Annotated in this window: 55 protein-coding genes (2 of these 55 cut by a window edge); 38 read left to right on the top strand and 17 right to left on the bottom strand. The window is 66.1% G+C overall.

All coding sequences use genetic code 11. The annotated features are described in order from the left end of the window. Together SLQ30_RS03895 and SLQ30_RS03890 are read left to right on the top strand one after the other, a co-directional pair. On the top strand, window positions 1–1143 hold the 3' portion of the coding sequence (locus tag SLQ30_RS03895; protein ID WP_319445504.1) for a CoA transferase. The gene continues 66 nt to the left of window position 1, outside the view; the window shows 1143 of its 1209 coding nt (coding positions 67–1209); the start codon falls outside the window, past its left edge; it ends in the stop codon at window positions 1141–1143. Then, on the top strand, window positions 1140–1955 hold the full coding sequence (locus SLQ30_RS03890) for an acyl-CoA thioesterase (protein WP_319445503.1): 816 nt from the start codon (window positions 1140–1142) through the stop codon (window positions 1953–1955). The genes SLQ30_RS03895 and SLQ30_RS03890 overlap by 4 nt, the downstream gene beginning before the upstream one ends. On the opposite strand, the gene SLQ30_RS03885 is transcribed toward SLQ30_RS03890, so the two are convergent. The 4 genes from SLQ30_RS03885 to SLQ30_RS03870 are packed head-to-tail and all read right to left on the bottom strand — an operon-like array spanning window position 1924 to window position 8089. Beyond that, window positions 1924–4416, bottom strand: a complete 2493-nt coding sequence (locus SLQ30_RS03885) for an AMP-binding protein (protein ID WP_319445502.1) — start codon at window positions 4414–4416, stop codon at window positions 1924–1926. The two genes, SLQ30_RS03890 and SLQ30_RS03885, sit on opposite strands and share 32 nt — an antisense overlap. Beyond that, on the bottom strand, window positions 4416–5474 hold the full coding sequence (locus SLQ30_RS03880; RefSeq protein ID WP_319445501.1) for an ABC transporter ATP-binding protein: 1059 nt from the start codon (window positions 5472–5474) through the stop codon (window positions 4416–4418). The genes SLQ30_RS03885 and SLQ30_RS03880 overlap by 1 nt, the downstream gene beginning before the upstream one ends. After that, complete coding sequence (locus SLQ30_RS03875; protein WP_413467906.1) at window positions 5471–7060, bottom strand: ABC transporter permease; 1590 nt, start codon at window positions 7058–7060, stop codon at window positions 5471–5473. Before SLQ30_RS03875 ends, SLQ30_RS03880 begins: the two co-directional genes overlap by 4 nt. After that, window positions 7061–8089: an iron ABC transporter substrate-binding protein gene (locus SLQ30_RS03870; RefSeq protein ID WP_319445500.1), complete on the bottom strand. Its 1029-nt coding sequence runs from the start codon at window positions 8087–8089 to the stop codon at window positions 7061–7063. A gap of 199 nt (window positions 8090–8288) precedes the next feature. On the opposite strand from SLQ30_RS03870, the gene SLQ30_RS03865 reads away from it, so the two are divergent. From SLQ30_RS03865 to SLQ30_RS03835, 7 genes are all read left to right on the top strand, one after another. After that, a complete protein-coding gene (locus tag SLQ30_RS03865) occupies window positions 8289–8675 on the top strand; it encodes a heme-binding protein (protein WP_319445499.1) in 387 nt (128 codons plus the stop codon). A 189-nt stretch (window positions 8676–8864) separates the two neighbouring features. Further along, on the top strand, window positions 8865–9551 hold the full coding sequence (locus SLQ30_RS03860; RefSeq protein WP_319445498.1) for a DUF732 domain-containing protein: 687 nt from the start codon (window positions 8865–8867) through the stop codon (window positions 9549–9551). Between the two features lie 121 nt (window positions 9552–9672). Then, complete coding sequence (locus SLQ30_RS03855) at window positions 9673–10041, top strand: YraN family protein (RefSeq protein WP_319445497.1); 369 nt, start codon at window positions 9673–9675, stop codon at window positions 10039–10041. After that, on the top strand, window positions 10041–11552 hold the full coding sequence (locus tag SLQ30_RS03850; RefSeq protein ID WP_319445496.1) for a YifB family Mg chelatase-like AAA ATPase: 1512 nt from the start codon (window positions 10041–10043) through the stop codon (window positions 11550–11552). The genes SLQ30_RS03855 and SLQ30_RS03850 overlap by 1 nt, the downstream gene beginning before the upstream one ends. Then, window positions 11549–12673 carry a DNA-processing protein DprA gene (gene dprA, locus SLQ30_RS03845; RefSeq protein WP_319445495.1) on the top strand — a complete coding sequence of 375 codons (1125 nt, stop codon included), beginning with the start codon at window positions 11549–11551 and terminating at the stop codon, window positions 12671–12673. Before SLQ30_RS03850 ends, dprA begins: the two co-directional genes overlap by 4 nt. 80 nt (window positions 12674–12753) lie before the next feature. Next, entirely contained in the window at window positions 12754–13605 is an 852-nt protein-coding gene (locus SLQ30_RS03840; protein WP_319445494.1) for a siderophore-interacting protein, read from the top strand. Between the two features lie 23 nt (window positions 13606–13628). Beyond that, complete coding sequence (locus tag SLQ30_RS03835; RefSeq protein ID WP_319445493.1) at window positions 13629–14789, top strand: lactate 2-monooxygenase; 1161 nt, start codon at window positions 13629–13631, stop codon at window positions 14787–14789. Here the strand turns inward: SLQ30_RS03835 and SLQ30_RS03830 are convergent, their stop codons facing one another. After that, window positions 14790–15407, bottom strand: coding sequence for a GIY-YIG nuclease family protein (locus tag SLQ30_RS03830; RefSeq protein WP_319445492.1), 618 nt, complete (start codon window positions 15405–15407; stop codon window positions 14790–14792). A gap of 185 nt (window positions 15408–15592) precedes the next feature. On the opposite strand from SLQ30_RS03830, the gene SLQ30_RS03825 reads away from it, so the two are divergent. Beyond that, window positions 15593–16495 (top strand): tyrosine recombinase XerC, encoded by a 903-nt coding sequence (locus SLQ30_RS03825; RefSeq protein ID WP_319445604.1) that lies wholly within the window; start codon window positions 15593–15595, stop codon window positions 16493–16495. 11 nt (window positions 16496–16506) lie between these two features. On the opposite strand, the gene SLQ30_RS03820 is transcribed toward SLQ30_RS03825, so the two are convergent. Further along, window positions 16507–16998, bottom strand: coding sequence for a M23 family metallopeptidase (locus SLQ30_RS03820; RefSeq protein WP_319445491.1), 492 nt, complete (start codon window positions 16996–16998; stop codon window positions 16507–16509). A 299-nt stretch (window positions 16999–17297) separates the two neighbouring features. Here SLQ30_RS03820 and rpsB point away from each other — a divergent pair, with 299 nt between their 5' ends. The 8 genes from rpsB to SLQ30_RS03780 all read left to right on the top strand — a co-directional run bounded on the left by rpsB (window position 17298) and on the right by SLQ30_RS03780 (window position 26856). After that, a complete protein-coding gene (gene rpsB / locus SLQ30_RS03815) occupies window positions 17298–18137 on the top strand; it encodes a 30S ribosomal protein S2 (RefSeq protein ID WP_319445490.1) in 840 nt (279 codons plus the stop codon). A 1-nt stretch (window position 18138) separates the two neighbouring features. Further along, the gene (gene tsf / locus SLQ30_RS03810) at window positions 18139–18954 is read left to right on the top strand and encodes a translation elongation factor Ts (RefSeq protein ID WP_319445489.1); all 816 of its coding nucleotides are present in this window, start codon (window positions 18139–18141) and stop codon (window positions 18952–18954) included. A 91-nt stretch (window positions 18955–19045) separates the two neighbouring features. Next, window positions 19046–20452 (top strand): amidase, encoded by a 1407-nt coding sequence (locus SLQ30_RS03805; protein ID WP_319445488.1) that lies wholly within the window; start codon window positions 19046–19048, stop codon window positions 20450–20452. Between the two features lie 264 nt (window positions 20453–20716). Next, window positions 20717–21880, top strand: coding sequence for an ABC transporter permease (locus SLQ30_RS03800; RefSeq protein WP_319445487.1), 1164 nt, complete (start codon window positions 20717–20719; stop codon window positions 21878–21880). 101 nt (window positions 21881–21981) lie between these two features. Continuing rightward, entirely contained in the window at window positions 21982–22548 is a 567-nt protein-coding gene (locus SLQ30_RS03795; RefSeq protein WP_319445486.1) for an ABC transporter permease, read from the top strand. A gap of 3 nt (window positions 22549–22551) precedes the next feature. After that, complete coding sequence (locus tag SLQ30_RS03790; RefSeq protein WP_319445485.1) at window positions 22552–23298, top strand: ABC transporter ATP-binding protein; 747 nt, start codon at window positions 22552–22554, stop codon at window positions 23296–23298. A gap of 40 nt (window positions 23299–23338) precedes the next feature. Continuing rightward, a complete protein-coding gene (locus SLQ30_RS03785) occupies window positions 23339–24853 on the top strand; it encodes an APC family permease (protein ID WP_319445484.1) in 1515 nt (504 codons plus the stop codon). Window positions 24854–24858: 5 nt separating this feature from the next. After that, on the top strand, window positions 24859–26856 hold the full coding sequence (locus tag SLQ30_RS03780) for a primary-amine oxidase (protein ID WP_319445483.1): 1998 nt from the start codon (window positions 24859–24861) through the stop codon (window positions 26854–26856). On the opposite strand, the gene SLQ30_RS03775 is transcribed toward SLQ30_RS03780, so the two are convergent. Continuing rightward, on the bottom strand, window positions 26853–27278 hold the full coding sequence (locus SLQ30_RS03775) for a MarR family winged helix-turn-helix transcriptional regulator (protein WP_319445482.1): 426 nt from the start codon (window positions 27276–27278) through the stop codon (window positions 26853–26855). The two genes, SLQ30_RS03780 and SLQ30_RS03775, sit on opposite strands and share 4 nt — an antisense overlap. A 36-nt stretch (window positions 27279–27314) precedes the next feature. On the opposite strand from SLQ30_RS03775, the gene SLQ30_RS03770 reads away from it, so the two are divergent. The 4 genes from SLQ30_RS03770 (at window position 27315) to SLQ30_RS03755 (ending at window position 30363) form a co-directional block, all read left to right on the top strand. Next, window positions 27315–28001: a class I SAM-dependent methyltransferase gene (locus SLQ30_RS03770; RefSeq protein ID WP_319445481.1), complete on the top strand. Its 687-nt coding sequence runs from the start codon at window positions 27315–27317 to the stop codon at window positions 27999–28001. A 112-nt stretch (window positions 28002–28113) separates the two neighbouring features. Beyond that, window positions 28114–28869 (top strand): UMP kinase, encoded by a 756-nt coding sequence (gene pyrH / locus SLQ30_RS03765; protein WP_319445480.1) that lies wholly within the window; start codon window positions 28114–28116, stop codon window positions 28867–28869. Window positions 28870–28906: 37 nt separating this feature from the next. Next, a complete protein-coding gene (gene frr, locus SLQ30_RS03760; protein ID WP_319445479.1) occupies window positions 28907–29464 on the top strand; it encodes a ribosome recycling factor in 558 nt (185 codons plus the stop codon). A 17-nt stretch (window positions 29465–29481) separates the two neighbouring features. Then, entirely contained in the window at window positions 29482–30363 is an 882-nt protein-coding gene (locus SLQ30_RS03755; protein WP_319445478.1) for a phosphatidate cytidylyltransferase, read from the top strand. Here SLQ30_RS03755 and SLQ30_RS03750 read toward each other — a convergent pair. Further along, on the bottom strand, window positions 30247–31242 hold the full coding sequence (locus SLQ30_RS03750) for a DMT family transporter (RefSeq protein ID WP_319445603.1): 996 nt from the start codon (window positions 31240–31242) through the stop codon (window positions 30247–30249). The genes SLQ30_RS03755 and SLQ30_RS03750 overlap by 117 nt on opposite strands. 170 nt (window positions 31243–31412) lie before the next feature. On the opposite strand from SLQ30_RS03750, the gene SLQ30_RS03745 reads away from it, so the two are divergent. Then, window positions 31413–32261 (top strand): LysR family transcriptional regulator, encoded by an 849-nt coding sequence (locus tag SLQ30_RS03745; RefSeq protein WP_319445477.1) that lies wholly within the window; start codon window positions 31413–31415, stop codon window positions 32259–32261. A gap of 35 nt (window positions 32262–32296) precedes the next feature. Next, a complete protein-coding gene (gene rlmN / locus SLQ30_RS03740) occupies window positions 32297–33349 on the top strand; it encodes a 23S rRNA (adenine(2503)-C(2))-methyltransferase RlmN (RefSeq protein ID WP_319445602.1) in 1053 nt (350 codons plus the stop codon). Here the strand turns inward: rlmN and SLQ30_RS03735 are convergent. From SLQ30_RS03735 to SLQ30_RS03725, 3 genes are read right to left on the bottom strand one after another with little or no spacing between them, the layout of a single operon-like run. Further along, window positions 33346–33792 carry a nuclear transport factor 2 family protein gene (locus SLQ30_RS03735; protein ID WP_319445476.1) on the bottom strand — a complete coding sequence of 149 codons (447 nt, stop codon included), beginning with the start codon at window positions 33790–33792 and terminating at the stop codon, window positions 33346–33348. The genes rlmN and SLQ30_RS03735 overlap by 4 nt on opposite strands. Further along, on the bottom strand, window positions 33789–35273 hold the full coding sequence (locus SLQ30_RS03730) for an aldehyde dehydrogenase family protein (protein ID WP_319445475.1): 1485 nt from the start codon (window positions 35271–35273) through the stop codon (window positions 33789–33791). Before SLQ30_RS03730 ends, SLQ30_RS03735 begins: the two co-directional genes overlap by 4 nt. Before the next feature lie 59 nt (window positions 35274–35332). After that, window positions 35333–35899 (bottom strand): TetR/AcrR family transcriptional regulator, encoded by a 567-nt coding sequence (locus tag SLQ30_RS03725; protein WP_319445474.1) that lies wholly within the window; start codon window positions 35897–35899, stop codon window positions 35333–35335. Window positions 35900–36131: 232 nt separating this feature from the next. Here SLQ30_RS03725 and SLQ30_RS03720 point away from each other — a divergent pair, with 232 nt between their 5' ends. Together SLQ30_RS03720 and SLQ30_RS03715 are read left to right on the top strand one after the other, a co-directional pair. After that, window positions 36132–37313 carry a CoA transferase gene (locus SLQ30_RS03720; protein ID WP_319445601.1) on the top strand — a complete coding sequence of 394 codons (1182 nt, stop codon included), beginning with the start codon at window positions 36132–36134 and terminating at the stop codon, window positions 37311–37313. 47 nt (window positions 37314–37360) lie between these two features. Beyond that, window positions 37361–38452 (top strand): phosphotransferase family protein, encoded by a 1092-nt coding sequence (locus SLQ30_RS03715; RefSeq protein ID WP_319445473.1) that lies wholly within the window; start codon window positions 37361–37363, stop codon window positions 38450–38452. 3 nt (window positions 38453–38455) lie between these two features. Here the strand turns inward: SLQ30_RS03715 and SLQ30_RS03710 are convergent, their stop codons facing one another. Together SLQ30_RS03710 and SLQ30_RS03705 are read right to left on the bottom strand one after the other, a co-directional pair. Beyond that, the gene (locus tag SLQ30_RS03710; RefSeq protein ID WP_319445472.1) at window positions 38456–40588 is read right to left on the bottom strand and encodes a beta-glucosidase family protein; all 2133 of its coding nucleotides are present in this window, start codon (window positions 40586–40588) and stop codon (window positions 38456–38458) included. Window positions 40589–40628: 40 nt separating this feature from the next. Continuing rightward, window positions 40629–41216: a helix-turn-helix domain-containing protein gene (locus SLQ30_RS03705; protein ID WP_319445471.1), complete on the bottom strand. Its 588-nt coding sequence runs from the start codon at window positions 41214–41216 to the stop codon at window positions 40629–40631. A 96-nt stretch (window positions 41217–41312) separates the two neighbouring features. Here SLQ30_RS03705 and SLQ30_RS03700 point away from each other — a divergent pair, with 96 nt between their 5' ends. Continuing rightward, complete coding sequence (locus tag SLQ30_RS03700) at window positions 41313–42569, top strand: cytochrome P450 (protein ID WP_319445470.1); 1257 nt, start codon at window positions 41313–41315, stop codon at window positions 42567–42569. On the opposite strand, the gene SLQ30_RS03695 is transcribed toward SLQ30_RS03700, so the two are convergent. Together SLQ30_RS03695 and SLQ30_RS03690 are read right to left on the bottom strand one after the other, a co-directional pair. Then, a complete protein-coding gene (locus SLQ30_RS03695; protein ID WP_319445469.1) occupies window positions 42570–43385 on the bottom strand; it encodes a thioesterase family protein in 816 nt (271 codons plus the stop codon). Window positions 43386–43443: 58 nt separating this feature from the next. Next, window positions 43444–44286, bottom strand: coding sequence for an SMP-30/gluconolactonase/LRE family protein (locus SLQ30_RS03690; protein WP_319445468.1), 843 nt, complete (start codon window positions 44284–44286; stop codon window positions 43444–43446). A 127-nt stretch (window positions 44287–44413) separates the two neighbouring features. On the opposite strand from SLQ30_RS03690, the gene SLQ30_RS03685 reads away from it, so the two are divergent. The 7 genes from SLQ30_RS03685 (at window position 44414) to SLQ30_RS03655 (ending at window position 51297) form a co-directional block, all read left to right on the top strand. Further along, window positions 44414–45118 carry an NIPSNAP family protein gene (locus tag SLQ30_RS03685; RefSeq protein ID WP_319445467.1) on the top strand — a complete coding sequence of 235 codons (705 nt, stop codon included), beginning with the start codon at window positions 44414–44416 and terminating at the stop codon, window positions 45116–45118. Window positions 45119–45180: 62 nt separating this feature from the next. Continuing rightward, window positions 45181–46359: a cytochrome P450 gene (locus SLQ30_RS03680; protein WP_319445600.1), complete on the top strand. Its 1179-nt coding sequence runs from the start codon at window positions 45181–45183 to the stop codon at window positions 46357–46359. 1 nt (window position 46360) lies between these two features. After that, entirely contained in the window at window positions 46361–47329 is a 969-nt protein-coding gene (locus tag SLQ30_RS03675; protein WP_319445466.1) for a zinc-binding dehydrogenase, read from the top strand. Beyond that, a complete protein-coding gene (locus tag SLQ30_RS03670) occupies window positions 47326–48111 on the top strand; it encodes an HpcH/HpaI aldolase family protein (RefSeq protein WP_319445465.1) in 786 nt (261 codons plus the stop codon). The genes SLQ30_RS03675 and SLQ30_RS03670 overlap by 4 nt, the downstream gene beginning before the upstream one ends. Continuing rightward, window positions 48108–48848: an SDR family oxidoreductase gene (locus SLQ30_RS03665; protein ID WP_319445599.1), complete on the top strand. Its 741-nt coding sequence runs from the start codon at window positions 48108–48110 to the stop codon at window positions 48846–48848. Before SLQ30_RS03670 ends, SLQ30_RS03665 begins: the two co-directional genes overlap by 4 nt. Window positions 48849–48853: 5 nt before the next feature. After that, a complete protein-coding gene (locus SLQ30_RS03660) occupies window positions 48854–50362 on the top strand; it encodes an NAD(P)/FAD-dependent oxidoreductase (protein WP_319445464.1) in 1509 nt (502 codons plus the stop codon). Between the two features lie 77 nt (window positions 50363–50439). Further along, window positions 50440–51297, top strand: coding sequence for an alpha/beta hydrolase (locus SLQ30_RS03655; protein WP_413467924.1), 858 nt, complete (start codon window positions 50440–50442; stop codon window positions 51295–51297). A 9-nt stretch (window positions 51298–51306) separates the two neighbouring features. Here SLQ30_RS03655 and SLQ30_RS03650 read toward each other — a convergent pair whose 3' ends face one another. Next, on the bottom strand, window positions 51307–51786 hold the full coding sequence (locus SLQ30_RS03650) for an SRPBCC family protein (RefSeq protein ID WP_319445462.1): 480 nt from the start codon (window positions 51784–51786) through the stop codon (window positions 51307–51309). A 110-nt stretch (window positions 51787–51896) separates the two neighbouring features. Here SLQ30_RS03650 and SLQ30_RS03645 point away from each other — a divergent pair, with 110 nt between their 5' ends. From SLQ30_RS03645 to SLQ30_RS03630, 4 genes are read left to right on the top strand one after another with little or no spacing between them, the layout of a single operon-like run. After that, complete coding sequence (locus SLQ30_RS03645; RefSeq protein WP_319445461.1) at window positions 51897–53033, top strand: phosphotransferase family protein; 1137 nt, start codon at window positions 51897–51899, stop codon at window positions 53031–53033. Between the two features lie 11 nt (window positions 53034–53044). Continuing rightward, entirely contained in the window at window positions 53045–53539 is a 495-nt protein-coding gene (locus SLQ30_RS03640) for a nuclear transport factor 2 family protein (protein WP_319445460.1), read from the top strand. A 42-nt stretch (window positions 53540–53581) separates the two neighbouring features. Continuing rightward, a complete protein-coding gene (locus tag SLQ30_RS03635; protein WP_319445459.1) occupies window positions 53582–54637 on the top strand; it encodes an acyl-CoA dehydrogenase family protein in 1056 nt (351 codons plus the stop codon). Beyond that, entirely contained in the window at window positions 54638–55840 is a 1203-nt protein-coding gene (locus SLQ30_RS03630; protein ID WP_319445458.1) for an acyl-CoA dehydrogenase family protein, read from the top strand. Here SLQ30_RS03630 and SLQ30_RS03625 read toward each other — a convergent pair. Beyond that, window positions 55810–57192 carry the 3' portion of an FAD-dependent oxidoreductase gene (locus tag SLQ30_RS03625; RefSeq protein WP_319445457.1) on the bottom strand. Its footprint extends 12 nt past the window's final position, so 1383 of the gene's 1395 nt are visible here — the last part of the coding sequence; its start codon lies off the right edge, out of view; it ends in the stop codon at window positions 55810–55812. The genes SLQ30_RS03630 and SLQ30_RS03625 overlap by 31 nt on opposite strands.

The raw sequence follows: 57192 nt of genomic DNA, 5'->3' as shown, positions 1-57192 counted from the left end.
AGCTTCGTGGCGGTCCCGTTGGCGGGTATGACGCTCGCGCAGTTGGGGGCCGAGGTCATCCGCGTCGATCCGGTCGGTGGCGCTGCCGACTACCGGCGCTGGCCCGTCACCGACAGCGGGGACAGCATCTACTGGGCGGGGCTCAACAAGGGCAAACGCTCGGCTGCCGTCGACGTGCGGGCTGACCAGGGGCAACAGCTGATTCAACGACTCATCGCCGAAAGCGGTGTACTCATCACGAATGTTGCTGGACGCCAATGGCATTCATACGAGACGCTGGTCGCCATGCGACCCGACCTCATTCACGTGGAGGTATCCGGGCGAGCCGACGGCGGTACCGGCGTCGACTACACGGTCAACGCGGGTCTCGGCTTTCCGCTCGTCACCGGGCCTGCCGGTCTCGACGTCCCCGTCAACCACGTGCTGCCGGCCTGGGACGTGGCGTGCGGCATCTACGTCGCGCTCGCCGTCACTGCGGCGCTGCGGCACCGCGACGCCACCGGGCAGGGGCAACGGGTCAGCATTCCGTTGGAGAACGTAGCGCTGGCGACGGCAGGCAATCTGAGCTTTCTCACCGAGGTCATGGTGAATGGCACGCCGCGGGAACGGATCGGCAACTCGATCTTCGGCCAGTACGGCCAGCAGTTCAGCAGCGCCGATGGGGCGGCCTTCATGATCGTGGCGCTCACCGGCAGGCACTTCCGGGATCTGACCGAGGTAACCGGAACCGCGAAAGCAGTTGTCGCACTTGGTGAGGCGCTGGAAGCGGACTTCACCGACGAGGGCGACCGGTATCGCCACCGCGACGCGCTCACCGGGCTGTTCACGGTGTGGTTCACCAGCCACGGCGCCGACGAGGTGGCGGCCGCACTGTCGGCGACGTCCATTCTCTGGGAGCGCTACCGCAACTTCTCCGAGGTCGTGACCGATCCGAAGGTGACGGACAACCCGCTGTTCACCACCCTGGATCAGCCGCGAATCGGTGAATACCTGGCACCGGGGCTGCCCATGTCGATCGACGGCACGTACCCCAGGGCAGTGGCCGCGCCTACGCTCGGCGACCATACCGCCGACGTGCTGGGGGAGCTTGGACTGTCTGAGGACGAGCTCGCCGTGCTCTTCGAATCGGGGACGGTGGCGTGAGCGTCCTCCTTGGGTTGCTCGACGTGGCGCCAGGTTCAGACGAGCACACCTGGTTGGGTGCGGCGAGCGGCCCAGAAGGCAAGCGCGCCTTCGGAGGTCAGTTCATGGCGCAGAGCCTGGCCGCGGCCTGCCGAAACGTCGATCCGGCCAAGGCGCCGGTCAACATGCACCTGCAGTTCCTGCGTGGGGGTGCGGCAGACGCCCCGGTCGAGTACACGGTCGAATCGGTCTTCGACGGACGTACGGCCGCCGCACGCCGGGTGGATTCCCGCCAGGACGGTCGGCTGCTGACGACGGCCAGTGTGTCGTTTTCGGCCGCGCTCGCAGGCCCGGAGCACGGATCCCGCACGTCGCTGCCGGGGGACCCGAGCACGCTCGCCCAGACCGGGCCAGCGGGACCCGCGCCGTCGATGCCGTTGGAGGAACTCGACATCCGCTTCACCGACGACCGCTCCGATGGCGAGTTCGTCCGTCGGCTCTGGTGGCGGGTCAAGGTGCCGGTGCCCGACGAGCCGTTGCTGCACACCATCATCGCCGCCTATGTCACCGACGTGTACATGATCGACCCGGCCCTACAGGTGCACGGTCATTCGATGAAGGCCCGGACCCACCGCAGCGGAACCACGGATTCTTCGATGTGGTTCCACCGCCCGATACGGGCCGATCAGTGGAATCTGTTGGAGACCAGGTCCCCGGCGGCGGCGCGCGGACGCGGTGTCATCACGGGGAGTCTCGTCGGTGGTGACGGGCTCATCGCCGCCACCCTTGTGCAGGAGGGGCTCATCGCGGAACGGGAGCCGTCGCAAGGCTGACGGTCTGCAACCGCCGATCTCGAATTCGTCTGCGCCCCATCGTCAGCAGCTGGGTGAGCACCACGCCGACGGCGACCGAGGCGGCGACGCCGATCGCCTTGTGCGGGCCGAACAGCGGATACACCTGATAGTGCACGAGGTAGATGAAGAGCGACGCCTCGGCGACCGTGCCTGCAGCGACGGTGAGTGCCGCGGGGCAGCGCAGCGCGGGTAGCCAGCTCAACAGTGTCAGTCCGGCGAACACCAACAGCTCCCGCTGCGGGTTGCCGAAGTACCCGAACACGGCGACGGCGAGCACCACCGTTACGGCCGCGCGCTGCCACGCGCTCGTCGCCTTGGCCGCGACCCAACCGACGGCGAAGAACCAGAAGGCGAGCACCGTGAACCAGGCGTCCCTGCCCAGTCCGAACCCGAAGACGTCATAGCGCAGCGCGAGCCCAAACACAAGGAAGGCCACCGCGAATCCGAACGGCCATTGCCGCTCAAGCCGATCGGAGCTGGGCAGCCACAACACGGCCGCGAGTGCGACGAGGATCCACACCACCACCTCGACGAACCACAACCGTCCGGCCGTCATGCTGTCGCTCGGCCCGAGGAACTTGTTGGCCAACAGAAGATTGGTGCTGGTGTAGTCATCGGTGACGAGTAGCGCGAACGCAACCCACAACACCGAGGGGATCGCGATCCAACCAATTGTGCTGCACAGGTGGCGGACGCGGTCCCGCCGCGGCAGCGGGGTGAGGCAGAACCGGCCGAAGTTGTATCCGGCGATACCGAGCAGCACGTGCGCGCCGCCCCAGAGCGCGTACAGCTCGGCGTGCGAGACGACGACGAACACGATGGCGATGGCGCGCAACGCCACGCTTGTCTCCAGCGTCGCGCCCCACCACCGCCGCGGTCTTCGTGTGGCCCGTAACTCGCGCAACGGCATTCGGGGCCAGTCTGCGGGTAGGTGACCGATGGCTCGTTCGAGCCGCACCGACATGGTGACGTATGACAGGGAGTTGCCGCCGAGATCGACGAAACTGCACTCGGGGTCGATGGTCGCGGGATCGAGGTGCAACACGTCGGCGAACAGGGCAGGTAAGTCGAGGGGTTCGGGGGCCGCGGTCTCCGCCTCGCGGACGGCGTCGCGCACGGCCTGGTAATCGGGCTTTCCCGTTGACAGCAGCGGGATTGCGTCCACGTCGACGACCCGGACGGCGGCGCCGGGCAGCCCGGAGGCCGACGTGACGGCACCGTGCACGTCGCAGCCGTCTGGCCGGTGCGCCGCCGCAACCGCAAGCCGCCCGTCGTAGTCGGTGCAGAGCACGGTGACGCCGCGCTCGCTCAAGGCTTCCTCGATGCGCTGCAGGTCGATGCGCAATCCGTACATCTTGACGAACCGGTCGCTTCGCGCCAGCACTTCGTAGAGCCCGTTGGGGTGTCGCAGCGCGATGTCGCCGGTGCGTAGCGCGTCGACCGTGCACCCGAGGGCAAGGTCGCGCGGGTCGTTCGCGTAACCCATCATGACGTTGGGCCCGCGGTACATCAGCTCGCCGACGTGCGCGCCGGCGCCGATGGAATCGGTTGCGTCGATCTCGAACGCACCACCGGGTATCGGAATGCCGATGCAGTTCGGATGATCCAGCGCGAGTTCGGTTGGAAGATAAGCCATTCTGGCCGTCGCCTCGGTGGCCCCGTACATGACGACGAGGTCCCAACCGTGCCGTCTGCCCATGGCGGCGAAATGGCGGACCCGTGCGGGGGCCAGCCGGCCACCGGCTTGGGTGACGTAGCGCAGGTCCGGCACGGTCGATCCGTCGAATCCGATGCGGTCGAGCAGTTCGAACGTGTGTGGTACGCCGGCAAACGTAGTTCCGCGCTGGCGGCCGAACGACTCCCAGAACTGGTCGTCGACGACGGAGCGGTCGGTCAGGATCAGTCCGGCACCTCGGAGCAGATGGCTGTGAATCACCGACAGTCCGTAGCAGTACGACATCGGCAATGTCGTTGCGGCCCGGTCAGTTTGGCTGATGTCGAGATACTGAGCGATGGACTCGGCGTTCGCGCCCAGGTTGCCCTTCGACAAACGCACCAGCTTCGGCGACCCGGTGCTGCCGGACGTGGACAACAGCAGTGCAAGCTCGTGTTGCATGCGCCTGCCCGGACCGGGTCGGTGTGTGATCGACCCATCGCGCACGATGACGTCAGGAGCGTAGGTGCGGATCACCGTTTCGTGGTTGCCGCCAGCGGGCAGTGGCATCACGACATGGTGAGCCGCGAGCGCGCCGAGATAGGCGACCAAGGTACTCAGTTCGTTGCGGGTCTCGATGAGCACCAACCGGCGATCAGCGCCGAGATCGGCTGCGACCGAGGCGGTCTCGTCGGCAAGTTCGCGATAGGTCAGCGTGCGTTCGTCGGTCAGCACGGCCACGCGCTCGCCATGTGATGCGAGGTGTCGCACCAGGCCGTCGAACATCAGGCCGGGGAATCCATGTCGAGCACTACGGCAGCACCGATCACGTCAAGGCGGACCTTGGCGTCGACGGCAGGCGGGTCGACGCTGTGTTGGCGGACGACGATCGGTGCGGAATCGCCGCCTGGATCGATGGTGAGCAAGACGTCGTGTCCGCGGAACTCAGAGCCGAGCACCGTTGCGACACTGCCGCCGTGCTCGTCGTCCGACACTGCGGTCGCGAAGATCTGCTCGGGTCGCAGCATCAGGGTGGCCGGTCCGGCGGCGGCTGGTTCACGCACCGGGATGCGACCGACCGCGCAGTCGGCGACACCGTCGCTCACCGTGCACGGCAGCAGCACGCAGTCGCCGAGGAACTCGGCGGTGAACCTGTCACCCGGGTGAAGGTAAACCCGTTGCGGGGTACCGACGTTGGTGAATCGACCAGCGCGCATGACGGCCACCTGATCGGCGATCGACAGGGCCTCTTCCTGGTCGTGGGTCACCAGCAGCGTCGTCACCCCCGCATCGGTGAGCAACTGTGCGACGGCCTTGCGGGTCGACGCGCGCAGGCCGGCGTCCAATGCGCTGAACGGTTCGTCGAGCAACATGAGCACCGGACTGCGGGCGAGTGCCCTGGCGAGTGCCACGCGCTGCTGCTGACCTCCGGAGAGTTCGTGTGGGCGGCGCTGCGCGTATGACTCGTCGAGCGACACCGTCTCGAGGAGCTCGACGACCCGGGCACGGTTCGCGGCGACGCTACCCGAAAGGCCGTATGCGATATTCCTTCCGACACTCAGGTGGGGGAACAGCGCTCCGTCCTGGGCGACGTAACCGATGTCGCGCCGGTGGGCGGGCACCGATGCGCCGGCGCCGGCCACTCGTCGTCCCGCGACGGCAACCGTTCCGGCATCGGGTGTTTCGAATCCCGCGACGATTCGTAGCAGTGTGGTCTTGCCGCATCCGGACGCGCCGACGATCGCCGTGAGGGAGCCCGCGGTCAGGGTCAGGTCGACGTCGTTGAGCACGCGGTGGCCACCGAAGGACTTCGCGATGCCGGATAGCTCGAGGATCGGGCTCACAGGGCGGCCGCCCGCGTGGCCTGCCGATACAACACCAGTGTGACGGGCACTGTCAGCAACACAAGCAGCAGTGCGTAGGGCGCTGCCGCCGCATAGTCGAGCTCGCTGCTCAAGGACCAGAAGCGCATCGCCAGTGTGCGGGTACCGGTGGGTGCAAGCAACAGCGTCGCGGTCAATTCCGTTGCCACCCCGACGAATACCAAGGACGCGCCTGCTGCCGCGGCCGGCGCGGTCAGCCGAAGGGTGACGCGTATGAACGTTTGAGTGGGCGACCTACCGAGCGACCGGGAGGCTTCCTCGAGTCCGACCTGCACCTGGGCCAGCCCCGACCGCACGTTCACCATGGCGCGGGGCATGAACAGTAATACGTAGGCGAACAGCACCAGGTTCACCGTCTGGTACATCGAGGGAAGCGCACGGATGGCAACGGTGATCAGCGCAAGTGCGGTAACGATTCCGGGGATCGAACTGGTGACGAAGTTACTGCCTTCGACGACGCGGGCGAGGAAGCCACTGAACCGCACCGCGATCCAGGCGAACGGGAAGGCCAACACCGTGGTGACGAGTGCCGCCATAGCGGCCAGCGCCACGGTCTGAAGCACTGATGGCACGATGTCGCCGAAGTCCCACACCTGCGTGCCACCGATCCACAGCCAGCGCAGCACGGTCCAGGCCGGGACGCCGAGGGCGAGCGCGGTCAGCAGCGCGAGGACGCCCACGGCGGGAATCGACTTGGTACCCAGGTGATGCGGGGCCGCTACGCGTTGCGTTCCCGAGCCGATTCTGGCGAACCGCGCGTTGCCCCGCGCCGCCGCCTCGGCCACCAGCAGGACCAGACACAGCATCACCAGCACGGCGGCGAGGGTGCTGCCCGCCGCGCCGTTGAACGTGGCTTGAAACTGTTCGAATATCGCGGTCGTGAACGTGGAGAAACGCAGCATCGCGAAGGCGCCGTACTCGGCGAGCAGATGTACGCCGATGAGCAGGCCGCCGCCGAGGATCGCCAGTCGGAGCTGCGGCAGCACTACGCGGAAGACGACGGCGACCGGGCCGGAGCCCAGCGAGCGCGCGGATTCCTCGATGGCGGGGTCGAGTCGCCGCAGGGTGGCTGCGGCAGGCACGTACACGAACGGAAAGTAGGACAACGCCGACACCAACACGCCCGCCCAGAAACCATGCAGCGTCGGGACCACACTTACCCACGCATAACTGTTGACGAATGCGGGCACGGCCAGCGGCGCCACGAACAACGGCCGCCACCAGGCTCGGCCCGGAATGTCGGTGCACTCCACGAGCCATGCGACGCCAACCCCGAGCACGACGCATATCGGCACCGTGACCACCACCAGGCCGACGGTGTTGACGAGTAGTTCGCCGACCAGTGGCCGCACGACCAGTTCGTAGACCCGGCTTGGCCCGATGGACGCCACCGACCACGCGATGTATCCGAGCGGAATGAAGGTGGCGGCGACCAGAATCGCGACGACTCCGCCGAGCACCGGCCCTGGGTGGGGGCGCGCACCTGGCGCGGCGGTGCCCGGCTCGGGCTGGACTCCGGAATGGTCGAGAGCCTCGGTGAGTACCACCTACAGCAGGCCCGCCTTCGTCATCAGGTCGGTGACCTTCGCCGCATCGAGGTCCGACGGGTTGACCTTCGGTGCCTGCAGTTGGTCGAGCGGAACCAGGGCCGGGTTCGACGGCACTCCGCTGCCGACGGCGTACTCGAACGAGTCACCGTTCTCGAGCACTTCCTGGCCGGCCTTGCCGGTGACGAACTTCAGGAACTTCTGCGCCTGGTCCTTCTTCTTGCTGGAGTTAAGGATGCCGCCGCCGGAGATGGACACGAACGCACCGGGATCCTCGTTGCGGAAGTAGTGCAGCTTCGTGTTGGCACTCAGCTCCTTGGTCTTGGCCTGGTCGCGGAACCAGTAGTAGTGATAGATGACGCCGCCGTCGACCTGGCCACCGTTCACGGCCTTGAGGGTGGCGATGTTGTCTTGGAAGGCAACGGCATTGGTCTTCATCGCGGCCAGCCACTTCGCCGTTGCGGGTTCGCCGGTCAGCTGGAGGATCGCGGCGACGATGGCCTGGAAGTCGGGTTTTGGCGGCGGCGCGCCCCAGCGGCCCTTCCACTCCGGCTGCTCGAGATCCATGATCGACTTTGGCAGCTGCGCCTCGGTGAGCTTGGTCGTGTTGTAGACGAACACCGTGCTGCGTGCGGCGACGCCGGTCCACTTGCCGGTGGTGGGACGGTACTGCGCCGGGACCTGCGCCATGGTGTCCTGGTCGAGGTCGGCGAACAGGCCGGCCTTCTCGACCGCGGCCATCGCAGGGGAGTTCTCGGTCAGGAATACGTCGGCAGGCGAGGCGGCGCCCTCGGCGATCAGCTGGTTGCCTAGCTCGGTGTCGCCGCCCTGGCGGTAGGTGACCTTGATACCGGTCTCCTTGGTGAACGCGTCGATCCACTCCTTGGCCAGCGACTCGTGCTGGGCGTTGTAGATCAGCAGTTCGTCCGACTGGTCCGAGGAGGATGAGCAGGCGGTCAGGGCTGCCGCGAGTGCGAGCACGGAACCCAGGACGGCCAACCGGCTCCGGCCCGATCGCTTCAGTCGCATCACGGACTTCCTTTCGACGCAGTACGGCTAAGTGTCGGCTAAGTGAGGGTTGCCTAAATGAACATACCGGTGACGGTGCTTGGGCCTGGCTTCACGGTCGATGTGATCAGCCAGACGTGAATCGGCTCGTCCACCTAGGCTGGACGTCGACTGTGGGTTCAGCTAAGCGACCCACTCGAATTCTTGAGGGATCACGCCAATGAAACTGTTCGAAACGTCTGCCCGTCGCCGCGTCTTCGGGGTAGCTGCCGCGTCCGCGCTCGCCGCGCTCGCCCTTGGCGTCGCGCCTCCGTCCGCCAACGCCGCTCCATGTGCGGCCAGCGGGCTGGCGACCACCGCGAGCGGGGTACTGGCCGACGCCGGTGGTTACCTGGATGCGCACCCCGGCGCGAACGACGTCTTGACGGCTGCCGCCAATCAGCCGCCCGACGAGGCACGGTCCAACGTGCGGGGCTACTTCACCGCCCACCCCGGCGAATTCCTCGACCTGCAACGCATCACACAACCGTTGAAGGATCTTCGCAGCCAGTGCGGAATCGCCATCTCGCCCACTCAGCTCGCGTCGCTGTTCGAAGCCTTGTCTTGACGCCAACGCCGCGGCGCGGAAACCGGTGAGAATCGCACCCGAGCCTCACAGACACGCCTAGCGAAACGCATAGGTTCCGAATGGTGATCTGATCGTGTTGTAAATGTGACTCCTGTACCCGAACGTTACCAAAGTGAAATTTGTGCTTGATGGTGAGCATGAGCCGTCTGGGAACACGGGAGTACACACATGACGACAGTGACGTTCCATCGCCGCACGAAATCGACGGGTCGCATCAGACCGAAGACCGGCCGAACCGGGGTGAACGCGGTGGACGTCATCGCCGCGTCCGTCATCGTGATCCGACCGGTGTGCGTGTCCGTTGCGCTGATTGCCGCGTTCGTGATGTGGCCTGGTCGAGCGCACGCCGACCCTAACGATTCGGGCTCGGTGCTCAACGACGTCGGCATCGGCAACAACGGTGCGATCAGCTCGGCCATCGCTGAGGTCGGTACGTCGATCTGCCCGATGCTCGTGCAGCCGGGCAGCAATTTCGCCAGCAGCGCCGCACAGATGAGCGGCAACGGTGGGCTGGCCGCGCCGATCGCCGGTTGGGTGGTCGGCGCTGCGATCCAAAGCCAATGCCCCGCGTTCATGACCAAGCTGGCCAACGGAGATCTCTCGGATCTGTCGATGCTGACCGGAGGAGGCAACCCTGCGCCGACGCCGTTCGGGCTCCCTGGGGCGAATCCGCTGGTGCCCAGCGCACTTGGGCTCCCTGGGATGGGTGCCCCCGCACCGAGTCCGCTCGCCCCGCCGGGGCTGACCATGCCGGGAGTCAACCCGCCTGCGCCGAGTCCGACTGGGCTGCCGGGGCTGACTATGCCGGGAGCCAATCCGCCTGCGCCGAGTCCGTTTGGGGTGCCCCGGCTTTGAGCGGACGGCAGCGTGTCGCGCTGCCTCGTTGTGGATCGCCTCGTTGTGGATGAAGTCGCAACTGTGGATGGCGCGGTGAGTGCGCCGCTGAGATGTCGGCAGTGCCCGACATGGTGGCCGCATGGAAGCGATGTCCCGCGCCGAACTAGGCGCATTGGGTGAACAACTCGCGGTCGACTACCTGACCGCCGCGGGGCTGCGGGTGATCGAACGCAATTGGCGATGCCGCTACGGGGAGCTCGACGTGATCGCCGTCGATCCTGCCGCGCGCGTGGTGGTGTTCGTCGAAGTGAAGACGCGTACCACCGACCTGTTCGGCGGCGTGGCCGAGGCCGTCACCGCGCAGAAGGTGCGCAGGCTCCGTCGACTCGCGGCGCTCTGGCTGGCCGGCCAGGACGAGCGCTGGGCGCAGGTGCGCATCGACGTCGTGGGCGTGCGAATCGGACGACGACGTACTCCCGAACTCACCCACGTTCAGGGGGTGGGGTGATGGCGCTGGGACGGGCGTTCTCGGTGGCCGTGCGGGGTTTGGACGCCGACCTGGTGGAAATCGAGGCCGACATTGCATCGGGTCTGCCGGGCGTGCACCTGGTCGGGCTCCCCGACGCGGCGTTACAAGAGTCGCGCGACCGCGTGCGCGCAGCAATTACCAACTGCGGCAACAGTTGGCCGATGGCGCGGTTGACGCTCGCGCTTTCCCCGGCCACCTTGCCCAAGGTCGGTTCCGTCTATGACATGGCGCTGGCCGTTGCCGTGCTTTCGGCAGACCTCAAGCGGAGTTGGCCGCGACTCGAAAAGGCCGTGCTGCTTGGGGAACTCGCCCTCGATGGCCGAGTGCGACCCGTCAGAGGAGTGCTGCCTGCGGTGTTGGCGGCCAAGCGGGAGGGGTGGCCCGCGGTGGTCGTGCCCATCGAGAACCTGGCCGAAGCCAGCCTGATCGACGGCATCGAGGTGTGGGGTGTCCGGACATTGCGGCAACTGCAGGCGTGGTTGGAGGGGAAGGCTGAACTCCAGCCGGCGGCCACTACGGCATCGCCGGAGTCGGACACGACAGCCGAACTCGCCGACGTCGTCGGGCAGGCTCAGGCCCGCTTCGCCGTCGAGGTTGCGGCGGCAGGTGCGCACCACCTGATGCTGACCGGTCCGCCGGGGATCGGCAAAACCATGCTGGCCCAGCGACTTCCAGGCCTATTGCCTCCGTTGACGCCCGATGAGGCGCTGGAGGTCACCGCGATCCACTCGGTGGCCGGCCTGCTGTCGAATGACTCGCCGCTGATTACTCGGCCGCCCTTCGTGGCGCCGCACCACACCTCGAGCGTTGCCGCCCTAGTCGGTGGCGGGTCGGGAATGGCCAGGCCCGGCGCCATCAGTCGTGCCCATCGCGGAGTCTTGTTTCTCGACGAGTGTGCCGAGTTCGGTGCCAGCGCGCTTGAGGCATTGCGAACTCCCTTGGAGGACGGTGAGATTCGGCTCGCTCGACGTGACGGAGTGGCGCGCTATCCCGCGCGGTTTCAACTCGTGCTCGCTGCCAACCCGTGTCCGTGCGCCCCGGCGGATCCCAGGGATTGCATGTGTGCGGCTGCGGCCAAGCGTCGGTATCTCGGCAAGCTCTCGGGTCCATTGCTCGACCGCGTAGACGTGCGGGTGGAAATGCACCCGATCCGATCCGGCGCCATGACCGCCGGGGGCGGGGAGTCCACCGCGACGGTTCGTGCCCGCGTGGCCGCCGCGCGGCAGGCGGCGGCGGTCCGCTGGATGCCATACGGGGTTCGCACCAACGCCGAGGTGAGTGGTGCGCTGCTGCGCAGGCGATTCCGTCCACCGCATGACGTCATGGCGCCGCTGCGGACGGCGCTCGATCGCGGAGTGTTGAGCATCAGGGGCGTCGATCGGACGTTGCGCGTCGCCTGGAGCCTTGGCGACTTGGCCGGACGTGTCATGCCGAATCTGGACGACGTCACCACCGCGCTGAGTTTCCGCCAGGCCGGAGCTGCGCGATGAACGCTAACGAACTTCGGGCATGGGCCTATCTGTCCAGAGTTGCCGAACCGCCCTGCCCGGAATTGGCGGCGTTGGTAGATGAGGACGGTGCCGTCGAAGCCGCTGTCCGCGTCAAGCGTGCGGACGTCGGTAAGGAACTTCTGCTTCGAACCGAAGCGCGGCGGGACATCGATTGTGCAGCAGATGATCTCGCAATTCTGGCCCGACTGGGCGGACGGCTGATCGTCCAGGGGGACGAGGAATGGCCTGAGGCGTCGTTCACCTCCTTCACCGGCCCGGGTGTAAGGAACCGGCCCGCGGGGCACGCGCCGCTGGTGTTGTGGGCGGTTGGTCCCGAGCGGTTGTCCGACGTGGCAGAGCGCAGTTGCGCGCTGGTCGGCACCAGGGCGGCGACGGCATACGGCGAGCATGTCACGGCCGACCTCGCGGCCGGGCTGGCAGAACGCGACGTGGCGGTGGTGTCCGGCGGCGCCTACGGGATAGACGGTGCGGCCCACCGGGCCGCGCTTGCCACCGACGGGCTCACGATGGCCGTGCTCGCCGGAGGCATAGACGTGCCCTATCCGTCCGGGCATTCCGCGCTGTTGCACCGCATCGGCAGGGACGGATTGGTCATCAGCGAATACCCACCGGGCATCCGCCCGGCCCGATATCGATTCCTCACCCGAAATCGCCTGGTCGCAGTGCTGGGCGGGGCGACGGTCGTCGTGGAGGCGGGGTTGCGCAGCGGGGCGGCCAACACCGCCTCCTGGGCGGAGTCACTGGGCCGACCGGTCTGTGCGGTTCCCGGACCGGTGACCTCGTCGGCCTCCGCTGGTTGTCACGTGTTGCTGCGCAACCATGCCCACCTGGTCACCCGGGCCGCCGAGATCGTCGAATTGGTCGGCCGCATCGGCGAACTCGCGGACGAACCCGGTCGGCCCGGCACGCCGCTGGACGGGCTGTCGGCCGCCGAACTCTGTGTCTACGACGCATTGCCGAGCCGCGGCGCGCGGTCGGTCGATCAGGTGGCGGTCGCGGCGGGATTGGCGCCCACGCAGGTGTTGGGTCCGTTGGCCACGTTGGAGTTGGCCGGGCTCGTGGTGCGCGCGGATGGCCTGTGGAAACTCGCCAGGAGATAGGGGCAGGGAACGGTAGCGAGCCGCCGGGTGCGGACCGCTCGTATAGTCGGTGAGATCGCCAACGATCCAAGGAGGTGCGCGTGGCAGGACGTCCGGTCCACACGTTCGAGGTGATCCGCAGCGAACAGCTGACCCCACACATGATTCGGGTCGTGCTGGGCGGCAGCGGTTTCGACACGTTCACGCCCAACGACTTCACCGACGCCTACGTCAAGATCGCGATCGTGCGTGACGACGTCGACGTCGACGCGTTGCCTCATCCGCTCACCCTCGACAGCTTCAACGAACTGCCCGAGGAGCACCGGCCCGTCGTCCGGACCTACACCGTCCGCCACACCGATGTCGACCGTCGGGAGCTCTCCATCGACTTCGTGGTGCACGGCGAACAGGGCGTCGCCGGACCGTGGGCGGCGTCGGTCAAGCCGGGTCAACCCGCATACCTGATGGGCCCCAGCGGCGCCTACGCGCCGGATCCCGCCGCCGATTGGCATCTGTTGGCTGCCGACGAGGCCGGGCTGCCTGCACTCAGTGCGGCACTGGAAGCGTTGCCGCCCAACGCGATTGGGCGAGCATTCATAGAGGTCAGTGGGCCCGAAGGCGAGCTCCCAATCGTCGCGCCCGATGGTGTGGAGGTGCGCTGGATCTACCGGGGCGGCCGCGCCGACCTGGTGCCAGAAGACCTTGCCGGTGACTTCGCGCCCATCATCGCGGAGGTCAAGGAGGCGCAATGGCTTCCCGGGCAGGTCCAGGTCTTCATCCACGGAGAAGCCCAGACCGTCATGCACAGCTTGCGTTCCTACATCCGCAAGGAACGCGGTGTCGAGGCCAAGTGGGCGTCCATCTCCGGGTACTGGCGCCGCGGTCGTACCGAGGAGACCTTCCGCCAGTGGAAGGCCGAACTCGCCAAGGCGGAGGCAGCCCCCGGCGCCTGAGCCGGGGCTGGCACGCTTAGCTCATGGCGTTCGGCGACTATCAACTCGAGATCTACCTGCAAGGCCTGTCCGGCATCCTGCCGTCGTACCCGATGGCGTTCGCCGAGTTGGAGGCCAAGGCCCAGGCCGCGATGCCGTCCTCGGTGTGGTCCTACGTGGCGGGCGGGGCGGGCGACGAACGCACGCAGCGCGTCAACATCACCGCCTTCGAACAGTGGGGCCTGATGCCGCGCATGTTCGTCGGTGCGAAGGAGCGCGACCTCTCCGTCGAACTGTTTGGGCTGACGCTGCCGTCGCCGGTGTTCATGGCGCCGATCGGGGTCATGGGGATCTGCGCGCAAGACGGGCACGGCGACCTGCACGCGGCACAGGCGGCGGCGCGCACCGGTGTTCCGATGGTGGTCTCGACCCTGACCGCCGATCCACTCGAGGACGTCGCCGCCCAGTTCGGGGACACGCCCGGGTTCTTCCAGCTGTACACCCCGACCGACCGCGACCTGGCCGCCAGCCTGGTGCAGCGGGCCGAGGCGGCCGGGTTCAAGGGCATCGTCGTCACGCTCGACACCTGGGTGCCCGGGTGGCGGCCGCGTGACCTGACCACGTCGAACTTCCCCCAGCTACGCGGCAAGTGCCTGTCGAACTACACCAGCGATCCGGTGTTCCGTGCCGGGTTGGCGCAGTCGCCCGAGGAGAACCCGCAGGCGGCGATCCTGAAGTGGATATCGGTGTTCGGCAACTCGCTGTCGTGGGCCGACCTGCCGTGGCTGCGATCGCTGACCACGCTGCCGCTGCTGGTCAAGGGGATCCAGCACCCGGATGACGCGCGCCGGGCCATCGACGGCGGCGTCGACGGCATCTACTGCTCCAACCACGGCGGCCGCCAGGCCAACGGTGGCATCCCGGCGATCGACTGCCTGCCGGGCGTCGTCGAGGCCGCAGGCGCAGTGCCCGTGCTGTTCGACTCGGGCATCCGCAGCGGCGCCGACATCGTCAAGGCGCTCGCGTTGGGCGCCACGGCCGTCGGCATCGGCAGGCCGTACGCCTACGGCATGGCCCTTGGTGGCGCGGACGGAGCGGTGCACGTGCTGCGGTCGCTGCTCGCCGAGGCCGATCTCATCATGGGCATCGACGGCTACTCGTCGTTGAAAGAACTGACTCCAGATGCGATCAGGCGCGTGGGGTAGCTACCACTCCTTGAGCACGCGCAATTTGCTCGCGTTGACGGCGGCGTCGCGTCTGCGTCGCTTCAACTCGGCGTAGTAGGCGTTGCGCTTGTTGCCCTGGATGTTGAGCGGCAGGTCCAGTGCGGCGATCAGCTTTCCCTCGAAATGCCATGGCTCCCCTCGCACCATCCACGACACCAGCGTGTGTTCGGCCATCCACTGGGTGAGCACGGGCTCGCCGCCGGCGAACGTACTTCGCTCGCCTGAGCCGATCCGGCGCAGTTCGATGCCAAGCTCCTTGGCGAGCAGAACCCCCAGCGACTTGCGCAACGTCGAGCCCTCTGCGCTCGCATTGCCAGCACCGAAGTGATACCTGATGCGCTTGCGCAAGTCCTCGCTGACCGGCGGCTTCCCGCTCGCAGGCGGAGGCGTCGGACTGATCCCGACGTAGAGCAGCGTCAAACCGTCGCGCTGTTCGCAGCCCGAGACGTCGATCTCGCTGGGCAACGTACGGAACCACCAACCGAAGACACCCGGTTCGCTGGGCACCGGACACGGTTCACCGAACACTTGATCGCGCGTAAATCGTTGCGCATCAAGGAAACCCGCGATGGCCTTTTCGTCTCGTGCTTCTGACATACGCCCTCCCGCTGCCGTGCAGGGCGTGAAGCCTCGCGAAAGTCAGCCTAGCCGGTTGCGCACCGGTCGACCCCCGACCGCCGCTATCTCGCCTCGGTCTCGGTGCGGCCTCAGTCCGTCGACACGCCGGATTGCTCAAGCGCAAGCGCGGAATTGTCTGCGACGGTAGGGGAGTGACGGCCGCACTGGAGGTGGTGCTCGAGGAGTTCGACCAGTACCTGGAGCTACAGCGCGGCCGGTCCGAACACACCCGCCGCGCCTACCTCGGTGACCTGCGCTCGCTGTTCGGGTTTCTCGCCGAACGCGCGCCTAGCACTTCGCTGGCGGAGTTGTCCGTGCCGTTGTTGCGTTCGTGGTTGGCCGCTCAGGCGGGCGCCGGGGTGGCCCGCACGACGTTGGCGCGGCGCACCTCGGCGGTCAAGACCTTCACGGCCTGGGCCTCGCGCGGCGGCCTGATCGACGGTGATCCGGCGACGCGGCTACAGGTACCGAGGGCCCGTCGGACGTTGCCAGCGGTGCTGCGTCAGGATCAAGCGCTCGATGCCATGGATGCCGCCACTTCCGGTGCGCAGCAAGGTGATCCGCTTGCACATCGCGATCGGTTGATCGTCGAGTTGCTGTATGCGACCGGAATCCGTGTCAGTGAATTGTGCGGGCTCGACGTCGACGACGTTGACTCGTCCCGGCGGTTGTTGCGGGTGCTCGGCAAGGGCAACAAACAGCGCACCGTGCCCTTCGGTGAGCCTGGGCTGCGCGCACTGAACGCGTGGCTGGCCGATGGCAGGCCGGCATTGGCCACGGCGGACTCGGGGCCTGCGCTGCTGTTGGGTGCGCGTGGCAAGCGGCTGGACCCGCGCCAGGCCAGGACGGTGGTCCATCAGACGATGGCGGCAGTGGAAGGTGCGCCTGACATCGGACCGCACGGGCTTCGACATAGTGCGGCGACGCATCTGCTGGAAGGTGGCGCCGACCTGCGCGTGGTCCAGGAACTGCTCGGCCACTCGAGCCTTGCGACCACGCAGTTGTACACGCACGTGACCGTGGCCCGGCTGCGCGCCGTGCACGATCAGGCCCACCCGCGGGCCTAGTTCATCGGAGTTCATCCGTTCGATGGCTTGAGCCGGATCGGCGTCGTCACCACCAGCCCGAGCGGGTCGACGTAGTCGGCGTTCGCCGCGGCGCCCCACATCGCGCCCCAGTGCAGGCAGGCTGCCGCGCCACAGCCCGGGTGTCCGGCGACCAATGTGCCGATCACGGCACCCGCGTCGACCAGTTGACCTGCCCGGACCTGCGCCTCCACCGGCTCATAGCTGGTCCGCAGCCCGCCAGGGTGGGCGATCGACACCACCGGCCGGTCGGCAAGTCTTCCGGCGAACACCACGGTGCCTGCGGCAGCCGCGTGGACGGCGTCACCCGGTGCGCCGAGCAGGTCGACACCGCGGTGTCCACGCTGCCAATTTGGGGCGGGTGCGTCGAATACGCGCAAAACCGCCGGTCGGGGCCGTAGCGGCCAGTCCAGGCGGCCCGCGTCACCGGACGCAGGCGGCGCGCACGCCAGGATCAACGCGGCCAGCAGCACGGTAAACTTCATCGCCCCAGTTCAGCCGTAGCGGCGACGCCGGGAAAGGGGGCACAGGCACATCTGTGGACGGCCAAGCCACTGTGGACAGGCGATGGTCAAAAGCACGCATGTCAACGGTGTAAACTCAGTCCCGCAATCCGCATAAGCGGGTTGACTTCGCGCGCCTGCACCGCAGCCCCGTTTTCTAGGGTTCGCATCGCATTTGTCGAGCGGTCCCGTGCCAGCACGGGTTCGGCATTGCAGCAGACGCCAGGGTTCGGCTTCACCCGACGCCGGACGTCAACCGACAAAATAAGGACAAAGCCGACATGGCTGTCGTAACAATGAAGCAGCTGCTTGACAGCGGCACCCACTTCGGGCATCAGACCCGTCGCTGGAATCCCAAGATGAAGCGGTTCATCTTCACCGACCGCAATGGCATCTACATCATCGACTTGCAGCAGACGCTGACCTACATCGACAAGGCGTACGAGTTCGTCAAGGAAACCGTCGCCCACGGTGGCAGCGTGATGTTCGTCGGCACCAAGAAGCAGGCGCAGGAATCGATCGCCGATGAGGCGACCCGCGTCGGCATGCCGTACGTGAATCAGCGCTGGCTCGGTGGCATGCTCACCAACTTCCAGACCGTGCACAAGCGCCTTCAGCGTATGAAGGAACTTGAGTCGATGGAGCAGACCGGTGGCTTCGAAGGTCGCACCAAGAAGGAAATCTTGATGCTGACCCGCGAGAAGAACAAGCTGGAGCGCAGCCTGGGTGGAATCAGGGACATGGCCAAGGTGCCGTCGGCGATCTGGGTCGTCGACACCAACAAGGAGCACCTCGCCGTCAGCGAGGCCATCAAGCTGGGCATCCCGGTCATCGCGATCCTCGACACCAACTGCGACCCCGACGTTGTCGACTACCCGATCCCGGGCAACGACGACGCGATCCGCTCGGCTGCACTGCTGACCAAGGTGATCGCGTCTGCGGTCGCCGAGGGCCTGCAGGCGCGCGCCGGCGCCGGGTCGAGCGGTGACAAGCCCGAGGTTGAGGGTGCCGAGCCGTTGCCAGAGTGGGAGCAGGAGTTGCTGGCCGGTGCTACCGCGCCAGGCGCTCCGGCCGAAGCCGCTGCTGCACCCGCAACCGAACCGACCACCACGGAAGGCTGAGATGGCGAACTACACCGCTGCCGATGTGAAGCGCCTTCGGGAGCTCACCGGCTCGGGCATGCTCGACTGCAAGAACGCGCTCGTCGAAGCCGAAGGTGACTTCGACAAGGCCGTCGAACTTCTCCGCATCAAGGGTGCCAAGGACGTTGGCAAGCGCTCTGAGCGGGCGACGGCCGAGGGCCTGGTTGCTGCCAAGGGCGGCGCGCTGATCGAGCTGAACTCCGAGACCGACTTCGTCGCCAAGAACGCCGAGTTCCAGACGTTGGCGGACCTCGTGCTCACGGCGGCCGTAGCGGCCAAGGCCGGCGACGTCGACGCGCTGAAGGCCGCACCTGCGGGCGACAGCACCGTCGAGCAGGCCGTGGCTGACCTTTCGGCGAAGATCGGCGAGAAGCTCGAACTGCGTCGCGCCGCGTACTTCGACGGCGAGGTCGCGACTTACCTGCACAAGCGGGCGGCGGATCTGCCGCCTGCCGTGGGCGTATTGGTGGAGTACACCGGCGGTGACGCCGACGTTGCCCGCACCATCGCTCAGCAGGTCGCGGCCATGAAGGCGAAGTACCTGACCAAGGAGGACGTCCCCGAGGAGACCGTCGCCAACGAGCGCCGGATCGCCGAGGAGACCGCCCGCGAGGAGGGTAAGCCGGAGCAGGCGCTGCCGAAGATCATCGAGGGCAGGCTCACCGGATTCTTCAAGGATGTCGTCCTGCTCGAGCAGCCCGCGCTGACCGAGGACAAGAAGTCCGTCAAGCAGATGCTCGACGACGCAGGCGTGACCGTGACCCGGTTCGTCCGCTTCGAGGTCGGACAGCCCTAACGACATCACGCGAAAACCCCGCGCCTTCCGGTGATTCCGGAGTGCGGGGTTTTTCGCGTCTGGGCGGCCGCAAGGTTGTTAACGTCGGATGGTGCCCCGGGTATCCGCTTTCACCGACGACGCCCTTGGCGACCATGACGCCGTTGGGCTGGTGGCGGCCTTGGCCGCCGGGACGGTGTCCGCCGCCGAACTGATCGAGGCGGCCATCGCCCGTACCGAGCAGGTGAACCCGGACCTCAACGGGCTGGCGTACAAGGCGTTCGACAGGGCGCGCGAACGTGCCAGCGCCAAGTGGCCCTACGGCGGCTTCTTCAACGGCGTGCCGACCTTCGTCAAGGACAACATCGCGGTCGAGGGCATGCCGATGCGGCTCGGCGGCGACGCGTGGGAACCGCGGCCGCCCACGGAGGACGGAGCCTTCGCTAAGGCGTTCTTGGCGACGGGCTTGGTGCCGCTGGGCCGGACTCGCATGTCGGAGTTCGGCTTTAGCGGATCGGCGGAGCATCCGCGGTTCGGCCCCGTCCGCAACCCCTGGAATCCGGACTACACCGCGGGCGCGTCGTCGTCGGGCTCGGGCGCGTTCGTCGCGTCGGGGGTGGTACCGATCGCTCACGCGAACGACGGCGGCGGGTCGATCAGGATCCCCGCCGCGTGCGACGGGCTCGTCGGGCTCAAGGTCTCGCGCGGTCGCGTCCCGCTCGACAAGGAGGTGCGCGCGGCGCCCGTGAGGATCGTCGCGGACGGAGTGCTCACCCGTTCGGTGCGCGACACCGCGGCGTTCTTCCGGGAATTGGAGCGGGTCCACCACAACCCCAAGCTGCCGCCCATCGGCGACGTCACCCGACCCGGGAAGCAGCGTTTGCGAATTGCGGTGTGCACCCGGTCGATAGCGCGTGACGCGAGCCCGGAGGTCACCGAACTCACGCTCGAGACGGCGGCGCTGCTCGAGCAGCTCGGGCACCGGGTGACCACCATCGACAACCCGGTGCCGGCATGGTTCAAGGACGACTTCCTGTTGTATTGGGCATTCCTGGCCTTCGCGCTGGTGCGCGGCGGTCGGATGATGTTCGGTCCGACGTTCGATCGTACGAAGCTCGATCACCTGACCCTGGGCCTGGATGCCACCGCCGCGCGGAACCTTCACCGCGTTCCGATGGCCGTGGCACGGCTCTCCCGGTCGCACCGGATCACCGCGCGGCTCGGGCACCAGTACGACGTCGTGCTGACCCCGACGTTGGCCGAAGTCACCCCACTGATCGGGCACCTTGACCCGATGGCCGACTACGACCAGATCATCGACCGACTGATCGCCTGGGTCGGTTTCACGCCACTTCAGAACGCGACGGGCGATCCGGCGATCTCGCTACCGCTCGCGCAGTCGGCCGACGGCATGCCGGTGGGGATGATGTTCGCCTCGACGGTTGGTCAGGAGGCCAGGCTGTTGGAGCTGGCCTACGAGCTCGAAGCGGCCAAGCCGTGGCACGGAATCCAAGGCTGACGCCGGCCGCCGACTTCCGCACCCGATGATGCAGGTGATAATTGGCGAAATCCCTTGACCCCCAACAGAATGAAATTCCACTCGCGGTGCTGACGTTAACGGCGAGTCGGCGGCGAGTGCGCTCGGAATCGGCTGCGACCGTGTGGTTCGGCGACGAAATTCGTAGCACGCGCGACACAACGTCGTAACGGGCGGAGCTCGAGTTAACCTCCGCGACACCAGCCGTGGCGGTGCGTGAAACACGTCGCTCCCACTATTCCTGCTGTGGAGTCCCCTGCGACCACAACCGTTAGATCACCGGCGATCGCCAAAGCTTCTGGGAACACCTTCGGGTACCTAGTCCGGTTCGCGTTGGCCAACATTCGCCGCAGACCCGAACGGTTCGTGCTGTCCGTACTTGGTATCGCGCTCGCGATTGCGTGCGTCACCGTGGTCCGTACCATCTCGTCGAGTTTCGCCATCACCGGCGCCGATTCGGTGACCGACGTGCTGAACGGCGCCCAACTGTGGGCGGTGCCCGCCGCCGGTGTGCACTACGACCCGGACGTGCAGGCGCTGGTCGCCGACGGTCCCGCGCCGGAGCTGACGCTGCCCGCCGGCTGGACGGGCACTCGCACGCTGTCGGGGGTCACCACGGTCGACGGCACATCCGTCTCTTTGCGCGGCAACGACCAGACCCCCTCTGGTCAAGCAACTTTCGGGTCGGCGCTCGCCGATCGGCTCGGACTGCCCCAGGGTGCACCGATCGTGATCGGCGGGCAAGCTCTGGCGGTCAGCATCGACGGCGGCGGGCAGTCCGTGACGGTTTCCACTGCGCTGGCCAAGTCGTTGGTCGGAGACAACGGGTGGTGGACGCTGTTCGCCCCTGCGGGACAGGAGAAGAACCGCAACCTGGGGCAGACGGTGAGTGCTGCGACGGGGCTGCCGTTCACGTCGGATCCCGCGGTGCTGCCGGACGCCAACGGAAGTGGGCTCATTTACGACACCGTGGGTGGTTCGGGACCGCTCACGTTCGACCAGAAGTTCTCGGCCCTGTTCTCCGGCAAGGTGACTGGTTCGACGCTCGGGCTGATCTCGACCATCGGCCTCGGTCTGGGTTTCGTGATCGCGGTGTCGTCGTTCCTGGCGGCGGTGCAGGAACGCAAGCGCGAATTCGGGATCATGTCCAGCATCGGGCTGGCGGACGAGGTGCTGTACTTCTTCCTCGTCGAGTCGGCGATCGTCTTCGTCGCCGCATACATCGTCGGCGTGCTCGGAGCGGGAGCGGCCGTGGCACTGGTGATTCCGGGCATTGCGACCCCGACGGCCTGGCTGCAGGCCGCGGGGATGGTCGCCGCGTTCGTGCCCGCGATGGCGATCGTGGGTGCATTGGTGCCGGTGCACCGGCTGCTGCAGCAACGTCCCGTCGATCTCCTTGGGGACCGCTGATGAGCGCCTGCGCGAAGAAGAGAGTGCGCTGATGAGCGCCTGCGCGAAGAAGAGAGTGCGCTGATGACCAGGTCGAGCGAACCGACGGAGGCTGGGAGCACATGCTGAGCAAGGGCCTGGCCTACGGTTGGCTTGCCGCGCGACGGCGCATCGGCGAGATGGTGCTGCCGGTGATCACGACCGCCACCGGCGCCTTCCTCGTCGTGCTCGTGTTCGGCATCTCGGAGGGAATCCGCACGCAGTCAGCGGCGCTGGGTCATGCCGACGAGATCGGCCGTGCCGTCGTGCTGATCGCGGTGATGGTGCTCTTGGTCGGCGTCGTCGAGGTCGCCGTCGCCACCACCCGCACGGTCGCGCACCGCACCCGTGAACTCGGCGTGCTCGGCGCCAACGGAATACCACGCATACCGGTGGTGGCCGCGCTGCTCGTCGAGCCCGTCATCGCCGCAGTGCTCGGCGCAGTCGCGGGCGCGGCGCTGGCCGTGGTCACTACGCTCGTGCTGGCCGCCACGGGGTTGGTACCCACCGGGGTTGCGGTCAGCGGACTTCTGGTCGGCAGTGGAATCGCCGTCGGCGTGAGCATCGTCGCCGCACTGGCCACCAGCATCGTGCCCACCTGGACCGCAGCGTCGCGGCCGCCCATTCGTTCGCTCTCCACGGGAGGCTGATTCATGACGGTCATCAAGGACACCTACATCGCCACGGATACCTCGGAGCTGCCCACCGCGGTCGCACCGGCCGGTGCGTCCGCGGTCATCGAAATCGCAGACGTCTGGAAGCTGCACAAACTGGGCGACGAGGTCGTCAAGGCGGTCGTCGCGGCCGACTTGCGCGTCATGCCTGGTGAATTCGTCTGCCTGATGGGCCCGAGCGGTAGCGGCAAGTCGACGTTGCTCAACATCATCGGGGGCCTGGACCGGCCGACGAAGGGGTCGGTGAAGGTCGCGGGCAAGGACACCGGACTGCTCACCGAGAGCCAGTTCGCCGCGCTGCGGCACGACACCATCGGGTTCATCTTTCAGAGCTACAACCTCATCCCGTTCCTGTCGGCGGTCGAGAACGTCGAGTTGCCGTTGATGTTCGAGCCGTATGACCGAAAGTCGTTGCGCAAACGCGCACTGGAGTTGCTCGACCTTGTCGGCCTCAGTCACCGGATTCATCATCAGCCGACCAAGATGTCCGGCGGCGAACAACAGCGCACGGCCATCGCGCGTTCGCTGATCAGCAATCCAACCCTGGTGCTCGCGGACGAACCGACCGCGAACCTGGATCACAAGACGGGGGAGACGGTCGTGCGCATGCTGCGCGACCTGTGCTCGACCTTGGGCGTCACCGTTGTCGCCAGCACCCACGATCCCATCGTGGCCGAAGAAGCGAGTCGCGTCGTCCGCATGAAAGACGGACACATCGTCAACTGACAACGTCCCCAAGGGATTCCATCTGATCGAGAGGGAAGCAATGACACAAGAGTTGGAAGCGACGCGGTCGTCCGGCCGTGACGCGCTGTTGACCACCGAGTTGGTCCCCGAACAAGTGCTGCCCAAGGTGATGACCACGTTCGGGCTGACGGCCACCTACGTCTTCATCATCTGCTGGATCACCGGTTCGTCGGTGATGGCGGCCGGCGGCTGGACCGCCATCCCGATGTGGGTGCTCGGCATCATCACCTTCCTCGTTCCCGCGGGCATGGCGGTCGCCGAACTCGGCAACCTGTGGCCCGGCGAGGGCGGCGTGTACATCTGGGCGACCAGGACGATGGGCGAAACCTGGGGGTTCATCGGCGGTTACCTGTCGTGGATACCGGTGATCCTCAACGCCGCGTCATCGCCTGCGATCATCGTGCAGTTCCTGCTGCTGGCGTTCCACGCGCAACTCGGCCTGACCCTGAGCATCATCCTTCAGCTGGTGATCCTCTGGGGTGTCGTTGGATTGGCGCTCGCCAAACTCGCGGCCAATCAGCAGGTCATGAAGATCGTCTTCATGGTGTACGGCGTGCTGACGGCCGTTATCTTCGTGTCTGGCTTGGTATATGCGTTGAGGAACGGCTCGGGCACCCCGTTCGACATGCATGCCGCGACGATTCCCGACTTCGCCGGGGCCGGTTTTCTGTACGGCACTGTGCTGCTGTACCTGCTCGGGGTCGAAACGCCGTACAACATGGGTGCGGAGTTCCTGTCTGTCCGCAAGAGCGGTCCGAAGATGGTCATCTGGGGCTCGGCTGCACTGGTGGCCATCTATCTGTTGACCACCGTCGGCACGATGATGGTGCTGCCGTCCGATCAGATCGACCCGGTCACCGGTGTCATCGCGATGCTTGGAAGCGCTGCGCCCCCAGGCGTGATGGAGGTTTCGGCGATCGTGCTGTGCGTCATCATCTTCGTGGCGTTGATGAGTTACCAGGTGACGTACTCCCGGCTCATATTCGTCTCGGGACTCGAACGTCACCTGCCGCGCATCTTCACTCACCTCAACCCGCGCACCCGTAACCCGGTCACCGCCATCCTGATTCAGGGTGTGCTCTCGTCGCTGATCCTGGTGGCGTTGTACTCGCAGAGCAGCATGGCGAACGTCACCATCTTCATCCAGGGCGGGCTTTCCACCGTGTGGCTGATCTCCGGGTTCTTCTTCCTGATCCCGGTCATCATCGCCCGCAAGAAGTACGCCGATCGCTATGCCGCCGAGAAGTTTTGGCGTATCCCAGGCGGAAGCGTCGGGGTGTGGATCACCGTCATCGTCGGCACGGTGGGCACCATCGGCGGTGTCTACTACTCCTTCGCCAAGTCCTGGATCAAGGACGTGCCAGACAGCGAGTGGATGACCTGGACGGGCGGCATCTCGATCGGGATGATCGCACTTGGCGTAGTCGTGTACGTCTTCGGACGGCGGGCCGCGCACAAGACCTCTGCGGAAGACGCACTGGCCCATCTCGCCGTGCTCGATCTCAACACCGAAACCACGAAATCGGAGAGTTAACCGAAATGACATTGGACAGCACCACGCTCCACACGGACGTTACCGACGACAAGATCAGTTATCCGCTGGACCCACTGTCGGGCGCCGAGATCCAGTCGGCAGCCGCGATCATCCTGAACTCCGAATACTCCTCGCCGACACTGAAGTTCGTCATGATTCAGTTGGCCGAACCGGCCAAGACCGCCGAACTCACGTTTGACGGCCTCGCGCTCCCGCGGTGCGCATTTGCCACGATGTACGACGGTGCCGCCAAGCTGATCTATGAGGCCGTCGTTGACCTGGGTGCCAGGGTCATCGAGTCGTGGAAGTCGATTCCGGGACGGTTCCCCTCATATCTCGTCGAGCACATGACCGGCGTGGAGGAGAAGGTCCGCGAGGATCCGCGGTGGCAAGCGGCGATGGTCAAGCGCGGCATCACCGACTTCAGCCTGGCGATGATCGACCCTTGGCCTGCAGGCTATTACGGCCAGGGTGACCACTACGACAACTCGCCGCTGATCTGCCGCCCGCTGACGTTCATGCGGGCGGCGCCGTCCGAACACGGTTACGCGCGGCCGGTCGAGGGCCTGATCGTGACGTTCGACCTCGACAGCATGACGATCGTGGACATCGAGGATCACGGCGTGGTCCCGTTGCCGCCGACCGCGGGCAACTACGACGAGCGGTTCATGTTCGACCCGAACAACCGTCCTGCGTTCACCGAGTTCCGTTCCGACGTCAAGCCGATCGAGATCACCCAGCCCGACGGCCCGAGCTTCACCGTCGACGGCTGGAAGGTGGAGTGGCAGAAGTGGTCCATGCGGATCGGGTTCAATCCGCGTGAGGGCATCACCCTGCATGAGGTGACCTACACCGACCGCGGCGAGACCAGGCCCATCATGTACCGCGGGTCGCTGTCGGAGATGGTGGTGCCCTACGGCGATACCTCGCCGACCCACTGGAACAAGAACGTGTTCGACATGGGTGAGGTGGGCATGGGCTTCTCGGCCAACCCGCTCACACTGGGCTGCGACTGTCTCGGCGAGATCCACTACTTCGACGGCACGGTCAACGACTCCGACGGCAATGCGGTCACGATTCCCAACGCCATCTGCATGCATGAGGAAGACTACGGAATCTCCTGGAAGCACACCGACTTCCGTACCCAGGAGGTGGAGGTCCGGCGTTCGCGGCGGCTGGTGATTTCGATGATCTGTACCGTCGGCAACTACGAGTACGGGTTCTTCTGGTACTTCTACAACGATGCCTCGATCGAGGTCGAGGTCAAGCTGTCCGGGGTGCTCACCACGGGCTCGATCGAGAGCGGGGAGGTGCCGCGCTGGGGCAAGCTCGTCGCCCCCGGCGTCTACGGTCCAAACCATCAGCACTTCTTCAACTTCCGGCTCGACATGAGTGTCGACGGGGCGGGAAACAGTGTGTACGAGGTTGATTCGATTCCGGAGCCGGATCCGGCGCTGAATCCTCACCACAACGCATGGATCACGCAGGACACCCTGGTGGCGTCGGAGGCCGAGGGCGCCCGCGACTGGGACTGGAAGACGGGCCGCTACTGGAAGATCACCAATCCGTCGAAGAAGAACGAACTCGGCGCCCCGACGGCATACAAGTTGGTGCCCAAGGAGATTGTGCCCGTCATGGTGCAGGAGGGCTCCTACATCTACGACCGGGCGCGCTTCGTGCAGCACAACCTGTGGGTCACCAAGTACGACGAGGCGGAGAAGTTCGCGGCGGGGGACTACATGTACCAGTCCGCGGACGCGCAAGGTCTGCCCGAGTTCATCGCCGACGACGCGCCGCTGGAGAACACCGACGTGGTGCTCTGGTACACCCTGGGCGCGCATCACGTGGTCCGCCCGGAGGACTGGCCGGTGATGCCCTGTGCGTACACGGGATTCCACCTGAAACCGATCGGCTTCTTCGACGGCAACCCGGCGCTGGACATCCCGCCGACGCCGCCTAAGGCCTGCCACGGTGCACACCATGCAGGTCCGCCGTTGGGCTAGTCGAAAATGGCGAGGATGCGCTTCAGGTCGCGCCGGTCCTGGTCGTTCAGTGGTGCCAGCACGCGCTGCTCGGACGCACGCACGCCCGCGTCGGTGCGCTTGAGCAAGGCAATGCCCTCGCGGGTCAACTCGGCGGGCAGTGAGCGTCCCGACTCCACGGTGGTGGGGCGGCTGACGAGTCCGCGGTCCTGAAGGCCGCGGACGACCATGTTCATCGCCTGCGGGGAGACCATGACGTCGCGGGCGAGGTCGGCGTTGGACCGCCCAGGCGAGTGCGACAGGAGCCGCATGCAGATGTATTGCGGGAAGCTCAGATTCAACGGCTCGAGGGCGGTGGCCGTCACCTCGGTGCGCAAGTTGGTGGCAAGCCGGCTCAGCAGGTAGCCAAGCGGCTGGTCGGTGCCATCGATCATGTCAACCATCTTGACACATATCAACTAGATTGATATACCGGAATCATGACTAGACCCAGTGATGCGATGTTCGATTCCGCCTACCGAGGCCAGGCCGAAGAGATGGGCCTCGGCACCAAACCGCCGTGGAGCATCGGCGAGCCGCAGCCCGAGATCGCCGCGCTGATCGCGGCTGGCAAGGTCCACGGTGACGTGCTGGACGCCGGGTGCGGTGAGGCCGCGACGGCGCTCGCCCTGGCCGAACAGGGCTTCACCACGGTTGGACTCGATCAGTCGTCGACGGCGATCGAGCTCGCTCGCGCAGAAGCCGCCAAGCGCGGGCTGACCAATGCGAGCTTCGAGGTCGCCGACATCTCGGCGTTCACCGGGTACGACGGCCGGTTCGGCACCATCGTCGACAGCACGCTATTCCACTCGATGCCGGTCGAACTGCGCGACGGCTACCAGCAGTCGATCGTGCGGGCCGCCGCGCCAGGAGCGTCGTACTTCGTGCTGGTGTTCGACCGGACGACCATGGCCGCCGGACCCGCAAACCCCGTCACCGAGCAAGAGCTTCGCGACGTGGTGGGCAAGTACTGGGTGATCGATGAGGTGCGACCCGCGCGCATCCACGCCAACGTGCCCGAGAACTTCGCCGAGCAGTTCCAAGGCTTCGCAGGCGCCGACATCCGCGATGAGGCCAAGGGCCGCAAGTCGGTCGCGGCCTGGTTGCTGTCGGCTCACCTGGGGTAGCGCTGAGCCGCAGCTACCCGTTGGCGCCCCCAGTCCAGCCATTTGGCAGGATTGGGGGCGCCGTCGTCGTCAGACTGGATGGCACGTCGCGAAGGACCCGAAGGGAGCCACGATGGCGGTGCCTGACACCGGCCCAGCCGGCCAGCAAGCCCCGTATCGGCCGATGTACTCCCGCGTCGTACTCAAACTGGGCGGGGAGATGTTCGGCGGCGGGCAGGTAGGGCTCGACCCCGACGTCGTCGCGCTCGTCGCCCGCCAGATCGCCGACGTGGTGCGCAGCGGCGCGCAGGTGGCCGTCGTCATCGGCGGTGGAAACTTCTTCCGCGGCGCGCAGCTTCAGCAGCGCGGCATGGAGCGCACGCGCTCGGACTACATGGGCATGCTGGGCACCGTGATGAACAGCCTTGCGCTGCAGGACTTCCTGCAGAAGGAGGGCATCGACACCCGTGTCCAGACCGCCATCACGATGGGACAGGTCGCCGAGCCGTACATCCCGCTGCGCGCGCGTCGGCACCTGGAGAAGGGGCGCGTGGTGATCTTCGGCGCCGGCATGGGGCTGCCGTACTTCTCGACGGACACCACCGCCGCCCAACGCGCGCTGGAGATCGGCGCCGAAGTGGTGCTGATGGCCAAGGCCGTCGACGGCGTCTTCACCGACGACCCACGCACGAACCCCGACGCCGAACTGCTTACCGCCATCACGCACCGCGAAGTCATCGATCGCGGCCTTCAGGTCGCCGACGCCACGGCATTCAGCCTCTGCATGGACAATCGCATGCCCATTCTGGTGTTCAATCTCCTGACCGACGGAAACATCGCTCGCGCGGTGGCAGGTGAGAAGATCGGAACATTGGTCACCACCGACTGATGACGGCTGGGCCAGCGCTAGCGACGGGAGATCCACCTTGATCGAGGAAACCCTCTTCGACGCCGAAGAGAAGATGGAGAAGGCGGTGTCGGTGGCGCGCGACGATCTCTCGTCCATCCGCACCGGTCGAGCCAATCCCGGCATGTTCAATCGGATCAAGATCGACTACTACGGTTCGCTCACGCCGATCACGCAGCTGTCCAGCATCAACGTGCCGGAGGCGCGACTGGTCGTCATCAAGCCGTACGAGGCGAACCAGCTCCGCATCATCGAAGACGCGATCCGCAACTCCGACCTCGGTGTGAACCCGGGCAATGACGGCAACGTCATCCGCATCTCGATTCCGCAGTTGACCGAGGAGCGTCGGCGCGAGCTCGTCAAGCAGGCCAAGTCGAAGGGCGAGGACGCCAAGGTCACGGTCCGCAACATCCGTCGCAAGGCGATGGAGGAATTGGCCCGCATCAAGAAGGACGGCGAAGCGGGCGAGGACGAGGTCGGACGGGCCGAGAAGGATCTCGACAAATCCACCGGCACGTACACCAGTCAGATCGAGGACTTGGTGAAGCACAAAGAAGGCGAGTTGCTGGAGGTCTAGTGCTCCAGCGACCGACCGTGGCAGACACCGACACCGCTTCCGCCGACGGCGAAGGCGCATCCACCGATCCGCCGAAGAAGGCATCGCGGGCCGGGCGAAACCTGCCCGCTGCCATCGCCGTTGGGGCGTTTCTGGGGTTCGGCGTCATCGCCATCCTGGTGTTCGCGCCGCTCGGCTGGGTCCCGGTCGTCGCGGTGGCGATGGCCCTCGCAACGCACGAGGTAGTGCGCCGCCTGCGCACGGCCGGGTATTCGATTCCGGTCATACCGCTCATCGTCGGCGGGCAGGCCATCGTCTGGTTGACGTGGCCGTTCGGCCCGGCCGGAGCGCTCGGGGCCTTCGGCGCCACCGTGCTCGTCTGCATGATCTGGCGACTGCTCTCGGGCGGGCTCAAGAACGCGCCGGAAAACTTTTTGCGCGACATCACCGCGACGGTCTTCCTGACCGCCTGGATTCCCCTGTTCGGCGCGTTCGGCGCGCTGCTGGTCTACCCGGACGACGGACGATGGCGGGTGCTGTGCCTGATGCTCGGCGTCGTGTTCTCCGACATCGGCGGCTACGCGGCCGGCGTGTTGTTCGGCAAGCACCCGATGGTGCCGGCGATCAGCCCCAAGAAGTCATGGGAGGGCTTCGCCGGTTCGCTGATGTGCGGTACCGCGGCCTCCGTGCTCGCCGTGGCCTTCCTGCTCGACAAACCGGCGTGGGTCGGCATCCCGCTCGGCCTCATGCTGGTCATCACCGGAACGCTCGGCGATCTGATCGAGTCTCAGGTCAAGCGCGACCTAGGCATCAAGGACATGGGCACCTTGCTGCCCGGCCACGGCGGGCTGATGGACAGGCTCGACTCGGTGCTGCCGTCGGCCGTCGCGACCTGGGTCGTCCTCACGCTTCTGACCTGAGCCTCGCCTGAATCCCCGGGTCGCTACGCTCCTGCCCGCCGAGGCATTCAGCCAGCAAGCCAGTGCACCGAGCACCAACCCGGCGGCGATGCCGACATCCGGACGCTCGCCCAACATGAACCACGACAGCACGCCTGCGACCGCCGGAATGACGCAGAACAGCATCGACACGGCGGCGGCGCCATGGAGGTTGATCGCCCGTACGTACAGCGACACGCCCAGCGTGGCGTTGAGCAGCACCACTCCGGCCACGGCGAAGGCGGCCATGGTGGCGTCGTGCACCTCGAACCGAGTGGTGAGCGCCAGCGCCAGCGCAGGCCCGAACGCGACGGCGTTCTGGACGGCAGTCGAGGCGCGGAAGTCGACGTCGGCGCAGAAGCGCTGCTGATACACGCCACCGGCAGCGAGGCCCAGCAGCGCGACGAGCAGCAGCAGCACCGCCGGATCAACCCCACCTTCGGTGATCAGTCGACTGGCGCACGCCGCGAGCACCGCCGCGACGCCCAACAGCAGCGCGACGATGCGGCCGAACGTCAGCCGGTCACGCAGGAACGCCGCGGTGAGCAGTGCGGTGGCAACGGGATTCATCGCGATGACCACCGCACACAGCACTGCCGGAGCGCCGTGCTGGACCGCGACGTACAGCGCGCAGAACTGCACGGCCTGCGTCAGCAGACCCGCGACTGCGACATGGCCGAGCTTGCGGCCGCTCGGAAAGCTCACTCGGGCGAGCTGCGCCCACGTGCCGAGGACGAGACCCGCCAGCCCGAAGCGGATCGCCAGCACCGCCATCGGGGACATGGCATGGACGGCCATGTTGCCGATCGGATAGCCCAAGGCATAGAAGAACGTCACGGTCGAAGCAGTCCTGAGCGGCATCCGGGTTGGCGTCACGGTTCCCATGGTCGCGATTACAAGCGAGCCGGTCCAACGATTAATGGTGATCTGAACTGATCGCCAATTATGATCAGTCACTTGGGCACGGCCGCGAATCTGCGCAAAATGAGCGACATTTTGATCGTCATTGCTGATCGGAGTATGTTGACGCCATGGGTCAGGTCCTGGACATCGCGCCACTGCGCAGCGTCGTGGCCGTGGCCGACTGTGGCGGATTTCACCGCGCGGCCGCCGTCCTTCACATGACGCAGTCGGCCGTCAGCCAACACGTGCGGCGCGTCGAGGCAGTGGTCGGAGGGCCGGTCGTAGAGCGTTCGGGCCGCGGTGTCGCATTCACCGAGTTGGGTCACCGAGTGCTCGGCCATGCGCGCACGATTCTCGCCGCGCACGACACGGCGCTTGCCGAGCTCGGGTCGGTCGAGGAACGCGTGCTGCTGATCGGCGCCACCGAACACGGTGCAGACGTCATGCTCCCCGGTTTGATCGCCGCGCTTTCAGAGCGGCTGCCAGAGTGGCGGGTGCGGTTCCGACTGGACCGCAACGTCATGCTCGCCGACGCTATCGAACAAGGGCTGGTCGACCTCGCGGTGATGCTCGACGGTTCCGGTCTGGATCCGACTAATGCCTCGGGAATGGTTGCGCTGAAATGGGTTTCGGCACGTAGTGGCTCAACGCAGGCGAACGAACCGCTGCCGGTGGTGATGTACTCCGAACCGTGCACCTTGCGTGAGCCGACCTTCGCAGCACTCGACCGCATCGGGGTGCCCTACCGCATCGCAGCCGAGAGCGCCGACCTCTCGGGGTTGTTCGCCGCCGTGCGCTCCGGGTTGGGAGTGGCGTTGCTGCCCATGATCGGCCGGCTTCCCGATGGACTGTGTCTCGCCGAGGGCCTGCCGCCGACCAACCGCGCATCTGTATTCGTGCGCGGACGCGCAGGGGTCGATCCCGACGTACTGGATGCCGTCGAACGGGCAGTACGCGACATACTGGACGAATCGTGAAGCAAGAATTGGTCTTCAACGCGCCGAAGCGGGGTATGCCGCCGCGGCACTTCGCCGACCTCTCCGACGACGGCCGCACCTCCGCGGTCGCGGAGTTGGGACTGCCCGCATTCCGGGCCAAGCAGTTGGCCAATCAATACTTCGGGCGGCTGATCGCCGACCCGCAACTCATGACGGACCTGCCAGCTGCGGTTCGAGGTCAAGTGGCCGAGGCACTGTTCCCGCCGCTGCTGTCGGTGGTGAAGTCCATCGAATGCGACGCGGGGGAGACCAGAAAGACGTTGTGGCGTGCCGGCGATGGCACCACGTTCGAGTCGGTGCTGATGCGCTATCCGCAGCGCAATACGGTGTGCATCTCGTCGCAGGCCGGGTGCGGAATGGCGTGTCCGTTCTGTGCGACCGGCCAGGGAGGGCTGACCCGAAACCTTTCCACGGGAGAGATTCTCGAGCAGGTCCGGGCCGCTGCGGCTGCCATGCGCGACGAGCACGACGGCAGGTTGTCCAACATCGTCTTCATGGGCATGGGCGAGCCACTGGCCAACTACAACCGGGTGCTCACCGCGGTCCAACGCATCATCGCTCCGGCACCTGACGGCTTCGGCATCTCCGCGCGATCGGTCACGGTGTCGACGGTCGGGTTGGCGCCCGCCATTCGCAAGCTGGCCGACGAACACCTCGGTGTGACGCTCGCGCTGTCACTGCACGCGCCGGACGACGAGCTCCGCGACACGCTGGTACCGGTCAACAACCGGTGGAAGGTGTCCGAAGCACTCGACGCCGCAAGGTATTACGCCGACGTCACCGGCCGGCGAGTGTCCATCGAGTACGCCTTGATCCGCGACGTCAACGACCAGCCGTGGCGGGCCGACCTACTCGGCAAGAAGCTTCACGGCGCGCTGGGACCGCTCGTGCACGTCAACCTGATTCCGCTCAACCCGACGCCGGGCAGCGAATGGGACGCCAGCCCCAAACCGGTCGAGCGGGAGTTCGTCAGGCGGGTCAAGGAGCGCGGGGTGTCCTGTACGGTCCGCGACACGCGCGGCCGCGAAATCGCCGCTGCCTGCGGTCAATTGGCAGCCGAGGGCTAGCCGCCCGGGCCATTGACGGCCCACACGGCCTCCTCGCGAAGGTGGCGGCTGCGCCATCCGTCGTCCGTGCGTACCAGCTCATGGAAGTAGTAGCCGCCGAAGTGGCTCAGCTCCGACAAGCCTGGCAGCTGCGTCGGGTTGTAGAACATCGCCCGCACCTTGGCCGTGTCGCTCGGCAGATGTCCCCGGTCGCTTCGCTCCTGCCCTCCGGAACCCACGTCCGCCTCGATGTTGGTGATGTAGTGCATCGACATCGGAATGGCCGTGAAGGCCTTCGCGAGGAAGTCGGTGATCTCATCGCGCGCACCCGCGGGGATGCCGTTCGACGAATAGTCGATGACGGCATCGGCAGTGAATACCGACCGATAGAGCTCCCAGTCCTTGGTGTCGACGGCGCGGGCGTAGCGGTGCAGCAGTGCCGATATCTCGTCGAGGTCGGTCATTCAGGCAGGCCGATGGTCTTCGCCTCGAGGTATTCGCGGTAGCCCTCGTCGCCATTGCGCCTGCCGAGGCCGCTTTGCTTGGTCCCGCCGAAGGGGCTGGTGATGCCGAAGTGGGACTTGCCGTTGATGGTGACGTTGCCGGTGCGCATCCGCTTGGCGACGGCCATGGCCCGATCGACGTCGCCGCTGGAGACCTCACCGGACAGCCCGTAGATGGAGTTGTTGGCGATCGCGACGGCTTCGTCGTCGCTCTCGTAGGGGGTGACCGTCAGCACCGGGCCGAAGATCTCCTCCTGGGAGATCTGGGAGTTCGGATCGACGTCGGCGATCAGCGTGGGTTGCACGTAGTAGCCGACGGGTAGGTGCTCGGGGATGCCGCCGCCGGTGACCAGCCGCCCACCGGACTCGATGCCGCTCTTGATCAGCCCGAGCACCTTCTTGCGCTGCTGCGCGCTGATCTGCGGACCCTGCATGTTGCCCGGGTCCCATGGATCCCCGTATGGGAAGTTCTCCATGCTGGTCTTGAGCACCTCGATACCTTCGTCGTAGCGGCTGCGCGGCAACAAGATTCGGCTGGGAAGGATGCACGACTGCCCCGACATCACGCACGCCATCATCGCCGCCAGCGGCAGTGCGGAGTTGAAGTCGGCATCGTCGAGCACGATGTGGGCAGACTTGCCGCCCAACTCGAGCAGTGTCTTCTTCACCGTCGCCGCGCCCGCGGCCAGGATGGCCCGCCCGGTGGCCGTGGATCCGGTGAACGTGATCATGTCGACCCGCGGATCTGCGCTCAACGCGGCGCCGACCTCGTTGGCGTTGGACACCACCACGTTGAATACGCCCGCCGGGATATCGGTTTCCTCGGCGACGATGCGGCCGTACTCGCTGCCCGACCACGGCGTGAGCTGAGCGGGCTTGAGTACCACGGTGTTTCCCGCCATCAACGCGGGCACGGTCTCAGCGATGTTGAGGTAGAACGGCACGTTCCACGGGGTGATCGCTCCGACCACGCCGATGGGTTCGTAGTGGATCTTGCGGCGTGCCGGACCCATCGGGGTGTCGTGCATCCCGGTGTCGGTCAGGTATTCGAAGTTGCGGCCGTGCTCGGCCCAGTGGGTGACTTCGGAGATGGGCGATTCGATCTGGGATCCCGACACCGTGACCGGACAGCCGACCTCGGTGATCAGCACCCGCCGCAGGTGCTCCTTGTTGCGGTCCAGCGCCTCGGCCAACTGGGTCAGACAGTGGTGGCGGAACTCCAGGTCGCGCGACCAGTCGGTTTCGTCGAACGCGCGCCGTGCCGCGCCGACGGCGCGCTCCATGTCGGCGACGGTGCCGTCGGTTGCCTGACCTGCCACCTGTTCGCTGGCCGGGTGGATCACGTCGAACTTCGCACCACTGCCCGTGTATTGGAGTTCGCCGTCGATCAGCATCCGCTCGTCGCCGGCCAACACCCCTGAATCGCTCTGCACGCTCGTCATCTAGCTAGCCTTACAAACCATCGGCGAAGTGTCACGCCTTTGGCGGATCTCGCCAGGCTTCAGCTGCTCGCGTCCGGCGGCTTGATGCCCGCTGCGTGACGAAGCTGCGCGAGAAATTGGTCGCCGTCGTCGCTGCGCACGATGTAGTGCGCCACGGCCACCCGGATGGCCGTAGCCGCCTTGACCGCACTGTTGGGACCGGACATCAGCCTCACCAGGCGGGCCCGCATGGTCGGGATGATCTGCGCCAACTGTGCGATGACCACCTCGGGTTCGATGTCGACCAGTCGGACGCCGGAGTAAGACTGCTGGTACTTGACGATGAACCGCAGTGCGGCGTCGAGCTTCTCGTTGCCGCGGAGCCCGGCTGTCGCTCTGCTGATCCCCGAGTCGAACATGTCGCGCTCATAGCGCCCGAACGCCGCAAGGAGTTCGTCCTTCGAGGCGAACCACCGGTAGAGCGTCGGACGGGACACCCCGGCCTGCAGCGCGACCTCGGAGAGGCTGAGCTTGGTCTGGCCGCTGCTGCCGAGCACCTCGGCGGTGGCGGCCAGGATGCGGGTCCGGGTCGACGTGTCGTCATGCGGATCGTCGCCGTCCGGCACGGCGGTTGCTGGTTCGTTCACGTCAAGACCCTCGTCACGTTCTGCGGTACAGCTGGCTGTGCACCTGATGGTAAAGCGCAAAACCGATGGTCCCGGTAGCCGCGCGGCACGATGAACATCACAATGACCTTCCCGACGGGACGGAGCTCACCCAACTCGTTGGTTAGTTTACGAAGTGACGGACAACTGTAAGGTGCTTCCGCGGAACCCGATGCAACTGCCGAGATTCGCGGGCGTGACGAGAAGAGGCGACGTGGCCGGACCCATGGAAGACGTCAAGGTCGTCGAACTCGGCGTGTGGGTGGCGGGACCGGCCGCGGGCGGCATCCTCGCCGATTGGGGCGCCGACGTCGTGAAGATCGAGCCACCGACCGGCGACCCCGCACGGACGTTCGGCCGCATGCTGGGAATCCCCCAGGACGGTCATGTCGCGAACCCGCCGTTCGAGATGGACAACCGGTCCAAACGCAGCGTCGTCCTCGACCTCGCCACCGACGAGGGCCGCGCCACTGCACACGCACTGCTCGCCGACGCCGACGTGTTCCTGACCAACGTGCGGCCCGCCGCATTGCAGCGCCTTGGCCTGGACTACGAAGCCGTGGCAGGCGCAAACCCGCGCCTGGTGTACGGATTGATCACCGGCTACGGGATGACCGGGCCCGAAGCGGACCGCGCGGCCTACGACGTTGCCGCCTTCTGGGCCCGCGCCGGCCTGGCGCACCTGTTGACCCGCCCCGGGGACACGCCTCCATTCCAGCGTGGCGGCATGGGGGATCATTCGGTCGGCATGACCTTGGCCGCGGCGGTGTGCGCGGCGCTGGTCGCGCGGGCGCGCACCGGAACCGGTCAGTTGGTCACCACGTCGCTCTACCGTCAGGGCACCTACACCGTCAGCTTCGATCTGAACACGTACCTGCTGACCGGCAATTCCATCGCGATCGGGCAGCGCGAGACCATGGGCAACCCGTGCATGAACAACTATGCGGCGGGCGACGGGCGAAGGTTCTGGATCGTCGGGCTAGAGGGTGAGCGGCACTGGCCCGCACTGTGTCGTGCGGTCGGTCGGGACGATTGGCTGACCGACCCCCGCTTTGCCACCGCCCGCGATCGCTTCGTCAACGGTGAACAGCTGATCGGCGAGTTGGACGGGCTCTTCGCGACGAAGCCGCTCGCCGAATGGGCCGCCGCCTTCGACAGCGAACCGGACTTCTTCTGGTCACCGATCAACTCGCTCGAGGACATCCTGGGTGACGAGCAGTTCCACGCCGGGGGAGGGCTCGTCGACGTGCCCGACGGGGATTCGAGCCTTCCGATGGTCGCCACGCCTGCCGACTTTCACGGCACGCCGTGGGAACCCCGTTGGACGGCACCGGAACTCGGTGAACACACCGATGAGGTGCTCGCCGAGCTCGCCGCCCGGAGATCGTCGCCTTAGATCGGACATTCTTTACAGTTTGTCCGAACGGTGTCACGCTAGCCCTCATGAGTCGAACCGACGTGGCCGAACGACTTGCCGACTGGCTGCGCACGCAGTTGCCCGACGCCGATGAGGTTCGCATCGAAGGACTCGACCGTGTCGAGTTCGGCCATTCGGCGGAGATGATGGTGCTGACCGTCGTGACGCAACGGGCCGCGACCGAAGCGCGGCAAGACGTGGTGCTGCGGCTGCGTCCGCCACCGCCAGCGCTGCTCGAACCGTACGACCTGAAGCGTCAGTTCGACGTGCTGCGGGCGCTCGAACACACGGCGGTGCGCGTGCCTCGCGCACTGTGGCTGGAGGACTCCGGCGAGGTATTGGGTCGAGAGTTCCTCGTCATGGAACGCGTCGCAGGCGACGTGTACGAGATGGAGACTCCCGATCGGCCTGCGGCCGGTATTCGACGGATGTGCGCGAGCATGGCCGAGCAACTCGGGGCCATCCACTCCGTCGAGCTAGCCGCGGTCGACCTGAGTTTCCTGGGGGACGGCCGCGACCACCTCGACCGCGAACTCGACCACTGGGCCGACGAGATGCACCGCGTGCAACGCGGGCCGCTTCCCGCGCTCGAGCGGCTGCTGCTTGCGTTGCGTGAGACCAAGCCGGAACCATCCGCGAAGCTCACCCTGGTGCACGGTGACGCCAAACCCGGCAACTTCGCGTTCGGCGGCGATGACGTCAGTGCGGTATTCGATTGGGAGATGACCACAATCGGTGATCCGCTCACCGACATCGGATGGATGGAGCTGCTCTGGATGCAGCCCGTCGGGCTTACCAGCCATCCATCGGCGTTGACCATCGACGAGTTCCTCGAAAGCTATGAGACTGTCAGCGGAATCACGCCCGTGAACCGACCGTGGTACCGGGCGCTCAACGCCTACAAGATGGCGGTCATCTGTCTCATCGGCGGAATGATGTTCGACAGTGGCGTTTCCGATGATCTGAAGTTGGTGGTCGCCGCGGGCGGCGTGCCGATCCTGCCGCTCCTCGGGCTCGCCGACCTTGGCATCCATGAGACGTTCGAGACCGGTCCGGTGGAAATCCGCAAGGAGCGGATTGCCGAAGTCCGTTCACGCGCAGCGCCTGTCGAGCACTGACGCTCACCAGAGCGGACGTCCGGGACCCGGTGCGCTGGGGCTGACCTGATCCACGACCAGCCGCCACGACCCTGGACGTCGTGACCATCGTCGTGTGGCGGGGTCCCGTTGCCGCACCGGACCGAGGTCGAGGTCGATGACGACGTCAGTCGCCGCGCCAGGGTCGAGTTCGACGCGATGGAATCCGATCAGTTGTGGCACTGGGCGTTCCGCGTCGGCGTCCCACGCGTAGACCTGTGCGACGGTGCTGCCCGCGCGGGCGCCGGTGTTGCGCACTCGAGCGACCGCCGTGCCGGTGTCCTCGTCGACTTCGTGTTCGGTGAGCGTGACGTCGAACGTCGTGTAGCCCAGTCCATGGCCGAACCGGAACGCCGTCGGTGCGCCGTCGTGGTCGAGCTTTCGCTGCCCCCACCACGCGTCATAGCTGATCTCCGTGGCTTCGGAGTCGAAGAACGGTAGGTCCGATTCGTTCGTCGGGATCGACAGCGGCAGTCGGCCACCCGGTTCGGTTCGGCCGAGCAGCACGTCGGCGACGGCCCGGCCGCCCTCCATGCCCGGGTACCAGGCCATCAGTATTGCGGGCACCTGCACGCGCCACCGCTCCATGGTGATGGCACTGCCGCCGATGAGCACGACCACCGCTCGCGGATTACGTTGTGCGACTGCGGCGATGAGTTGCTCATCCTGCGCGGTCAGTGACAGCGAAACTCGGTCGCCGCCCTTGCCCATTCGGTTGCCGACGACCTTTCCCGCGAGCCAACCGACCAGTCGCGTGTTGAACGGAAAGCCCAGCATCTTCATGGCACCCGGATCGGTGTTCATGATGCGCTCGCCCTCGTCTTCGGCGCCAAGGCCCACCACGATGACGGCGGCGTCTGCGTCAGTCGCCGCTTCTGCAGCGGCGGCGACATCGGTGCCGGGCGCGTAGTCGATCCGCAGGCCGGGAAGCGCCTCGCGGACACCGTCGAGCACGCTGCTGACCGACGGTGGCCGGACCAGCGAGGACCCCCGATCGCCCAGGTTCGCTTCTGCCGCAAGGTGTCCGACGATTGCCACCCGATGCAACGAAGTCGGGTCCAGCGGCAGCAGTGGCACGTCACCGACCGAATCGTTCTTCAGCAGCACCATTCCGCGGGCTGCGGCCCGCCGCGCGAGCGCCCGGTGCGCGGGCGACGCCACGGCGGCACTCGACGGTTCCTCGCGCACTCTGGTGGCGGCGTGCCGAAGTTGGGTGGCCAAGATGCGGCGCCCCGACCGCAGCACCAGCTCGCGTGCGACGCGGCCGTCCTTGAGTGCGGCCGGAAGCGTCCTGGCCCGGCGATTGCGCAGCGGCATCTCCACGTCCATGCCCGCCGCCAACGAGACGACGGGGTCGTGTACGCCGAAAACCCAATCGCTGGTGACGAATCCGCGAAAGCCCCACTCGTCGCGAAGAATGTCGGAAAGCAGGACCTGGTGCTCGTCGGCCCAGTGCCCGTTGATGGAGTTGTACGAACTCATGACGGACTCGGCGCCGGCATCCACGACCTGTTTGAAATGCGGAAGGTAGACCTCGTGCAGGGCGTGCTCGTCGACGGTGACGTTGATCCGAAAGCGGGCGTTCTCAATCGAGTTCAGCGCAAAGTGCTTCACACACGCCATGACGTGCTCCCGAAGTCCCCGCGTCAGGGCCGCCCCCATCCGACCGATCAAGACCGGGTCTTCGCCGTAGCACTCCTGGGCACGTCCCCAGGCCGGGTGGCGCAGCAGGTTGACGCAGACGGCGGCGGAGTAGTTGGCGCCCTGGGCCCTACCCTCCACACCCATTGCGCGGCCGACTTCTTCTTCGAGCTCGAAATCCCAGGTGGCCGCCCTGGCCACCGCCACGGGGAACGACGTGGAATGGCCCACGACCACCCCGCGGGGACCGTCGCTGAAGCGGATACCTGGGATGCCGAGTCGGGGCACCGCACCCGCGGAGATCGGACCCGTCGCCATCATGCTTGGCAGCTTCGCGAGCTGGAACCGCGAGACATCCCCATCGAGCAGGCCGAGGAGTTCGCCTTCGGTGAGTTGGGCAAGCAATTGCTCGGCCAGCTCGTCCGGTGTCGCACCCCCGGATCGGATCAGCCGAACACCGTCATCGAACGGTCGCATGCCGTCGAGGTTAGCGGGCTCTTTGTCCGCGGCGGCCCGATCAGTCTCGTGCGTCGTCGGCGGCGGTCGCCGATGGGCGGTGTGCCACCCCGGCGGCGTGGCGCAGTTGCGCGAGGAAGTCATCGGCGTCGTCGCTTCGCACCAGATAGTGCGAAATGGCCACGCGAACAACCGTTGCCGCAGTCTCGGCTCCGTTGGATCCCGGCATGAGCCGCTCGAGTCGCGCACGCATGACGGGAATGATCCCCGACAGCTTCTTGATGACCTCCGCCGGTTCGATGTCGGCCATGCGGAGGCCCGGATAGGCCTGCTGGCCCGTGGCAATGACGCGCAGTACCGCGTCGAGCCGGTCGCGTGGGGCAAGGTCGGCGATGGCGTCGGTTATCGCGCGCTCCCACAACACCCGCTCCCACACCACGTAGGCGTCGAGCAGATCCGTCTTCGAACCGAACCAGCGGTACAGCGTGGGACGTGACACCCCGGCCTGGAGCGCGACCTTCGACAGGCTGAGTTTGGTCATGCCGTTGCGGCCCATGACCTCGGCCGTTGCGGCCAGTATTCGCTCGCGGGTGGAGGCATCGGCCGCGACCCCGGCGGGCGGCGGCGCGCCAGCCAACGGTTGCGTCATCACCATAGCTTTACAAAGTTTTGCTCAAGTGTCACGCTGAACCGGTCATTTAGTAGCGGTCTGCGCAGTCGATCGACTCGAGAAAGAAGAAGCCCAGTGACGGTTGCCAGCGTGTCGGCCGAACGTGAGCACAGCCCCTTCGACATCACCTCGCACGGTTTCTGGAGCCAGCCGTTCGCCGAGCGTGACAAGACATTCGCGCGGCTACGGGCGCATGACGGGCTTACGTGGCATCGACCGCTTCCCTCGTTGTTCGACATAGCCGAACCGGGCTTCTGGGCACTGACTCGACGTGCTGACATCACCTACGTCAGCACGCACCCGGAGCTGTTCACCTCTGCGCAGGGGGTGGCACTGGATCCGATGCCCGCCGACGTGCAGCGGTTCGCGTCGTTCTTCCTGACGATGGATCCGCCTCAGCACACGGTGTACCGAAAGTTGATCAGCTCGGCGTTCACCCCGCGAAACGTCCGGCGGATCGACGAGCAGATCCATGCCACCGCGGTGAAGGTCGTCGACGACCTCGTCGGTGCGGGTGAGGTCGATTTCGTCTCGGCGTGTTCCGCACGCCTTCCGATGTTGACGATCATGGATATGCTCGGGGTTCCGCCGTCGGATCAGCCTGGTGTAACGGCCGCGGCGGAAAAGCTTTTCGGCATGAGTGACGACGAGTACAGCACGCTGGAAGAGCGCGCCCAGGACACCATCAACGAGATCATGCTGCTGGCCAGCACCGGCGCCGAACTCGCCAAGTTCCGCAGGGCCAATCCGGGCGACGACCTGATGACGAGCATCGTGAACGCCGAAGTCGACGGTCAGCGGCTGACCGACGAGGAGATCGGCGCGTTCCTGATCCTGCTGTCGTCGGCCGGTAACGACACCACCAAGCAGGCCACCACGCACGCGATGATGGCCCTGGTCGCGAATCCTGAACAGCGGGCCTGGCTGATGGAGGACTTCGAGGACCGGATCGGGCTGGCCGTCGAGGAGTTCGTGCGATGGTCGTCGCCGGTGCTGCAGTTCGCGCGGTTCGTCACCGAGGACGTGGAGCTGGCCGGACAGCAGCTCAGGGCGGGCGAGAAGGTCGGGCTCTTCTACTGCTCGGCCAACCGGGACGAGAGTGTGTTCTCCTCGCCGCACGCGTTCGACCTCTCGCGTTCGCCCAACCCGCATCTCGGATTCGGTGGTGGCGGTCCGCATTTCTGCCTTGGCAATCAACTGACCAAGAGTGAGTTGCGAAACTTGTTCCGCGAGTTGCTGACTCGGTTGAAGCGTGTCGAGTTCGGCGAACCCGAGCTACTTCACAGCAACTTCGTGCACGGAGTCAAGCGGCTCCCGGCGGTCGTCGAGTAGTTAGCGTCGCGGCATGGGGCGCACCAGCACCGACTGCTGAGTGCCGCCCACCGGACCGCTCTGGTCGAACAGCGTGCCGAACGTCGTGCCGATGCCGTCCGGACCGTAACTGGTCTCGGCGCGAATGCCGATCCAATCCCCGTCGGGCACGCGATGGACGTGTACGACGAGGTCGGTGTTCATGAACGTCCACTTCCGGATATCCAACTTGGTCCCGATGCCGTTGGCGTCGTCAGCCACCGTGAACAGCCGCTGCAGGGGCGTCAACTGCTCGCCCTTGACCAGATCGACAGTCGGTTTCAGCCACGACTCACCGGGGCCGTCCGCCATCGGCGTGGTCAGCCAGCGCCAGTCCAGGCTGTGGACGTAGTTACGGTCCCAATCCTTTTCGAGATTTCGGTTGACGGCCTCCGAGAGCGGGCGCAGCGGAGGAGCGGGCTGGTGCACCACCGCACTGGTATCCAGGGTGAGCATCCGCCAGCCACTTGCCCGCGCCACGGGTCGAGGCGCGCCGTCTTTCCCAATGGCGAGCAACTCGGCGCTGACCAATTCGATCTGTCGGCCGGGCCGGTCCACCTTGGCGCGCACCCAGAGCTCACCGTCGGCGGGGACTGCACCCAGCAGATCGATCATCACCCGGGAAAGCCGGGTGTCCTCCCGTGGCGCGCATTGTTCGAGCGCACGCACGAGTAGCGCTGACGGAGGGGCGCCGTGTTGGATCGCGGCGGTCCAGGTGCTGCGAACCAGATCGCTCGCCGTGAATTTTTCGCCGCGCTCGTCGTCGGCGTCGATCAGTTCGTAATAGGAGTCGGACAACTACGTCACCTTCATCGTCAGTGGGATGGGACAGGGCTGGTGCCCGGGATGTCGACGATCACGGTGTCGATGCGGGAGGGTTCGCAGGAGGGCCGGTGCCCGGGATGTCGACGATCACGGTGTCGATGCGGGAGAGTTGGGTGCCGATCAGGCGCTCGGGATAGGCGTCAGTGCTGGACAGCAGGAACAGCATCCTGCCCTCGGGGCCGCCGAGTGCGCATGCGATCGCGGTGCGGCCGTCCATGTCGATGCGGTCGGTGACCGCGCCGCCGTCGACGATCCGTTGGAACTGGTTGGCCAACGTCATCGACGCCCAGACGCCACCTTCGGAGTCGATGGCGAGCCCGTCCGGGGGTCCGTCGAGGCCCTCTGCGAACGGGCGCCGATCCGACAGCTCGCCGCTCGCCGTCAGCGTGAATGCGGTCAATCTGCGTCCGGTCGACTCCGCGACGACCAGGGTCGCCCCGTCGGGCGTGATGACCATGCCATTGGGGAAGTCCAAGTCGTCCGCGACGACGGACACGGTGTCGTCGGGGTCGATTCGCACGATGACGCCGCCCTCCCGCGCCTGCGATCCGACGTACGCGCGTCCGGCGTCGTCGACGATCATGTCGCCGAGGTTTGCCGGCACTAGGTCGCGCAGGTCGGCGACGGGAACGACGGTATCGCCGTCGTAGCGCAGCACCTGACGGTCTTCGGTGGAGGCGATCAGGAGCGTGCCGTCGGGGCGAAAGCCCAGGCCGGAGGGTGCGCGACCGGGTAACGCCAACGTGGTCATCGACCCCGCGAGGTCGACGGTGTGGACGGCCTCGCCCAGCATGTCGGAGAACCACAACAGCCCCTCGAACCAGCGCGGGCCCTCACCGAAGCAGAAGCCATTCGCCAAGGGTGTCGGGCTCATGGGAAGCCGGGGGATCGGGGCGGGGCGGTGGCTTTACAAAACACGCCATAAGTGTCACGCTCGCTGGGTGTCGGTGTCAACTAACTACCCGTCGAGCGGGTCGCTCTTGAGAGGGTGGTGAACGGTCATGCGCAAGCACTACGACCACACACTTCTGTATCTGCAGGAGACCATCTCGTTGGGTTCGGGACGAAGCGACCAATTCGTCGACGTGTTCAGCGACGTGTACCACCCGATGATGGAAGCGCTCGGCGCGCGACTGTTCGCGATCTGGGAGGCGACCCCCTACAACGGGCATTGGCCACAGGTGACGATCATCTGGGAAATCGATGCGTTCGCCGACTACGCGCGCATCGGACGCGCTCAGGCCAGGGGCGGCAGCCAAGAGGCGGCCGCAGCCAAGTGGTCGACTTTCATGTCCTCCCTTGGCGCCTCGGGCGAGGGCCGGATCATGTATCCGGGACCAAGCAACAAGCCGCTCGCCCAACTCAAGGAAACGGGATTCACTGCGGGGTTGGTGATTCAGGAGATCATGCAGACCAAGCCCGGCAAGCAGGGCGACTACATCCGCGAGCTCGAGCGCCTTTACGTGCCGTGGTCGGAAAGCACGGGAAAGCGCTGGCTCGGCTCGTACACCACGACGTTCCGGTTCAACGAGGTCATTCACTACTGGGCGCTCGACGGCGACTGGGACTGCTTCGAGAATCACTACCCATCGTGGAAGGGAAATCCGCCCGCCGAGATCGTGACCTGGATGAGCGTCGCCCCTGCGCTACGCGACGGCTGGGAGGACTCCATCCTTGCCGCGCTGAGCCCGTCCCCACTCCAGTGAATACACGTTCGGAAGTAGTTGCCGTGCAAGACTTCTCCTACGACCCCTTCGATCCGGCCGTCATGGCCGATCCGTTGCCGTACTACCGCGCCCTGCGTGACGACCATCCGGTGTACTACCTCCCGAAGTGGGACACCTACGCACTGTCGAGGTTCGAAGACATCTGGAACGTGTTGGAGCGCAACGACGGAACCTTCGTCGCGTCGGAGGGTACGCTGCCCGCGGCCTCGGTGCTGGCGCACCACAACGACGGGCCGGTCGCCGATCCGCCGCTGCACCCCATGCCGTTTCACGCGAACTTCGACTCACCCATCTACGAAGACGTGCGACGGACCCATTCGGGCCCTTTTCGGCCAAGGAACGTCGGCAAGCTGACCGAACGGATTCGCCAACTCGCCAACGAACGGTTGGACGTGTTGTTGCCGCGCGGCGAGTTCGACCTCACTCAGGATTACGGCGGGATCGTCGCAGCGTCCGTGGTGTGCGAATTGGTCGGCTTGCCGGTCGATTTGGCGGCTGATGTGTTGGCGACCGTGAACGCGGGCAGTCTGGCCAAGCCAGGTGACGGTGTGAACACCGCCAACGCGCGGCCCGGCTATCTGGACTACTTGATTCCGATCGTGGCGCGCCGCCGCGCCGAGGCTGCGGACGGCAGCAATCTGCCCATCGTCGACGGTCTGATCGGCTACCGGTTGCCGGACGGCTCCGAGTTCAGCGACGTCGAGGTTGCCACTCAGATGCTCGGCGTCTTCATCGGTGGCACCGAGACAGTGCCGAAGATCGTCGCGCACGGATTGTGGGAGCTCAGCCGGTGGCCCGACCAAATAGCCGCAGTGCGAGCCGATCTCGATGCGAACGTGTCCGTCGCGCGTGAGGAGATGATCCGCTTCTGCGCGCCCGCTCAATGGTTCGCCCGAACCCTGCGCACACCGTTCACGATCCACGACACCACCATCAATCCTGGGCAGCGGATCATCACGCTGCTCGGTTCGGCGGCCCGCGACGAGCGGGAGTACGCCGACCCGGAGGAGTTCATCTGGAATCGCCCGATCGAGCGGCTCCTGGCGTTCGGCCGCGGCCAGCATTTCTGCCTCGGCGTGCACCTGGCCCGCCTCGAGATCACGGTCATGGTCACCGAGTGGCTCAAGCGAGTGCCCGACTTCCGCATCGTCGCGGAGTCGGCGAACCGGCCGCCGTCGAGTTTCCAGTGGGGCTGGAATAACGTGCCGGTGGAGGTCTGACGTGTGGTGCTATCGGCTAGTGGCGCCATACACTTTCGAGCGCACGGACGTTCCCGAACGCTCCTCGGAATCGCTTGCCGACGGCCAAGTGCTGCTGCGCTTTCTGGCGGCCGGAGTCTGCGGCAGCGACCTGCCCGGTTTCCGCGGGACGCAGGGCAAGCTACCGGGCGACACCGGTGCCAGCGCCGCGGGCATGAATGGGTTCCCGGTCCACGAGATCGTCGGAGAGGTGTTGGCGAGCCGTCATCCCGACCATCGCCAAGGTGATCGCGTCGTCGGCTGGGCGTCGGGATTCGACGGCCTGATGGCCCGCGTGATCGCCGACGGGAATGGCCTTGCGCCATACGACCCTTCGCTGACACCGGGACTCGCCATCGGACTGCAGCCGCTCGCGTGCGTGCTCTACGCCATCGAGCAGCTGCCGGACCTCGCGGGCCGGCGCGTGGCCGTCATCGGCCAGGGCTCCATCGGACTGCTGTTCTCCTACGCGGCCAAGGCGGCCGGCGCCGCACACGTCACCGGCGTCGACCCCGTCGACCGGGACGCCATCGGACCGGCCTTCGGCGTCGACACCGTGGTGCGCGCGACCAGCGACCGCTGGATCCGTCACCTTTCGCCCGACGACAAACCAGACGTCGTCATCGAGGCCGTCGGCCATCAGGTGGCGACGCTCGGTCACGCCATCGAAGCGGCCGCCTTCGGCGGCACGATCTTCTACTTCGGGGTGACCGACGACGACACGTATCCGATCAGCATCCGGACGATGCTGCGGAACAACCTGACGCTGAAATCCGGTGTGACGCTGGAGCGGCGGCGGGTGCTGGAGAAGGCCGATGCGTTCGCACGCGAGCATCCCGACTTGCTGCCGATGTACCTCACGCACACGTTCGGGGTCGATGACGTGCAGTCGGCGTTCGAGGTGGCCTGCCGCCCGACGCCTGGGCGCGTCAAGATTGCGATAGTCGAATGAGTTCACGTTTCGAAGAAGCGCTCGCCGGTGGGTCCCCGATATTCGGGGGCTGGGTGGTCGGTCCGACGATGCTCGGGCCCGAGTCGTTCGCCCAAACTGGCTATGACTACGTCGGATTCGATGTCCAGCACGGCTATCTCGATGACGCTGACGTCGCGCTCTTGCTGAGCCGGCTCGAGCATGTGCCCGTCGCTACCGCGGTGCGGCTACCCTCCACATCGCCTGCGCCCATCGGGCGCGTACTCGACGCGGGCGCCGACGCGATCATCGTCGCGATGATCGAGACTGCCGAACAGGCCGCCGAGGCGGTCGCCGCGACCCGGTACGCGCCCCGTGGGGTGCGCAGCTTCGGGCCGCTGCGAGCCAGCCTCGGCGTCGATGTCACCGCGCTGGAATCCCGCGTGAGCATCTACGCGATGGTGGAGACGGCCACCGGACTGGCCGCGGTCGACGAGATCTGCGCAGTTCCAGGGCTATCGGGCATCTACGTCGGTCCAGCGGATCTGGCGATATCGATGGGATATGGACTTTCCGATGCGTGGACCCACCGGAACGTGCTCGACGCCATGGCGCAGATCGTGGCTGCGGCAACGGCAGCAGGTCTGGTCACTGGCGTGCACGCAGGCGACGGCGCGATCGGAAACTCTGCTGCCCGAATGGGATTTCGCGTGATCACGCTGGCCTCTGAGTCGCAGGCCCTGCGCAAGGGTGCGGCCACCCACTTGGCCGCAGCGAAGGCCCAGAGTGGCCAGCAGCCAACCGAAGACGGGGGATACCACTGAACGCCACGAAGTCGGACCGCGTCGCGCTAGTGACGGGCGCGGCCAGGGGGCAGGGTGCCGCAATCGTGGAGCGGCTGCTCGCCGAAGGATTCCGGGTCGCCGCATGCGACGTGCTGATCGACGAGTTGAACTCCACCACTGCGGCTTTCGGTACCGAGCACGTTCTTGCCGTCCCTCTGGACGTCAGCTCCGCCGAACAATGGGCGGCCGCGGTCACCACAGTTACCGGTCGGTTCGGCTCGTTGACCACGCTGGTGAACAACGCGGGCGTGTTGCACCGCGCCGCCATCGCCGACGAGACGTCCGCAGGTTTCGAAGGCAGCTGGCGGGTGAACTGCCTTGGTCCATTCCTCGGCATCCAGGCCGCGCTCGCGCACCTCCGAAACGCCGACGGTGCCTCAATCGTCAACACCTGCAGCACAGGAGCGCTCCGCCCGTTCCCGAACCACTCCGCATACGGTTCGTCCAAGTGGGCGCTGCGCGGGCTGACGCAGATCGCCGCGGCCGAGCTGGCACCATCCGGCATCAGGGTCAACGCGGTCTTCCCCGGCCCGGTCGAAACGCCGATGCTCGATCCCGACATCCAGAGCCGGCTCATCGCGACGGCCACCAGCGGTCGGCTCGGCAAGCCGATGGAGATCGCCGACGCCGTCGCGTTCCTGGTGTCCGAACACGCGTCGTTCGTCAACGGAGCAGAGCTTGTCGTCGACGGCGGACAATCACTTCGGATCGGATGACGCCGATGACCACGAGTCCCTCGGTGGGAATCATCGGCGCCGGGCCCGGTGGGTTGGCGTTGGGAATCTTCTTGAAGAAGGCGGGTTTCGGAGAGTTCACCATCTTCGACCGTGAGGATGGCGTCGGCGGGACGTGGCGGATCAACACCTATCCGGGGTTGGCGTGCGACGTGAAGTCCCACCTGTACTCGTTCTCGTTCGACAAGAACGCGAACTGGTCGCGGCTCTGGTCCGGGCAGGCCGAGATTCTGGCCTACTTCGAGCGCAGCGCGCAGCGTCATCGACTCGGCCCGCACCTGAAACTCAACACCGAGGTCGTCGCGGCGCAATGGGATGCGGAGTCGCGAACGTGGCGGTTGACGACGTCGACCGGCGCGGAGCACACCTTTGACTTCGTGGTGTCGGCCGTCGGGCTCTTCACTGCGCCGACGATGCCCACGCTGCTCGAGGAGGAGCCGTTCTCGGGCACGCTGGTGCACACGGCCCGCTGGGACCATGCGCTGGATCTGACGGACAAGAACGTGGCGGTGCTCGGCACGGGTTCGACTGCTGCGCAACTGGTTCCGGAGGTCGTCAAGGTTGCCAGAAAGGTCTACTCCATCCAACGTTCTCCGACCTGGATCTTCCCGAAGCCTGACCGCGAATACACCGAGCGCGAGAAATGGGTCTTCGCGCACGTTCCGTTCGCCAAGAAGTACCACCGAACCCGGATGTGGTTGCGCAGCGAGTCCAACATCTCGGTGATCGAGCACGGCAGTGACAAGACGGCCGAGTTTCGCGCCGTTGCGTCCACGATGCTCGAGCGTGCTGTTGCCGATCCGACGCTTCGCGAGCAACTCACTCCCGACACTCCGCTTGGTTGCAAGCGCTTGGTGTTCTCCTCGGACTTCCTACCGGCGCTGACCCAGCCCCACGTCGAAGTGGTGTCCAGCCCGGCGAAGGCGCTGCGCGCGGGGTCATTGATCACCGAGGACGGCCGCGAACTCGACGTGGACGTCGTGGTGTGTGCGACCGGATATGCGGCCGCAGACTATCTCGGTCAGATCGAGGTGACGGGGGAGCACGGCACCGCGCTCAAGGAGCGCTGGCGCGACGGCGCGTATGCCTATCTGGGCATGACCGTGCCGGGCTTCCCGAACTTCTTCATGTTGTACGGCCCGAACACGAACGTTGGTTCCAACAGCGTCATCTTCATGTTGGAGGCGCAGGCGCACTACGTGGTTCGTGCGCTCAAGTACGTACGCCGTCACGACAAGTCCTATGTCGCGGTGCGGGCGAAGACGATGTCGGACTTCATCGACAAGATCGACCGATGGATGGACGGGACGGTCTGGACCACCCGCTGCAACAGCTACTTCCGGGCCGCCAACGGCCGCGTCGTCACACAGTGGCCACGCAGTGCGCGTGACTTCTGGAGCATGACCAGACGGTTCAGGGCCGCCGACTACACGTTCGACCCACCAGTCGCCCAGCCGGACATCCAGGTCGAAGCTCATAGCGCGGCAGGCACGTGACGACCGCGGACACCGATATCACCGCCCGACTCGACGCGGCGCTTCGCCACCTGGTGTCGTTTCGGACCGACCTGTCCATGGATGGCCTTGCCGCCGTGCGGGACTCGCTGAACACAAGGCGCAGGGAGCAGGCCGAGGCGCTCGACAGTTCGGACGTCGACGTCGTGGACGACGTCGTGCCCGCCGACGGACGGTCCATCCCGATCCGCATCTACCGCGGCGGAGTGGCGCACGCCCCGGCCGTGATCTTCTGTCATTCGGGAGCGTTCGTACTCGGCAACCTCGACACCGATCACCGGCAATGCGTGGAGTTGGCGCGGCGTGCGCACTGCACGGTGGTGTCGGTCGACTACCGGCTTGCTCCCGAACATCCCCATCCCGCGGCATACGACGACGCACTTGCGGTACTGAACTGGGTTGTGGCCGAGGCCGACTCGCTGGACGTCGACACGACGAGGCTGGCCGTGGCCGGGAGCAGTGCCGGTGGCGCGCTGGCCGCGCTGCTCGCTCAGGCGGCGACCTCCGGGGCGGCGCCGCCGGTGGTGTTCCAGCTGCTGCATCAACCCGTGCTCGACGACGCGCCGACGCCGTCGAAGCAGGAGTTCACCACGACACCGGGTTTCGATGGGCCCGCGACGCAACAGATGTGGCAACACGTACTCGGCTTCCGCAGGCACGCCGTCGATGCGGTGCCCGCCCGCTGCGGCGAGCTGGCGGACCTGCCGAACGCGTTCATCAGCTGTTCGGAACTCGATCCGCTTCGCGATGAGGCGGTCGACTACGCGCTGAGGCTGCTGTGGTCGGGTGTTGCGACCGAGCTACACGTGATCCCCGGTACCTGTCATGGCTTCGACTCGTTGATGCCCGACTGGGAGCGCACTCAACAGCTGTTCGCGCTCCAGGGCGCGGCGCTGCGGCGGGCGCTTCAGCCGTAGCGGGGTCGGTCAACCCGCAGCAGCCGCCAATTCGCGCGCGATCGCGGCGTGGTACTTGTCGATGTTCGCGGGGTTGACGGTGCGGAAGAAGCCGTCCGGCATCGGGGAGTCTCGGTAGGCCTCGATGATCATCGTTCGTGCGAAGAGCGTGATGCCGTCGCCGGGCTGGGTGAAGTGGTACTTCACGGTGATCCGGCCGTCCATGCCGCCGTTGCCCTCGGCGTCGTGGCCAAGCCTGCCAACAGAATTGAACACCCACATCTTCGGCCGCATGGCGATGGCGAGGTGCCACGTGAAGATCTTCTGGCCGTCGGGGCCCGCTTCGGTCCAGGTGTCGCCGACCTTGAGCGGCAGCTCGTTGGTGACGCTTCCGACATGCGCACTTCCGGGATATGTCTTCGTCCAGTTCACCGGATTGGTGACGAAGTCGTATATGACCTCGGGCGACTGCGTGAACGTCGTCTCTGAGGTCGTGGTCACGATGCCCAACGTGGTGCCTTCCGTCGTCGTCGAGCCATAGTGTACACATTGGATTACAAAACCTATTAAAAGTGTAAAGTGCTTCAAGTCGCGTCCGCGGCGGCGAATGGAGACCGAACGTGAGTAATCGTGGCGTAACTGCGCTTCGCCTTGGCGCCCATCTGGGACACGGCGTACAGCGGCTCGCGACCGACTCGGTGCTAAGGGGACTTCGCGCGTTCCCGCGCCGGGTCGACGATCTGACGCCCGATGTGTTGTCCCGTGTGATGGGCCGCCACGTCGAGTCGGTGTCCATCCTGGAAGGCGAGGCGGGCACGTCGTCGCGGGCCCGGCTTGCGCTGACCGGTAAGGACGTACCCGAATCCGTCTTCGTGAAGCTGTCGGCCGCGACGGCGGCCACCCGGATGCTCGGTGAACTGGCTGAGCTGGGCGAAACCGAGGCCCGGTTCTACAAACAGCTGGCACCCGCGCTGGGCGACGGCATTCCGGCTTCGTTCGGAGCGGAGTTCGATCCGCTCACCGGGCGATACGTGATCGTGCTCGAGGACATGACGACGTCGCCGTGCGAGTTTCCCGACACGTTGCATCCGCTGAGCACCGACCAGATCGCGCTGCTCATGGAGGTATTCGCCCATCTGCACGGGACATTCTGGGGCAAGCTGGGCGAAAAGTCTGGCGGCGGAGGTGCTTTCGGTTGGTTGACCGCCCCATCGGAGGCCTCCACCAACCTGCTCACCCCGGCACTGATGAAGATGTCGGCGCGCAAACTCGCCGACCGTACGACCATCCCCATCGAGTCGGGCCGATTCTTGTGGGAGCACTATCAGGAGGCCACCGAGCTCGTCGACGCAGGCACCCACACCGTCCTTCACGGAGACTCCCATCCTGGCAACACGTACTTCCGGGACGGACGGGCCGGCCTGCTCGACTGGCAGGTGGTTCGGCGGGGTCACCCGGCCCGCGATCTCACCTACACCTTGGTGCTCGGCATGCCGACTGCCGATCGTCAGGCAGCGGAGCGCGACCTGCTCGACGTGTACCGCAAGGCCTTGGTGTCAGCCGGCGGACCCGAGTTCGATCGCGACGAGCTCTGGACTCGGTACCGTCAGGCCGTGACCTACGCCTTCGTGTCGCCGCTGACCACCGCGGGACTCGGCGGCATGCAGGCCGAGGCCATCTCGCTGGAGGGGCTGCAGCGCGCCGTTGCCGCGATCGAAGATCTGGAAACCGTTGCCGCCCTGAAGCAGTCGATGTAGGAGGAAAACCAATGGAACTCACTGACCTCGTAGAGCTCGAGTCGATCAAGCAACTGAAGGCCCGTTACTGCCGCCTGCTCGACGCCAAGGACTGGGAGGCCTGGCGCCAACTGTTCGCCGACGACTTCATCAGCGACACGTCGCAGGCCGGCGGCAAGGTGATCGGGGGTGCGGACGACTTCGTCGCGTTCACCAGGGGCAGCCTCAAGAAGGGCTCGCAGCCAACGGCGCATCAGGTCCACGCCCCTGAGCTCGAGCTCACTTCCCCGACCACCGCGAAGGGTATCTGGGCGCTCGAAGACGTGGTCCGGCTGGCGCCAGGGGTCAACCTGCGCGGCTACGGGCACTACCACGAGACCTACGAGAAGGTCGATGGCCAGTGGCTCATCAAGACCTCGACGTTGACCCGCCTGCGCGAGGACATCTTCAACACCTTCGTCTCGGTGTACATCTCGGACCGCATCAAGAAAGTGGTCGGAGCTGTTGGTCGACGACTGGTCAAATAGTCTCCACTTTACAAAAAGCATGAGTAGTGTCACGGTGTCTTGATGGACCGTTTCGAACTTCGCAGGCTCGACTACGGCCTTTCTGAAGACCACATCGCCGTGCAGGCCGCCTACCGGCAGTTCTTCAAGACCCATTGCTCGATCGAAACCGTCTGGGCAGCGCAGGATTCCGGATTCGACAAGAGCCTGTGGGAACGACTCTGTGCCACGGGCGCGACCACTATGGCACTGTCCGAGGCGAGTGGGGGAGACGGGGCGACGCTGGTCGACTTGACGCTCCTCGCCGAGGAACTGGGCAACGCGATCGCGCCACTGCCGTGGATCGATCACGTGTGCGCGACCCGACTGCTCGAGCGACTGGGGGTGCTCGACGAGGCGGCCGCCGTCAGTGGCGAACGCATCGTCGGCATCGACCCGCGACTGGTCGGCCCGAGCGGCCGACGGCTAATTCCGTCGGGAGCGGTCGCGGACCTCGTCGTGCTTCGGGACGGCGATGACATCGTCCTGGTGTCGTCGGACGACCAGCCGACGAAGGTCGACAACATCGGTCGACTTCCCATGGCCTGGATCGACCCACGGGCCGCCGACCACCGCGTCGTAGTGGCCAGTGGCCCCGAGGCGCTCGCGAGTCATCAACGGGCGCTCGATGAGTGGCGACTCCTGACGGCCAGCGCGCTCGTCGGGCTGGTCGACGCGACGTTGAACCTCGCTGCGGAATTCGCGAAGTCGCGCTACACGCTTGGCGTGCCGATCTCCACGTTGCAAGGCATCTCGCATCCCCTGGCCAACATCGCAATCGTGGTCGCGGGCGGCCGTAACCTGGTGCGCCGAGCCGCGTGGTACCTGGACAACGAGCCCGACGAACGACCCGAATTGGCGCCGTCGGCGTTCGTGTACATGGCCGAGGAAGCTTCGCGCTCGGCGACCATGGCCGTGCACGTGCAGGGCGGCCTCGGTGTGTCGGCAGAAGCGGCGTCCTCCGCCTACCTGGTGCGGGCAAGGGGCTGGCCCTTGGCTGGCGGCGATCCGGGTGCCACCGCCAAGTACGTCGCCGACATCGTTGTCGCGCGCGAAAGCCGTTCAGGGAAGGGCGAATAGATGGAGTTCTCCCGCGTCGAGTTGACGGCCGAGCATCAGGCCTTCCAGGACGACCTTCGTAGGTTTCTGGGCAGCATCGTCACCGACGAAGTGATCCGGCGCGATCGCGAGACGGGCGAGAACTTCGACGAGGGCGTACATCTCGCGCTCGGAGCGAAGGGCTATCTGAAGGAGTACTACAAAGCTGAGGCCGACGGTGGCTACGATGCGCTGCACATGCGGATCTTCGAATTGGAGATCGGACGGTCCCGCACTCCGTGGTTTCACTCGGGCACGACCAGAATGGTCGCGCAGGCACTGCAGCAGTTTGGGACGCCGGAGCTGGTTGCGGCCGTGTTGCCGGGGGTGCTGGCCGGCGACACTCGACTGTGCCTGGGCTACACCGAACCCGAGGGTGGGTCCGACGTGGCGACGTGCAAGACCCGTGCGGTGCGCGATGAAGCGGATGGATCAACTTGGATTGTCAATGGCTCCAAGATGTTCACGTCGAACGCCCAGAACGCCCAATACGTCTTCCTCATCACCAACACCGATGCCGACGCACCCAAACATCAGAGCCTGACGATGTTCCTGGTGCCGATGGATTCGCCAGGCATCGAGGTTCAGGGCATCCGCACCGTCGACGGTGACCGAACGAACATCACCTACTACAGCGACGTACGGGTCGACGACAAGTACCGCGTCGGTGAGGTCAACGGCGGGTGGGTGGTGCTGCGGGGTGCGCTCAACGCCGAGCACGGCACCATCGACAGGGATGCCGAAGGCCTTCAGAAGGTCGCCGCGATGTCCGAGCACGTCACGTTGCTCGCCGAAGCCGCCGACCGGATCGCGCGCATCGTGTCGGTACCCGACGACGATGGTCACCGCCTCATCGACGATGAGGCGGTGAAGTACCGCCTCGGGCGCAGCATCGCCAGGATGGAGGCGGCGATGAGCACACCCGACATGTTCGGCCGCGTCGCCAATACCCAGGCCCTGCGCGGACTGACGCCCGATCTGATGGACATCCTCGGCAACGCGAGCGCGCTTTCGGTCGGTACCGACGGCGCCGCCGACGACGGTGGCGCGGAGTTCCTCTTCCGACTGGCCTCGCCGATGGGTATCTACGGCGGCACGCTCGAGGTGTTCCGCAACATGATCGCCCAGCAGGCGCTGGGCCTCGGGCGGCCGAACTACTCGCCGCCTGTCGTGCGCCCGACCTGAGCCGAGGCGGTGACCCGTGTCGGCCGGCTCTGGCCGCGTCGGTTGGCTGAGGCGGCACGCCGCATCATAGAAGGGCGCAGCAACCGAATCGGTGCGTCGACAAGCCAGGCCACCTTGAGGAACTGCTCGAGCGCGACGGTGTCATGTTCGGCAGCGGTCAGCAACCGGTCCATGTACCCGCTGAGCAACCTCGTCGACAACGGTGGTGCGCCGTCGATCTCGGGTAGGGAGAGATCACCACCGGCCGCCAGTTGCCACGCCTGGCCGATTGGCTTTGCGGTAGCTCGGAAGAATCGCCGCGGCAGGTCAGTCGTGTCCCGGGACAGGCACTTTCGCAGCGCCAAAGCTTCCAGCGCGGCCACCGTCATACCCTGCCCATAGATCGGGTTGAAGCTGCACACCGCGTCTCCCACAACCAGCAAGCCGTCGGGCAGCAGTCGCGCTTTGTCGTACCGGCGCCAACGGCTCGACGGGAACCGGTGCTGCGCTGTCTCGCCAAGGGGTTCGGCCGTTCGCATGGCCGCCAAAATGTGGGCGGGCGCAAATGGTTCGGCGAAGTCGCACATCGCGGCACATCCGACAGGTGGATCGTTGCCCGCCATTCCGAAGACAGCGAACATAACGGTGTCGTGCTCGTATGTGAGCATCGCCATGCCGGTCGGTCGGCCGGGCACTGGGGCCACGAGACAAGCGCTCTCGTGCAGCGACTCTGGTGGCACACGCAGCAACTGACTCGCATACATCAGATGAATGACGACGTCGTCCTCGGCGGGGCGGCCGTAACCCAGCCTTTCCAGCATTGCCGGTGTCCGCGCGCCCCGCCCGGTGGCATCGACCACGAGATCGGCGCGCAGTTCCGACTCTAAGTTGTTGTGACGGTTTACTATTCGCGCACCGGTGATGCGATCACGGCTCGTATTGGACGTGACGTCGACGACGTCGTGACTATCGAGGAACGCGATGTTGCGAATCGCCCGTACCCGGCGCCGGATGTGGGACTCCAGAAAGGGTCTGCTTGGGGTGTACGCCCTCAGCCCTTCGAGCGAACCGAATTGCACGGCCAGGTGGCCGCCCATGTTGAAGTGGAGTTGCGATAGGTCCCCATAATCAAACCGGGGTGCACCGGCTTCGACGAGTTCGTTGAGAATCCCCGGGAAGAGTTCTTCAAGCACCTGCGCGCCTCGCAATAGCAGGCCATGGATCTGCCGGCCCTGCGGCACGCCGCGCCGGGTATCGGCGCCGTCGCTGAGCGCATCCCGCTCCACCACCGTGACCGTTTCAAAGAACTCGGCCAGTACTCGCGCGGCAACCAAGCCTGCCATGCTGGCCCCCAGAACCACCGCATGCTCACC

Source organism: Mycobacterium sp. RTGN4 (assembly GCF_033804635.1).
Taxonomy (GTDB): domain Bacteria; phylum Actinomycetota; class Actinomycetes; order Mycobacteriales; family Mycobacteriaceae; genus Mycobacterium.
The sequence above is the reverse complement of the archived record's forward strand: the minus strand, read 5'-3'. Positions and strand labels throughout refer to the sequence as shown.

What these genes read in the sequence shown, in the direction of transcription:
- SLQ30_RS03885 (WP_319445502.1), bottom strand. Translation starts at nt 4,416, where the DNA reads ATGTTCGACGGCCTGGTGCGACACCTCGCATCACATGGCGAGCGCGTG.
- SLQ30_RS03870 (WP_319445500.1), bottom strand. Translation starts at nt 8,089, where the DNA reads ATGCGACTGAAGCGATCGGGCCGGAGCCGGTTGGCCGTCCTGGGTTCC.
- SLQ30_RS03865 (WP_319445499.1), top strand. Translation starts at nt 8,289, where the DNA reads ATGAAACTGTTCGAAACGTCTGCCCGTCGCCGCGTCTTCGGGGTAGCT.
- SLQ30_RS03860 (WP_319445498.1), top strand. Translation starts at nt 8,865, where the DNA reads ATGACGACAGTGACGTTCCATCGCCGCACGAAATCGACGGGTCGCATC.
- SLQ30_RS03855 (WP_319445497.1), top strand. Translation starts at nt 9,673, where the DNA reads ATGGAAGCGATGTCCCGCGCCGAACTAGGCGCATTGGGTGAACAACTC.
- SLQ30_RS03850 (WP_319445496.1), top strand. Translation starts at nt 10,041, where the DNA reads ATGGCGCTGGGACGGGCGTTCTCGGTGGCCGTGCGGGGTTTGGACGCC.
- dprA (WP_319445495.1), top strand. Translation starts at nt 11,549, where the DNA reads ATGAACGCTAACGAACTTCGGGCATGGGCCTATCTGTCCAGAGTTGCC.
- SLQ30_RS03835 (WP_319445493.1), top strand. Translation starts at nt 13,629, where the DNA reads ATGGCGTTCGGCGACTATCAACTCGAGATCTACCTGCAAGGCCTGTCC.
- SLQ30_RS03830 (WP_319445492.1), bottom strand. Translation starts at nt 15,407, where the DNA reads ATGTCAGAAGCACGAGACGAAAAGGCCATCGCGGGTTTCCTTGATGCG.
- SLQ30_RS03820 (WP_319445491.1), bottom strand. Translation starts at nt 16,998, where the DNA reads ATGAAGTTTACCGTGCTGCTGGCCGCGTTGATCCTGGCGTGCGCGCCG.
- rpsB (WP_319445490.1), top strand. Translation starts at nt 17,298, where the DNA reads ATGGCTGTCGTAACAATGAAGCAGCTGCTTGACAGCGGCACCCACTTC.
- tsf (WP_319445489.1), top strand. Translation starts at nt 18,139, where the DNA reads ATGGCGAACTACACCGCTGCCGATGTGAAGCGCCTTCGGGAGCTCACC.
- SLQ30_RS03795 (WP_319445486.1), top strand. Translation starts at nt 21,982, where the DNA reads ATGCTGAGCAAGGGCCTGGCCTACGGTTGGCTTGCCGCGCGACGGCGC.
- SLQ30_RS03790 (WP_319445485.1), top strand. Translation starts at nt 22,552, where the DNA reads ATGACGGTCATCAAGGACACCTACATCGCCACGGATACCTCGGAGCTG.
- SLQ30_RS03785 (WP_319445484.1), top strand. Translation starts at nt 23,339, where the DNA reads ATGACACAAGAGTTGGAAGCGACGCGGTCGTCCGGCCGTGACGCGCTG.
- SLQ30_RS03780 (WP_319445483.1), top strand. Translation starts at nt 24,859, where the DNA reads ATGACATTGGACAGCACCACGCTCCACACGGACGTTACCGACGACAAG.
- SLQ30_RS03775 (WP_319445482.1), bottom strand. Translation starts at nt 27,278, where the DNA reads ATGGTTGACATGATCGATGGCACCGACCAGCCGCTTGGCTACCTGCTG.
- SLQ30_RS03770 (WP_319445481.1), top strand. Translation starts at nt 27,315, where the DNA reads ATGACTAGACCCAGTGATGCGATGTTCGATTCCGCCTACCGAGGCCAG.
- pyrH (WP_319445480.1), top strand. Translation starts at nt 28,114, where the DNA reads ATGGCGGTGCCTGACACCGGCCCAGCCGGCCAGCAAGCCCCGTATCGG.
- SLQ30_RS03750 (WP_319445603.1), bottom strand. Translation starts at nt 31,242, where the DNA reads ATGCCGCTCAGGACTGCTTCGACCGTGACGTTCTTCTATGCCTTGGGC.
- SLQ30_RS03745 (WP_319445477.1), top strand. Translation starts at nt 31,413, where the DNA reads ATGGGTCAGGTCCTGGACATCGCGCCACTGCGCAGCGTCGTGGCCGTG.
- rlmN (WP_319445602.1), top strand. Translation starts at nt 32,297, where the DNA reads ATGCCGCCGCGGCACTTCGCCGACCTCTCCGACGACGGCCGCACCTCC.
- SLQ30_RS03735 (WP_319445476.1), bottom strand. Translation starts at nt 33,792, where the DNA reads ATGACCGACCTCGACGAGATATCGGCACTGCTGCACCGCTACGCCCGC.
- SLQ30_RS03730 (WP_319445475.1), bottom strand. Translation starts at nt 35,273, where the DNA reads ATGACGAGCGTGCAGAGCGATTCAGGGGTGTTGGCCGGCGACGAGCGG.
- SLQ30_RS03715 (WP_319445473.1), top strand. Translation starts at nt 37,361, where the DNA reads ATGAGTCGAACCGACGTGGCCGAACGACTTGCCGACTGGCTGCGCACG.
- SLQ30_RS03710 (WP_319445472.1), bottom strand. Translation starts at nt 40,588, where the DNA reads ATGCGACCGTTCGATGACGGTGTTCGGCTGATCCGATCCGGGGGTGCG.
- SLQ30_RS03705 (WP_319445471.1), bottom strand. Translation starts at nt 41,216, where the DNA reads ATGACGCAACCGTTGGCTGGCGCGCCGCCGCCCGCCGGGGTCGCGGCC.
- SLQ30_RS03690 (WP_319445468.1), bottom strand. Translation starts at nt 44,286, where the DNA reads ATGAGCCCGACACCCTTGGCGAATGGCTTCTGCTTCGGTGAGGGCCCG.
- SLQ30_RS03685 (WP_319445467.1), top strand. Translation starts at nt 44,414, where the DNA reads ATGCGCAAGCACTACGACCACACACTTCTGTATCTGCAGGAGACCATC.
- SLQ30_RS03680 (WP_319445600.1), top strand. Translation starts at nt 45,181, where the DNA reads ATGGCCGATCCGTTGCCGTACTACCGCGCCCTGCGTGACGACCATCCG.
- SLQ30_RS03670 (WP_319445465.1), top strand. Translation starts at nt 47,326, where the DNA reads ATGAGTTCACGTTTCGAAGAAGCGCTCGCCGGTGGGTCCCCGATATTC.
- SLQ30_RS03660 (WP_319445464.1), top strand. Translation starts at nt 48,854, where the DNA reads ATGACCACGAGTCCCTCGGTGGGAATCATCGGCGCCGGGCCCGGTGGG.
- SLQ30_RS03655 (WP_413467924.1), top strand. Translation starts at nt 50,440, where the DNA reads ATGGATGGCCTTGCCGCCGTGCGGGACTCGCTGAACACAAGGCGCAGG.
- SLQ30_RS03640 (WP_319445460.1), top strand. Translation starts at nt 53,045, where the DNA reads ATGGAACTCACTGACCTCGTAGAGCTCGAGTCGATCAAGCAACTGAAG.
- SLQ30_RS03635 (WP_319445459.1), top strand. Translation starts at nt 53,582, where the DNA reads ATGGACCGTTTCGAACTTCGCAGGCTCGACTACGGCCTTTCTGAAGAC.
- SLQ30_RS03630 (WP_319445458.1), top strand. Translation starts at nt 54,638, where the DNA reads ATGGAGTTCTCCCGCGTCGAGTTGACGGCCGAGCATCAGGCCTTCCAG.